At 44.3% G+C, this 56,792-nt stretch carries 56 protein-coding genes and 1 riboswitch (2 of these 57 only partly in view); of the genes, 34 read left to right on the top strand and 22 right to left on the bottom strand.

The window, feature by feature from the left end; all coding sequences use genetic code 11:
• The 7 genes from pepE to ACQEXU_RS09270 all read right to left on the bottom strand — a co-directional run.
• Window positions 1-366, bottom strand: partial view of a dipeptidase PepE gene (pepE, locus tag ACQEXU_RS09300; RefSeq protein WP_427010585.1) — the 5' end (the start) only. The gene continues 366 nt to the left of window position 1, outside the view; 366 of the gene's 732 nt are visible here — the first part of the coding sequence; the start codon lies at window positions 364-366; the stop codon falls past the left edge of the window.
• 26 nt (window positions 367-392) lie between these two features.
• Window positions 393-1,622, bottom strand: a complete 1,230-nt coding sequence (gene pepT / locus ACQEXU_RS09295) for a peptidase T (RefSeq protein ID WP_427010584.1) — start codon at window positions 1,620-1,622, stop codon at window positions 393-395.
• A gap of 9 nt (window positions 1,623-1,631) precedes the next feature.
• On the bottom strand, window positions 1,632-2,993 hold the full coding sequence (dcuC, locus tag ACQEXU_RS09290; RefSeq protein ID WP_427010583.1) for a C4-dicarboxylate transporter DcuC: 1,362 nt from the start codon (window positions 2,991-2,993) through the stop codon (window positions 1,632-1,634).
• Window positions 2,994-3,067: 74 nt separating this feature from the next.
• A complete protein-coding gene (locus tag ACQEXU_RS09285; RefSeq protein ID WP_427010582.1) occupies window positions 3,068-3,925 on the bottom strand; it encodes a MurR/RpiR family transcriptional regulator in 858 nt (285 codons plus the stop codon).
• A 317-nt stretch (window positions 3,926-4,242) separates the two neighbouring features.
• Window positions 4,243-4,959: a YebC/PmpR family DNA-binding transcriptional regulator gene (locus tag ACQEXU_RS09280; RefSeq protein WP_427010581.1), complete on the bottom strand. Its 717-nt coding sequence runs from the start codon at window positions 4,957-4,959 to the stop codon at window positions 4,243-4,245.
• 87 nt (window positions 4,960-5,046) lie between these two features.
• Window positions 5,047-5,256, bottom strand: coding sequence for a DUF3283 family protein (locus ACQEXU_RS09275; RefSeq protein ID WP_367990477.1), 210 nt, complete (start codon window positions 5,254-5,256; stop codon window positions 5,047-5,049).
• Between the two features lie 164 nt (window positions 5,257-5,420).
• Complete coding sequence (locus ACQEXU_RS09270; protein ID WP_427010580.1) at window positions 5,421-5,618, bottom strand: PA3496 family putative envelope integrity protein; 198 nt, start codon at window positions 5,616-5,618, stop codon at window positions 5,421-5,423.
• Window positions 5,619-5,978: 360 nt separating this feature from the next.
• Between ACQEXU_RS09270 and ACQEXU_RS09265 the strand changes: the two genes are divergently transcribed.
• Genes ACQEXU_RS09265 through ACQEXU_RS09255 form a run of 3 tightly spaced genes read left to right on the top strand, consistent with a single transcriptional unit; the run spans window position 5,979 to window position 8,226 of the window.
• Window positions 5,979-6,827 carry an ABC transporter ATP-binding protein gene (locus ACQEXU_RS09265; RefSeq protein WP_427010579.1) on the top strand — a complete coding sequence of 283 codons (849 nt, stop codon included), beginning with the start codon at window positions 5,979-5,981 and terminating at the stop codon, window positions 6,825-6,827.
• Window positions 6,824-7,756 carry an ATP-binding cassette domain-containing protein gene (locus tag ACQEXU_RS09260; protein ID WP_427010578.1) on the top strand — a complete coding sequence of 311 codons (933 nt, stop codon included), beginning with the start codon at window positions 6,824-6,826 and terminating at the stop codon, window positions 7,754-7,756. Before ACQEXU_RS09265 ends, ACQEXU_RS09260 begins: the two co-directional genes overlap by 4 nt.
• Window positions 7,756-8,226 carry a transcriptional regulator gene (locus ACQEXU_RS09255; protein ID WP_427010577.1) on the top strand — a complete coding sequence of 157 codons (471 nt, stop codon included), beginning with the start codon at window positions 7,756-7,758 and terminating at the stop codon, window positions 8,224-8,226. Before ACQEXU_RS09260 ends, ACQEXU_RS09255 begins: the two co-directional genes overlap by 1 nt.
• Before the next feature lie 76 nt (window positions 8,227-8,302).
• On the opposite strand, the gene ACQEXU_RS09250 is transcribed toward ACQEXU_RS09255, so the two are convergent.
• The 3 genes from ACQEXU_RS09250 to ACQEXU_RS09240 all read right to left on the bottom strand — a co-directional run bounded on the left by ACQEXU_RS09250 (window position 8,303) and on the right by ACQEXU_RS09240 (window position 12,926).
• Window positions 8,303-9,691 (bottom strand): glycoside hydrolase family 1 protein, encoded by a 1,389-nt coding sequence (locus tag ACQEXU_RS09250; RefSeq protein ID WP_427010576.1) that lies wholly within the window; start codon window positions 9,689-9,691, stop codon window positions 8,303-8,305.
• Between the two features lie 400 nt (window positions 9,692-10,091).
• Window positions 10,092-12,062 carry a replication initiator protein RctB domain-containing protein gene (locus ACQEXU_RS09245; RefSeq protein ID WP_427010575.1) on the bottom strand — a complete coding sequence of 657 codons (1,971 nt, stop codon included), beginning with the start codon at window positions 12,060-12,062 and terminating at the stop codon, window positions 10,092-10,094.
• Between the two features lie 732 nt (window positions 12,063-12,794).
• Window positions 12,795-12,926 (bottom strand): hypothetical protein, encoded by a 132-nt coding sequence (locus ACQEXU_RS09240; protein ID WP_427010574.1) that lies wholly within the window; start codon window positions 12,924-12,926, stop codon window positions 12,795-12,797.
• A 397-nt stretch (window positions 12,927-13,323) separates the two neighbouring features.
• On the opposite strand from ACQEXU_RS09240, the gene ACQEXU_RS09235 reads away from it, so the two are divergent.
• From ACQEXU_RS09235 to ACQEXU_RS09145, 19 genes are all read left to right on the top strand, one after another.
• A complete protein-coding gene (locus ACQEXU_RS09235; protein WP_427010573.1) occupies window positions 13,324-14,541 on the top strand; it encodes a ParA family protein in 1,218 nt (405 codons plus the stop codon).
• 7 nt (window positions 14,542-14,548) lie between these two features.
• Window positions 14,549-15,520 (top strand): ParB/RepB/Spo0J family partition protein, encoded by a 972-nt coding sequence (locus ACQEXU_RS09230; protein WP_427010572.1) that lies wholly within the window; start codon window positions 14,549-14,551, stop codon window positions 15,518-15,520.
• 116 nt (window positions 15,521-15,636) lie between these two features.
• Window positions 15,637-17,661: a tRNA(Met) cytidine acetyltransferase TmcA gene (locus tag ACQEXU_RS09225; RefSeq protein ID WP_427010571.1), complete on the top strand. Its 2,025-nt coding sequence runs from the start codon at window positions 15,637-15,639 to the stop codon at window positions 17,659-17,661.
• Between the two features lie 329 nt (window positions 17,662-17,990).
• Complete coding sequence (locus ACQEXU_RS09220) at window positions 17,991-18,299, top strand: STAS domain-containing protein (protein WP_367990486.1); 309 nt, start codon at window positions 17,991-17,993, stop codon at window positions 18,297-18,299.
• Window positions 18,277-18,636, top strand: coding sequence for a response regulator (locus ACQEXU_RS09215; RefSeq protein WP_367990487.1), 360 nt, complete (start codon window positions 18,277-18,279; stop codon window positions 18,634-18,636). Before ACQEXU_RS09220 ends, ACQEXU_RS09215 begins: the two co-directional genes overlap by 23 nt.
• 43 nt (window positions 18,637-18,679) lie before the next feature.
• Entirely contained in the window at window positions 18,680-20,773 is a 2,094-nt protein-coding gene (locus ACQEXU_RS09210) for a chemotaxis protein CheA (protein WP_427010570.1), read from the top strand.
• An 8-nt stretch (window positions 20,774-20,781) separates the two neighbouring features.
• Window positions 20,782-21,291 carry a chemotaxis protein CheW gene (locus ACQEXU_RS09205; protein ID WP_427010569.1) on the top strand — a complete coding sequence of 170 codons (510 nt, stop codon included), beginning with the start codon at window positions 20,782-20,784 and terminating at the stop codon, window positions 21,289-21,291.
• Window positions 21,292-21,293: 2 nt separating this feature from the next.
• The gene (locus ACQEXU_RS09200; protein WP_427010568.1) at window positions 21,294-21,758 is read left to right on the top strand and encodes a chemotaxis protein CheW; all 465 of its coding nucleotides are present in this window, start codon (window positions 21,294-21,296) and stop codon (window positions 21,756-21,758) included.
• 10 nt (window positions 21,759-21,768) lie between these two features.
• A complete protein-coding gene (aer2, locus tag ACQEXU_RS09195; RefSeq protein WP_427010567.1) occupies window positions 21,769-24,168 on the top strand; it encodes an aerotaxis transducer Aer2 in 2,400 nt (799 codons plus the stop codon).
• The gene (locus tag ACQEXU_RS09190; RefSeq protein WP_427010566.1) at window positions 24,153-25,013 is read left to right on the top strand and encodes a CheR family methyltransferase; all 861 of its coding nucleotides are present in this window, start codon (window positions 24,153-24,155) and stop codon (window positions 25,011-25,013) included. The genes aer2 and ACQEXU_RS09190 overlap by 16 nt, the downstream gene beginning before the upstream one ends.
• Before the next feature lie 11 nt (window positions 25,014-25,024).
• Entirely contained in the window at window positions 25,025-25,666 is a 642-nt protein-coding gene (locus ACQEXU_RS09185) for a chemotaxis protein CheD (protein ID WP_367990494.1), read from the top strand.
• A complete protein-coding gene (locus ACQEXU_RS09180; RefSeq protein WP_427010565.1) occupies window positions 25,666-26,706 on the top strand; it encodes a protein-glutamate methylesterase/protein-glutamine glutaminase in 1,041 nt (346 codons plus the stop codon). The genes ACQEXU_RS09185 and ACQEXU_RS09180 overlap by 1 nt, the downstream gene beginning before the upstream one ends.
• A 22-nt stretch (window positions 26,707-26,728) precedes the next feature.
• On the top strand, window positions 26,729-27,901 hold the full coding sequence (locus ACQEXU_RS09175; protein WP_427010564.1) for a methyl-accepting chemotaxis protein: 1,173 nt from the start codon (window positions 26,729-26,731) through the stop codon (window positions 27,899-27,901).
• 9 nt (window positions 27,902-27,910) lie between these two features.
• Window positions 27,911-28,210 (top strand): STAS domain-containing protein, encoded by a 300-nt coding sequence (locus ACQEXU_RS09170; protein WP_367990500.1) that lies wholly within the window; start codon window positions 27,911-27,913, stop codon window positions 28,208-28,210.
• A 12-nt stretch (window positions 28,211-28,222) separates the two neighbouring features.
• On the top strand, window positions 28,223-29,917 hold the full coding sequence (locus tag ACQEXU_RS09165) for an ATP-binding SpoIIE family protein phosphatase (protein ID WP_427010563.1): 1,695 nt from the start codon (window positions 28,223-28,225) through the stop codon (window positions 29,915-29,917).
• Window positions 29,918-30,096: 179 nt separating this feature from the next.
• Window positions 30,097-31,776 (top strand): DUF342 domain-containing protein, encoded by a 1,680-nt coding sequence (locus ACQEXU_RS09160; protein ID WP_427010562.1) that lies wholly within the window; start codon window positions 30,097-30,099, stop codon window positions 31,774-31,776.
• A 192-nt stretch (window positions 31,777-31,968) separates the two neighbouring features.
• Window positions 31,969-33,714: an amidohydrolase gene (locus ACQEXU_RS09155; protein ID WP_427010561.1), complete on the top strand. Its 1,746-nt coding sequence runs from the start codon at window positions 31,969-31,971 to the stop codon at window positions 33,712-33,714.
• A gap of 208 nt (window positions 33,715-33,922) precedes the next feature.
• Window positions 33,923-34,657 carry an IclR family transcriptional regulator gene (locus ACQEXU_RS09150; protein WP_367990508.1) on the top strand — a complete coding sequence of 245 codons (735 nt, stop codon included), beginning with the start codon at window positions 33,923-33,925 and terminating at the stop codon, window positions 34,655-34,657.
• A 6-nt stretch (window positions 34,658-34,663) separates the two neighbouring features.
• Window positions 34,664-35,500, top strand: coding sequence for an arginase (locus tag ACQEXU_RS09145; RefSeq protein WP_427010560.1), 837 nt, complete (start codon window positions 34,664-34,666; stop codon window positions 35,498-35,500).
• A gap of 11 nt (window positions 35,501-35,511) precedes the next feature.
• On the opposite strand, the gene ACQEXU_RS09140 is transcribed toward ACQEXU_RS09145, so the two are convergent.
• From ACQEXU_RS09140 to ACQEXU_RS09110, 7 genes are all read right to left on the bottom strand, one after another.
• Entirely contained in the window at window positions 35,512-35,940 is a 429-nt protein-coding gene (locus tag ACQEXU_RS09140; RefSeq protein ID WP_427010559.1) for a hypothetical protein, read from the bottom strand.
• Between the two features lie 169 nt (window positions 35,941-36,109).
• Window positions 36,110-36,991, bottom strand: a complete 882-nt coding sequence (locus ACQEXU_RS09135; protein ID WP_427010558.1) for an L-ribulose-5-phosphate 3-epimerase — start codon at window positions 36,989-36,991, stop codon at window positions 36,110-36,112.
• 8 nt (window positions 36,992-36,999) lie between these two features.
• Entirely contained in the window at window positions 37,000-37,647 is a 648-nt protein-coding gene (locus ACQEXU_RS09130) for a 3-keto-L-gulonate-6-phosphate decarboxylase UlaD (RefSeq protein WP_367990516.1), read from the bottom strand.
• Between the two features lie 5 nt (window positions 37,648-37,652).
• The gene (locus ACQEXU_RS09125; RefSeq protein ID WP_427010557.1) at window positions 37,653-38,474 is read right to left on the bottom strand and encodes a Cof-type HAD-IIB family hydrolase; all 822 of its coding nucleotides are present in this window, start codon (window positions 38,472-38,474) and stop codon (window positions 37,653-37,655) included.
• A 5-nt stretch (window positions 38,475-38,479) separates the two neighbouring features.
• Complete coding sequence (locus ACQEXU_RS09120; protein ID WP_427010556.1) at window positions 38,480-39,172, bottom strand: L-ribulose-5-phosphate 4-epimerase; 693 nt, start codon at window positions 39,170-39,172, stop codon at window positions 38,480-38,482.
• 9 nt (window positions 39,173-39,181) lie between these two features.
• Window positions 39,182-39,658: a PTS sugar transporter subunit IIA gene (locus ACQEXU_RS09115; protein ID WP_367990522.1), complete on the bottom strand. Its 477-nt coding sequence runs from the start codon at window positions 39,656-39,658 to the stop codon at window positions 39,182-39,184.
• Window positions 39,659-39,704: 46 nt separating this feature from the next.
• Window positions 39,705-41,465: a PTS ascorbate-specific subunit IIBC gene (locus ACQEXU_RS09110; protein WP_367990524.1), complete on the bottom strand. Its 1,761-nt coding sequence runs from the start codon at window positions 41,463-41,465 to the stop codon at window positions 39,705-39,707.
• A 366-nt stretch (window positions 41,466-41,831) separates the two neighbouring features.
• Between ACQEXU_RS09110 and ulaR the strand changes: the two genes are divergently transcribed.
• The 3 genes from ulaR (at window position 41,832) to ACQEXU_RS09095 (ending at window position 45,383) form a co-directional block, all read left to right on the top strand.
• The gene (ulaR, locus tag ACQEXU_RS09105) at window positions 41,832-42,587 is read left to right on the top strand and encodes an HTH-type transcriptional regulator UlaR (protein WP_427010555.1); all 756 of its coding nucleotides are present in this window, start codon (window positions 41,832-41,834) and stop codon (window positions 42,585-42,587) included.
• Between the two features lie 117 nt (window positions 42,588-42,704).
• The gene (ulaG, locus tag ACQEXU_RS09100) at window positions 42,705-43,772 is read left to right on the top strand and encodes an L-ascorbate 6-phosphate lactonase (protein ID WP_427010554.1); all 1,068 of its coding nucleotides are present in this window, start codon (window positions 42,705-42,707) and stop codon (window positions 43,770-43,772) included.
• Window positions 43,773-44,585: 813 nt separating this feature from the next.
• Complete coding sequence (locus ACQEXU_RS09095) at window positions 44,586-45,383, top strand: EAL domain-containing protein (RefSeq protein ID WP_427010553.1); 798 nt, start codon at window positions 44,586-44,588, stop codon at window positions 45,381-45,383.
• A 60-nt stretch (window positions 45,384-45,443) separates the two neighbouring features.
• Here the strand turns inward: ACQEXU_RS09095 and speB are convergent, their stop codons facing one another.
• The 4 genes from speB to ACQEXU_RS09075 all read right to left on the bottom strand — a co-directional run bounded on the left by speB (window position 45,444) and on the right by ACQEXU_RS09075 (window position 50,386).
• Window positions 45,444-46,379, bottom strand: coding sequence for an agmatinase (gene speB / locus ACQEXU_RS09090; protein WP_427010552.1), 936 nt, complete (start codon window positions 46,377-46,379; stop codon window positions 45,444-45,446).
• Complete coding sequence (gene speA / locus ACQEXU_RS09085) at window positions 46,380-48,290, bottom strand: arginine decarboxylase (RefSeq protein WP_427010551.1); 1,911 nt, start codon at window positions 48,288-48,290, stop codon at window positions 46,380-46,382. It abuts the gene before it with no gap.
• A gap of 261 nt (window positions 48,291-48,551) precedes the next feature.
• Window positions 48,552-49,382 (bottom strand): HDOD domain-containing protein, encoded by an 831-nt coding sequence (locus tag ACQEXU_RS09080; RefSeq protein WP_427010550.1) that lies wholly within the window; start codon window positions 49,380-49,382, stop codon window positions 48,552-48,554.
• Window positions 49,383-49,492: 110 nt separating this feature from the next.
• Window positions 49,493-50,386, bottom strand: a complete 894-nt coding sequence (locus ACQEXU_RS09075) for a LysR family transcriptional regulator (protein ID WP_427010549.1) — start codon at window positions 50,384-50,386, stop codon at window positions 49,493-49,495.
• Window positions 50,387-50,510: 124 nt separating this feature from the next.
• Between ACQEXU_RS09075 and ACQEXU_RS09070 the strand changes: the two genes are divergently transcribed.
• The 4 genes from ACQEXU_RS09070 to ACQEXU_RS09055 all read left to right on the top strand — a co-directional run bounded on the left by ACQEXU_RS09070 (window position 50,511) and on the right by ACQEXU_RS09055 (window position 53,518).
• On the top strand, window positions 50,511-51,011 hold the full coding sequence (locus ACQEXU_RS09070; protein ID WP_427010548.1) for a lactoylglutathione lyase family protein: 501 nt from the start codon (window positions 50,511-50,513) through the stop codon (window positions 51,009-51,011).
• 68 nt (window positions 51,012-51,079) lie between these two features.
• A riboswitch (TPP riboswitch) is annotated at window positions 51,080-51,189 on the top strand.
• A 66-nt stretch (window positions 51,190-51,255) separates the two neighbouring features.
• Window positions 51,256-52,083, top strand: a complete 828-nt coding sequence (gene thiD / locus ACQEXU_RS09065) for a bifunctional hydroxymethylpyrimidine kinase/phosphomethylpyrimidine kinase (RefSeq protein ID WP_427010547.1) — start codon at window positions 51,256-51,258, stop codon at window positions 52,081-52,083.
• Window positions 52,084-52,280: 197 nt separating this feature from the next.
• Complete coding sequence (locus ACQEXU_RS09060) at window positions 52,281-53,033, top strand: phosphatase PAP2 family protein (RefSeq protein ID WP_367990544.1); 753 nt, start codon at window positions 52,281-52,283, stop codon at window positions 53,031-53,033.
• A 35-nt stretch (window positions 53,034-53,068) separates the two neighbouring features.
• On the top strand, window positions 53,069-53,518 hold the full coding sequence (locus ACQEXU_RS09055) for a hypothetical protein (protein ID WP_427010546.1): 450 nt from the start codon (window positions 53,069-53,071) through the stop codon (window positions 53,516-53,518).
• A 61-nt stretch (window positions 53,519-53,579) separates the two neighbouring features.
• Here ACQEXU_RS09055 and ACQEXU_RS09050 read toward each other — a convergent pair whose 3' ends face one another.
• A complete protein-coding gene (locus tag ACQEXU_RS09050) occupies window positions 53,580-53,870 on the bottom strand; it encodes a hypothetical protein (RefSeq protein WP_367990548.1) in 291 nt (96 codons plus the stop codon).
• A gap of 328 nt (window positions 53,871-54,198) precedes the next feature.
• On the opposite strand from ACQEXU_RS09050, the gene yhfZ reads away from it, so the two are divergent.
• The 5 genes in view from yhfZ to ACQEXU_RS09025 are tightly spaced (at most 11 nt apart) and all read left to right on the top strand, a layout consistent with a single transcriptional unit that may run on beyond the window.
• Window positions 54,199-55,089 (top strand): GntR family transcriptional regulator YhfZ, encoded by an 891-nt coding sequence (gene yhfZ / locus ACQEXU_RS09045; protein WP_427010545.1) that lies wholly within the window; start codon window positions 54,199-54,201, stop codon window positions 55,087-55,089.
• Between the two features lie 11 nt (window positions 55,090-55,100).
• Window positions 55,101-55,478, top strand: a complete 378-nt coding sequence (locus ACQEXU_RS09040; protein ID WP_427010544.1) for a hypothetical protein — start codon at window positions 55,101-55,103, stop codon at window positions 55,476-55,478.
• Entirely contained in the window at window positions 55,472-56,350 is an 879-nt protein-coding gene (locus ACQEXU_RS09035; protein ID WP_427010543.1) for a phosphotriesterase-related protein, read from the top strand. Before ACQEXU_RS09040 ends, ACQEXU_RS09035 begins: the two co-directional genes overlap by 7 nt.
• 8 nt (window positions 56,351-56,358) lie before the next feature.
• Window positions 56,359-56,718, top strand: coding sequence for a DUF2620 domain-containing protein (locus tag ACQEXU_RS09030; RefSeq protein ID WP_367990558.1), 360 nt, complete (start codon window positions 56,359-56,361; stop codon window positions 56,716-56,718).
• Window positions 56,719-56,727: 9 nt separating this feature from the next.
• A protein-coding gene (locus tag ACQEXU_RS09025; protein ID WP_367990560.1) for a YhfT family protein crosses the window boundary here: on the top strand, window positions 56,728-56,792 show its 5' end (the start). Its footprint extends 1,237 nt past the window's final position; only the first 65 of its 1,302 coding nucleotides appear in the window; the start codon lies at window positions 56,728-56,730; the stop codon falls past the right edge of the window.

The raw sequence follows: 56,792 nt of genomic DNA, 5'->3' as shown, positions 1-56,792 counted from the left end.
GCCGATGTAAAGCTTATTGTGCTGCAAAATCGCATTTCTAAGCGGCCCAACCAGCCCTTGATCGTGCAGCATTTTATTCAGCACCCAAGTATTCCCACCGCTGACGATAAAACCATCCGCTTCTTTAACCGCTTCAACGGGGTCTTCGGCTTGATGAATACCACTCACCGTCGCACCAAATGGTGCAACCACATCATTCAGCTGAGCCAAACGTTCATCATACTGACCACGGATCATCGCAAATGGAATAAAAAGTAGCTTACGTGCACCTGTACGTTCAATCGCTTCTGCTACCCATTCCACACCAAATTCGAGTAACGATGTGTTGCCCGCAACTTTGCCATTACTAAACAGCAATACATTCATGGTTTTCTCCCCGTAAACAGCAATTCTTATTTTTCACTGGTGATTCGGATGATGTCTTTAACAACATCGCTCGCCGCACGCAGTGATTTCACTGGTAAATATTCATAAATCGAGTGGAAGTTGTGTGCGCCAGTAAACAAGTTAGGGCACGGCAATCCTTTCTGCGATAAGACAGCACCATCATAACCACCACGCATCGGGACGCGCTTCATCGCAATATTATTTTTCGCATACGCTTGCTCAGCGATCTCGACCACGTAAGCCGTTTCACCCTGTAAGCTATTCGCGACATTTTCATAACGGTCACTCAACGCAATGTCGACGCCACCGCCCCAAAGATCATTACAACTTTCAGCCAATTGCTGTAAAAAGGCCATGCGTTTCTGGTAGCCCTGAATAGAAAAATCACGCACATCCATATTCAGCACAGTTTTCGCACTATTGCCTTTAAGCTCTTTGACCCAGTAATACCCTTCCCTGCCTTCAGTATATTCAGGCGCTTCACCCGGAGGCAGCATTGCGACAAATTTATGTGCCATGAGCAGTGAGTTTTTAAGCTTACCTTTGGCTGACATCGGGTGCGCAGATTGACCAGTAAAGGTCACAACGACATTGCCCGCATTCCAGTTCTCACAAACAAATTCGCCAATGCCACAGCAATCGAGGGTAAAACCAAAGTCTGCGCCAAACGCTTCCACATCAAACGCTTTTGCTCCACGTAGCCCTTGCTCTTCATCAGGGACAAATGCCACCTTCACGGTGCCATGTGGCTCTTGTGGGTTATTGCAAAAGTGCTGCATGGCATCCATGATCGCGGCAATGGCGGCTTTATCATCTGCACCAAGCAAGCTGGTACCATCAGTGACAATAATATCCTCGCCTCGGTATTGGGCGAGTTCAGGGAAGGCTTCTTCTGTCAGGTAAATACCCTGCGCCTTGTTTAAACAAATCGCATCACTGTTGTGAGGCTTGATTTGCGCCTTGGTGTCGGCACTTTGTTCTGCACTGGTATCTAGGTGCGCAAAAAACGAAACAATCGGCGCGTCTTTATCCATATTCGATGGCAAGGTCGCGGTAACAATCGCAGTTTCAGCGACATTCACCTGCTCCAGTCCTAACGTGGCCAGTTCATCAGCCAGTTTTTGTGCCAGTACCATCTGCCCCGGAGAGGAGGGCATAATGCCCGCCGCTCCTTTAGCACGATCCGTCGTGGTATTGATTTCGGTATAGTTGATGAATCGTTCTACGATATCCATAAAAGCCTCTTAGATAAGAAGTTGTGACGCCGCCAATACGGTAATTAGGCCACCAGCCATTGGGATCACGGTGCGTTTCGCCAACTCAATTGGAGATACGTTGGCCACCGCTGAACATGCAATGATCACCCCAGCCACTGGAGAAGCAGAGCGCATTAAACCGGAAGCAAGCTGCATTGGTAGTGCAACCGCTGCAATTGGAGCACCGACTTGAGCTGCAACATCTGGCGCCAGATTTGAAAAACTGAAGAAAGAAGCATTACCAGAACCAGACAATAAAGTAACTAGGGTGATGATACCCACAAGCACCAATACCATTGCTAAGTAACCAAACCCGAAGCTAGACGCTGAGTTCAGTAGCAAACCGATGAAACCAATAGAGCCAAGACCAGTTACAAAGACTTTTGCCGCGATGATCAGGCTCACAACGCTCGCAAAAACCGCGCCCATACCATCTAAATACACCTTCAAAGATGCAGCCACAGATTTACCATCACGCGTGACGATGAAATCACACACCATAGCAACAAACAGCGAGATAAACATAGCAGTGACCACATCCATACGAATGCTTGTAATGGCAAACTTACTGAAGGTCAGAAGCAGCATTAACGGAAGTACAGGCAGAATCGCAAACCATTTTGGCACGTCACGTTGTTCTTTCTCTTCAAGATTAAACTCGTGTTTCACACCTTTTTCTGCATCTTTTCTATCAAAGTAGCGCTGACAAACAAAGTGCAGCATAGCGATCACTATCATTGCGGCTACCGAAACCACAAGCTGATAGCTAACGAAGTACGTCGCCACATCAATACCAGACACTTCCGCGGCTTTGTTGGCAGCGGATGACGCTGGCCCTAAGTCCAAACAGCCCGTTGTTGCAACCACAGCGGCAGCCGCTGCTGGATTACACCCTACCCCAACAAGTACTGGGTACATGGCAACAAGAAGTAGTAATGCTAACCCTGTTGCACTTGGGATAAAGATGTTGATCAACTGGCCGGTAATGTAAGCCATCGCCAATACTAGGTATGGGTTTTTAATGTACGAAAGTGGCTTAGTGGCAATTTGGACCATTGCATTTGCCGCGCCAATATGGCTCATGTACTTGGAAAAGCCACCGACCGCCATGATGATCAAGCCCAATTTCGCGAGCGTTGAGGAAGCAATGACTTTAATCACTTCGAAAAAGTCGACTATCGCTGCACCCGTTGGTTTTCCGCCCTTCGGCATAAAGTCATCATGGCCGCTCATCACACCCAATGCGATCATTAATAAACCTGCTAATAATAAAACGGCTTGAGTATTGTATTTTTTAACAATGAAATATCCGACACCTAAAATAATAGGTATGGCTAAGTATGTAATCATGTTACACCTCTAAATAATTAATTCCCTTCAATAAAAGAGAGTGGTTATATTTTTATATATGTAGGTAATAAACGTTATTGGTTATCTTTAAATATATCGAACTCGTTAAATGTTCTTTCTATTCGAGTAAATCTTTTATCCTTATCTTGATTAATAGACATGCCTTTAATAAAAGCTTCAATAATCGAAAAGCCAGCGGTTCGGTTATTGAAAATACCTTCACTCTGGCTTTCTACTGCAAATTGGATATCTGAATACGAAACAAATGGGTTAACTTGCTGGTCGGTAAGAACAATGATTTTCCCACCGTGTTGATGAAACCAGCGAACACAACGCACGGTAATATTAGAAAAGCGATGATAAGAGATAGCCAGTAGAGTGTCGTTTTCATCCACATCCACCAACTGATGAGGCAAAGTAGACGCATCGGCTTTGAGGAGCACAACGTCCTTTCTTAGATACCGAGCCAGAAGATAAAAGTAGTTTGATAAAGCCTCGGCAGATGCGCTGCCCATTACATAGAGCTTCCCTTTGGGGTTGAGCAGGTATTCTATGGCTTGATCAAAATCACTGTGAGAAAGTGTTTGATAGGTTTCTTCCATATTACGCATCACTTCTTGAAAGTGAGTACTTAGTAACCCTTCCTGTGTGTGGGAGGAAGCGCTGCGTTGACAACGATCAATGGGGGTTGTCAGCTCTTGAACTAAGTCTTGAGAAACCTGTTTTTTGAATTCAATAAAACCACTAAAGCCTAGGCGGTTAAGAAAGCGCCCGAGCGTCGCCTTACCCACTCCGATGTGTTTGCAGAGCTCATCCATTTTGGCAAAGGGCAACATGGGAAAATTTTTTAGAAAATAACTAACAATCAGCTTCTCCGTTGGAGTAAGCGGACCAATGCCATTCATCGTGTCGATAAACTCTTGCTTGTTCATCTTTTTTCCCATCCATAGTGGCTGATGGGAGAATTTTCCTGCAAATTAGGTGGCACCTTCAAGGGAATATATTTTTCCCATGATTAAACTGTGATTAACGTAGTAAAAAAAATTTTCGTACTGAATGTTTATTAATATGATTATTAAAAATGTTATTGAAAGGTTTAAATTTATCGAAGTAATTATAGTCAATAAGATGAGGGAATTATTATGAGAAAAAGACGGAAGTTAATTTTCCCATCGTTTTTTTATACATTTCAAATATGACGTATAAAAAAACCGAGCATAATGCTCGGTTTTTTAGACATACGGTAATATTACAGTTCAGCGTTATGGTAAACCTGTTGCACGTCATCACAGTCATCTAGCATATCGAGGAACTTCTGGAACTTCTCAGCGTCTTCACCAGCAACAGGTGTGTGAGTCTGAGGAACAAACGTGATTTCTTCGACATCAATAGCCAGCTCAGGGAAAGCACCGTTTAGTGCTGTTTTCGTCTTGAAGAACTCAGTATGAGGTGCAAACACAGTGATCACACCATCTTCAAGCTCAACGTCCGTCACATCAACATCTTCCATCATCAGCGTTTCTAGGATGATTTCATCATCATCGCCTTTGAACTGGAACACCGCTTGGTGATCAAACATGTGAGAAACTGAACCTTCAACACCAATTTTCGCACCGCATTTAACAAAACATTGGCGAACATCTTGGAAAGTACGATTACCGTTATCAGTCAGACAGTCAACGATCACGCTTGTACCACCAGGGCCAAAGCCTTCGTAACGTGCAGGTTGGTAATCTTCACCACCACCACCACTGGCTTTGTCGATCGCTTTTTCGATAACGTGTGCTGGCACTTGGTCTTTTTTCGCTTTCGCAATCAGGTGCTTAAGCGATAGGTTCATGTCTGGGTCTGAACCACCATTTTTCGCACAAACGTAAATTTCTTTACCGTACTTGGAATAAACTTTAATTTTTGCGCCTGCAGTTTTCGCCATAGAGGCTTTGCGCACTTCAAAACTTCTTCCCATCGGGATGTTCTCTCTTATTCAATTTAACGCGGAGGATTTTAGCAAAAAGCGGAGGCTTTTCAATTTCCACTCCGCCGAGCCTTTGGGCTATGCGACACCCATCATTCGCTTATATTTGTCTACTGATTGAAGAAAGCACTCTCGCTCAGCATCATCGGTTATCTTTGCCGCTGTAGAATCAATTTCATCAGGGCCCGCTTTCGCTTCTCTCATTTTCCAAACCAAAAAAGACGCCTGTTTATCCAGCTCAATTTTGTTTTTCTCGTCTGCAGGAAGCAAAGACAGATTAATCGACATGCGAACACTCAAATCAGTAAAAATGTGGAGACGAAATATAGCATATTCCAGAGGCAAATTGGCAAGCGCGGTAAGGAATCTATCAGCTTAAGATCAATAAATGGTAGAAAATAATAAGGGTGACCCTAAAGTCACCCCAGTTCGCGTTGAGTTCGCAATCACATTTAGTGGATCAAGCCAAGCTCTCGTGCTTCTTCCATGGTTAAACCGCTTTCACGAATCTCTCGCAGTGCTTCAATGCGGCGACGAGCTTCAGCAGATTTAACGCCTTTGGCTAGCTTCGGTGTCTCCACCTCTTCCGTGTAATCCCACTTATTGGTCATGCTTGTCATTTCGTCATGGTCAATTGAATTAATGGACATAAATACCTCCGAACAAACCATGCTGTAAACAAGGTAATCTGTAGCAAAGCGCCTAACCCATGTTAAGAATTTTAGCCCGAGAATGTGATTTCGCTAATATAACCTGCATGCGAGTAATAAAATGCTCAATTATTCTTTGCACCCCTGAAAAGCACACAGTACATTTAAAGGATTCACCCCAAGTTACCGACTCTGATCCAGCTCTCAGTTTTTTTGCGCTTCTATTCTTAATTTCCTTTACTCTCTAACCACACTCAGCCTTGTTTTTCGACTCACTTCACTGTTTTTCTGTTCACTTCTTTTCTCTCGAAAAATAACAGTTAATGATAATCATTATCTTTTCTATTGGTGAGTGTCATTATGAGTTCTAAGTTACTTGAGCATGCTTTTCATGCCGACCCGATCATACGGCTGCGTAATTTGTGCGTCGATTACATTACCGACAACGGAGATTTCCAAGCGGTAAAATCCGTCAGTTTTGATATTGGCAAAGGTGAGATCTTCGGTTTAGCAGGTGAATCAGGATGCGGAAAAAGCACGATTGCCTTTGCAATAAACCGATTACATAAGCCGCCTGCATTTATCTCTGGCGGTCAAATCCATTTCGAGGGGCGTGACCTGTTACGCCTTTCAGACGCGGAGCTTAATGTACTGCGCTGGAGCGAAATTGCCATGGTATTCCAAAGTGCGATGAACTCACTCAACCCCGTCCTGACAATACAAGAGCAATTCGCTGATGTCCTGCGTCACCACAAAGGCATGTCTAACGCTCAAGCAAAAGACCGTGCGGAAAAGCTGCTCGATCTGGTCAATATTCCACACGAACGACTCACGGAATACCCGCACCAATTCAGCGGAGGCATGCGTCAGCGCTTAGTGATCGCCATCGCCTTATCACTCAATCCGAAATTGATCGTTATGGATGAGCCCACGACGGCATTGGATGTTGTGGTGCAACGGGAGATCTTGCAGCAGATATACCAGCTGCGTGAGGAGTTCGGTTTCTCGGTTCTGTTCATCACACACGATTTGGCTTTAATGAGCCAACTTTGCGATCGCATTGCCATTATGCGCCATGGTGAAATCGTTGAAGTGAATCACTCAAAAGCAATCCGTAATAACCCGCAGCACAGTTATACGCAAAAGCTGTGGGCTTCATTCCCCAATATCCATGAAGGTAAACACCAAGCAGAAGGAGCACTGGCATGAGTGAACCCATCATTTCATTACACAATGTGGTCAAAGAGTTCACCATCGGTGGTGGCTTTGCTTCACAAGAGCAATTTCGTGCCTTACAAGGGGTGAGCTTTAATTTGCATAAAGGTCGAACCTTAGCACTAGTCGGCGAATCCGGTTGTGGCAAAAGTACCTGTGCGCGGCTCATTACCAAAGTGTACCCTGCAACAGATGGGGAGATCTTGTTTCATGGTCGCAATATTAACGAGCTGCAAAAGCGTCGCGAGATCCTTGATTACCGAAGCAAGGTCCAAATGGTGTTCCAAGATCCGTTTGGTTCGCTAAACCCGACTCAAACCATCGCTCACCACCTTACCCGCCCGCTTAAGATCCATAAACAGGTCAAAAACAATCAAGCGATCCCAGCGAAATTAAACGAGCTGATCGATTTGGTGGAACTCGCCCCTGATACGCTAGAAAAATACCCCCATGAACTCAGCGGCGGGCAGCGACAGCGAGTGAACCTTGCCCGTGCACTGGCCGTTGGAGCAGAAGTGATCTTGGCGGATGAGCCAACTTCCATGCTTGATGTTTCGATTCGCTTAGGCGTGCTGAATCTAATGCAGAGAATGAAAAAAGAACTCGGCATTGGCTTTTTGTACATCACTCACGACTTAGCCACCGCCCACTATATTGCGGAAGAAACCGCGGTGATGTACAAAGGGCAAATTGTGGAATGGGGAGATACCCAAGCGATCTTAACCAATCCACAACACCCATACACTAAGTTATTGATTTCTGCGGTCCCAGATCCGGATCTTCCATTTGGCAATCTGGTTAAAAGTGAACCAAACTATTCGATAGACGCTGATGAAATTCGTGCAACCAGCGCCGTAGTGCAGTCAGAGCATGATCAAGTAGGACCAAATCACTTTGTGAAGAAATGGGTTGAGGCAGCATAATGCAGTTAGACGCGTGGGTAGAACAAATCAGCCATTGGTATCAAAACCGGAAGCATGATCAAGATGAAACATTGCGATCATTGCTTCTCACGCCCCCTGACGCCATTTGGGGACCAAGCATTACGGATCTACAAAGTAAGGCCATTGCTTGCTGGCTTGATGGCTGCCTACGTGTTTTTCATCATAACCAATATCAAAACCCAGAAACCGCTTATCAATACTTGCAGCTGGCATACGCTAAGCTACAAGCGATTGTATGTAACCCGCTAAGTGAACTGGCATTGAAAGATTGGTGCATGAAGCGAATGCAGCACCTCACGGTACTGGCGTTAGAGTTTTGCAACCAGCAAGAAACATCACATTGGCATCAAGAGTCTCATCAGTTGATCGAATCACACGTCAACTTCATGGCCATGCAATCTTGGAATGAATCTCGGAACCATGATCAAGGCCATCATTCACTGCAATAAGTGAAAACATGGAAAGATGATCAAGGGATATTCCTTGATCATCTTTCCGTAATTGGACTTTCTAAAACTCTATTTATCAATCAGTTAACGATTCACCATGGCTACGGATCACTTCCTGATACCAGTAGAAGCTTTTCTTGCGTTTACGCTGTAATGTACCGCTACCATCATCATGGCGATCCACATAAATGTAGCCATAGCGTTTGCTCATCTCTGCCGTTGAGTTGGCAACTAGATCAATCGGCCCCCAACTGGTGAATCCCATCAGTTCAACCCCATCAAGAATCGCTTCTCGCACTTGAACAAGGTGGTCATTGAGATAACGAATCCGATAATCGTCATGCACTTCACCATCCTCATCAAGCTCATCACGTGCACCTAACCCATTTTCAACAATGAACAGCGGTTTTTGGTAACGGTCATAAAGCAGATTGAGCAAAATGCGCAGACCTTTCGGATCAATCAGCCAACCCCATTGGCTTTTCTCTAAGTAAGGGTTTGGGACGCTGTCAATGATGTTGCCAACTTCCTTTTGCTTCGGATCCGTACTAGCACAACCACTGGCGTAATAGCTAAATGAAATAAAGTCGACACTGGCACTGGCCAATTCATCTAGGTCTCCATCGGCGATATCCAATTCGATACCGTTTTCACGGAAATACCGCAGCATATAACCAGGATACTTACCACGCGTCTGCACATCTCCAAAAAACAACCATTTGTTGTTCTCTTGCATAGCAGCAATGACATCTGCAGGATCACAGGTATAGGGGTAGTTGATCGCACCAAGTAGCATGTTTCCAATACGTGCGTCAGGAATGATCTGATGGCAGAGGTTAACCGCTCGAGCACTGGCGATCAGTTGATGGTGAATGGCTTGATAGATCTCAGCTTCACTGGCTTGTTCTGGCAGACCTACGCCTGTAAATGGCGCATGCAAAGACATGTTGATCTCATTAAAAGTAAGCCATAACTTGACTTTATTCCGGTAGCGCTCGAACACGCATCGAGCATAGCGTTCGAAGAAGCCAATCAGCGCGCGACTCCCCCACCCTCCATACGTTTCAGTTAACGCGAAAGGCATCTCATAGTGAGAAAGGGTCACAAATGGGGTGATGTTGTATTTCGCAAGCTCATCAAAGATCTGATCGTAGTAACGAAGCCCCGCTTCATTAGGCACAGCTTCATCACCTTGGGGAAAGATCCGAGTCCATGCGATCGATAACCGCAAACAGGTAAAACCCATCTCGTTAAATAGTGCGATGTCTTGAGGGTAACGATGGTAAAAGTCGATCGCGTGATCTTTGATCCCAGAAACGCGTTCAGCTCTGGATTGATGAGGGCTTAATATCCCTTGTGGCAGCATATCTGACGTTGAAAGTCCCTTACCATCAGAATCAAAAGCCCCTTCAACCTGATTTGCAGCAATAGCGCCACCCCATAGAAAGTGTTTTGGAAATGCCATTAAGCTCACCGAGATAATTGATTTATTCGCGCATAGTAGCCTAAAAATAGCGCACAAAATGAGGTCAGAAACCCATTGATGCTGTTCCTGTTTTTAAGCATTGAAGATACGTTATAGAGATCGTTGAGAGGGAAATTTGGGGCAAAAAAAAGCGAGTTCAAAAGAACTCGCAAAATAATTCAGAATGAATGTAACAATATGAGCCAATCTATCAGGGATCATCAGATCCCTCATTCATCAGAAAGGACAAAAGGTTGTCTATTCGAGATTGATAATAGCAACCACCCGTGGTGCTATGTCAGTGACATGTCAACGTTATGTCGTAACTCTGTCTGTTTATGCTTCACTCATTAACTGGCTTGAGAGCTAAAACATTCATACTTTAAACGCAATACGGTGATCAAATAGCGACTTCATCTAACACGCGGAAAACCATTTCATCTAAATGGCCTTCAAATACTTGTTTACACACTTTCCGGCGCACCGCGAGACCAGCAATCAAACGTTCAATCGACAAATGTTTACTCTCACTTTGGCTATTGTAGAGCTCGACCATCTTACTTAACGTTTCATAAGGCATCACCTCTTCACCCACTCTTAGCCAATCAAGCTTCTCTATCAACTCGTCACACTCTTCTTTGATTGAGTTAGGTGAATGCCCTGTCATTGCTGCTAAAGCCGTTATACTGCGTTCTAGAGCCTCTGGAGAGGTATATTTAGATAGAGTGATGGTAATCTCGTCCGCATTGATTTCAACCAAGTGCTTTCTTTGCTTCACGCGGCGACCTAAATTGCCTTTTGGCGAACGGGGTTTGCGTTGAATAGGCTCAAATTCACCATCGATGATCTGTGACAGTTCATCCAATTGCTGCTTTGTCACCATCTCATTACGCAATGGGTTTGGCAGGGTTGGTGCCATGTTACGTTTACCCGCATTCGTTGTTCGAGCGCGAGAGTACCTCAGCACTTCTTCAGCGTCACACTTAATATCAAACTGGTAGTCTTGAACTTTGTTTTTCTCGATCATTGCGTTGATCGTCAAGTGGTAACCCCACAAGTTCACGACAAAAAACTCGTCGTTCCCTTTACCGTCTGACAGTTTTTTCAGCTCACGGATCAAATCCATCGAGAAACGTCGCCATTCGATATTTCTTGCCAGCTTTTGGTTCAACTCACTTAACAACATAACATCAGTATGACGGCGAGACATGCGGCTACGGAAGTAAGAATACAACTGAAACACCAAGGTGTGCTGTTTTAAGATCTCTGGTGGGAACAAGAAGAAATAGTCGCGAGTCAGCAGCTCTTCATAAAACGAAGGTTCCCATACTAGGATGTATAGGTTTGGTTTTATGCGTATTTCGCCGTCAGCACCCTCTGTAGGGGCTTCTTCCGACGCGGTAATGGTACGGGCTATAAAACGAAAACGATCGCTCTTAAAGCCTTCTGGCATGTTTTCACTTAACCAGCGACCCGTCAGTTCATGTAATTGAAAATCGGTATACTCAATGCGATCGATACTGTCACGAATCGAGTCACGAGCTGGGCCACTGTCCTTCTTACCCCGCAGCGATAAAATATCCGTGATGTACAACGGCGTTTTGTTTGGCACCGCTTTACCATCCAGTTGGTACTCTTGTTGATGATGCTCATGGTATTGCACCGTCAAGGTGAACAATGCAAATAACGTCATCAGATCATCAACCGTCATGATGTTTTTCGATGATCGTGTCTCGATCACTGCCCTTGTGCCAGAGATCGAAACCATGCTTTTTTGATAGTTCTTGCGTGTACGTGGTGGGGCTAACGCTTGGTCGATGATCCCAGCCCAATTTGTCGGAGAAACAACAAACTGATCCGCTTCATCTTTCATGGCTGGTGGCGTGTTCAAGCCATGCTCACTCAGCAAACGCTGGTTAACTTGAGTCTGAGCCAGTGCTTTTGAGCGTTTTTTCTTTTCGGTTTGCTTTACCGATTCCGTCACAAGACTGGTTGAACCAAGCACTGAAATTAATTGATTAGGATTTACGAAGCGATGCAGCATGGTTTTGCCAGCAAGTCCCTCTTCAAAACGTACAGGGATTTGGTTAAATAAACCAATGTTCACAGCCGCTCTAAGGCGTTGTTGAATCGCGGCTCTGGTCAGTTGCCCATCAGTCGCATCGATCAATTCTGTTGTTGATACCAATCCATCTTGGCTGCGAAAGCCGCGCAAAGAAATTAGATTAAGAAGCTCAACGATACTTTTGGTGACGCCTTTGAAGTGTTGATATTGATCGATCCAATCAACTGCGGTTTCTGAAACTTCAAACAAATGCCCGTCTTTGTGGCTACGTGGCGCTTTAATTAATATCTTTTCTTCTGAGCTCATTTATTATGATCCGTATCACACTAGCCGTAATATCGCTATAGTTCCAGAAGAATAAAGAAAAAAAGATCATAAATAAAGAAAAAAATTGTTGTTTTAAATAACTGATCTTTTTGATTATTCTGATCTTAATTGATTATATGATCTATTGATCAGGGCAAGAGTTTGCTTTTAACTTTTTGTTTTGAAAGGGGAATTTTTTTTGGCTTTCAGAAGCATGATCATGACACAAGCGAAAGCATGATCATTAAGTTCTTGAAAGCATGATCAAAAGTTCTCGCAACGATGATCATTAAAAAGCCGAACGCATGATCAATGAAGTAACTGAAGAATGATCATGGCCCCTACACACTTTATCCACAACCCCTTGAATAACGATGGATTGTCGATAAACAAATTTACATCTCTAACCGCTTAATTTGTCCGAAACGATGATCAAGGAAACTGCATTTGTCATCGCATTTCCCTTCTTTTGATTATTAATTAAACAGAAACGAAATTGAAATACACAAAAGTGTTAAATGGTGTTCTAACGACGACTGTGTTCAGTGTTTCGAAAGCATGATCAAGTATAGGAGTGGTTTATGAATGGCAAGACGTTGCTATTCCGACTTTGTCTATTATTAGATGCGCCAAGACTGAAATCCAGTATACATCTGCATTCTACCGTAATTTAGCCTCAAATTTACATGCTTCCGGAAAGTACACTTACTTGATCATTGATCCGAAAAACGATCATTTGCTATGGAATGATAGTAACGCAATGTTTGAGTTGAATTTTCCTTGATCATCGTTCCTATATTCCATTTTACCTTCGAAAGCATGATCATCAGACTCTCCTTGATCATCGTTTCGAGGATTGTGCATGAACGTTACTCCTCCGTTTTTACATCATGGATTAATTTTACAAAGTGTTGTCACTTTAAGGGAAATTTTCAGTTGAAATGACACATGCCGTAATTGGGGAAGAAAAATTAATCGTTCCGTGAAGTATTGATGTTGTTTAGGCTCAATAGTTCCATTTTACATTGTAAATAAGTGACGGTGTAACATTTTAATTCTTTGCCTGTTTGTGATGCGAAATACCGCTTCATAAACGCGATATTTTATCAACTTTTGTACTATTTCGATTCGATAACATTAATTTGCTAATAGATTTTCTATTTAATGTGATTTTAATCTATATATGGATGTACACCTTTTTATTGTTAATAAAATTAAATGCTGTACAATCGAAATCAGTGACTAATAACGGAAATTGGCAATGAAAAGAGAACAGACAATAGAGAATCTCATCCAACTGGCTGAGCAAACTGCGCAAGTCCAGGCAGACCGTATAGAGATAGTTTTAGAAGAAAGAAGTGAAGAACATTTTCCTGCAATGTCGAAAGCATTAATGGAAACGCGTTCTGGCCTGACTCGCCGCAAGCTTGATGATGCGATAAGCAAAATGGAAGTTGAAGGGCATCAGTTTACTAAGAATAATGCGAACCATTATTCAATTTCTCTTCAAGAAGCTCATATGTTGATGGATGCGGCTGGCATGCCAAAATTCCATGAACGCAAAAAAAATTCAGACAATAAACCGTGGATTATCAATGTTCAAAACCAGAAAGGTGGAACGGGTAAATCCATGACAGCGGTACATCTGGCTGCATGTCTCGCGCTGAATCTTGAAAAGCGCTACCGTATTTGTTTAATTGACTTGGACCCTCAGGGCTCTTTACGCCTTTTCCTTAACCCGCAAATCAGTGTTGCAGATCACGACAATATCTATTCCGCTGTGGATGTGATGTTGGATAACGTGCCTGAAGAGGTAGAGGTCGACAAAGAATTTTTGCAGAAGAATGTATTGCTACCAACGCAATACCCAAATCTTAAGACGGTTTCTGCATTCCCAGAAGACGCTATGTTTAATGCTGAAGCATGGCAATATTTGTCTCAGAACCAGTCACTCGACATTGTGAAACTCCTTAAAGAAAAGCTGATCGATAAGATTGCGGATGAGTTTGATGTCATCATGATTGATACTGGTCCACACGTTGATCCACTGGTATGGAATGCGATGTACGCATCAAACGCATTATTGATTCCATGTGCAGCAAAACGTTTGGACTGGGCTTCAACGGTTAACTTTTTCCAGCACTTGCCAACTGTGTATGAAATGTTCCCAGAGGATTGGAAAGGGCTGGAGTTTGTTCGTTTAATGCCAACAATGTTTGAAGATGACAATAAGAAGCAGGTTTCCGTTCTTACTGAAATGAACTACCTGCTTGGCGACCAAGTTATGATGGCTACCATTCCGCGTAGTCGTGCATTTGAAACATGTGCCGACACTTACAGTACTGTCTTTGATCTCACAGTCAGTGATTTTGAAGGGGGCAAGAAAACATTGGCCACCGCTCAAGATGCAGTACAAAAGAGTGCGCTGGAATTAGAGCGTGTACTGCACAGTAACTGGTCATCACTAAATCAGGGGTAAGTAGAAAATGGCAATTAAGACGTCAGATTTAAACGCAAGACTATTTGGTAAATCGAATAAACGCCGAGCTTCTACACCTCAAGAAGCTCAGCAAGCAGCAAAAGAACAAGCTCAGTTTATTGAGCTTTCTGTAGCAGGTGAAGAGCTTGTTGCATTTGAATTAGTGCGTATTCCTGCAGAGCAAGTTGCGGATCAAACCGTGGTCTTTGCAGATAACGCCCGTGAACAATCGTTCTTAAATGAGCATGCGTTGTCGGATGTGTTAGCGACACTTCGTGAGCGAGGACAGCAATATCCGGCAGTCGGTCGTAAACGTGAAGATGGCAAAATCGAAGTTCTTGATGGTAGCCGTCGTCGCATGTCCTGTATTTTAGCGGGACAAGAATTTCTTATTTACGTTGCTGAAGGCATCAATAGTGAACATGCTAAATTCCTTTCTGATGTTGCTAACGCACATAAGCCACTTTCTTTGTATGAAAAGGGCAAGGAAATGCTCGCGAAGCTCAACAGCGGTGAAGCAGAAGATCAAAAAGCACTCGCGAAAATGTTCCAGTGCAGCGAAGCATTGGTGAGTGGAGCATTAAAAGCGGCAGATTTGCCATTAGAACTGTTGCAAGCGTATCCAAATGTCGCTGATTTAGGTCGTCCAACAATTGTGAAGCTTCACAAGCAATTTAACGAACTGAGTGACGAAAATCGCGGAAAATTGTTAGAGCGCTGCCAATCAAAAGAAGGATTTGTTTGGCAACGAAGCACTGCACAAGGTGTGGCACGTATTACTAAAGAAGTGTCTGAAACCATCGAAGATTGGATTGAAGAACTTGCACCAAGTAAACGAGCAGAAAGTGCGAAAGTCGATTTGATTAAAGGCCGAGCAACTTATACCCGTAAGGGAAATAATTTGGCTCTAACCTTGAAAAAGGTCGATGACCAAACCATGCAACAGATACTCGAGTTTGTCGAAAGCAAATTAAAGTAATCCTCTAAAAAGCCGCATCAGCGGCTTTTTTTGTCCTTTTTATCCAAGTAACCTGCGGTACCAACCATGCTTGGTTGAGTATATAATCGCATCAGTATCGTTACTTCGGATCTGACATGTCTTCCTATCAACTCTTCTTTTCTCAATTGCTTTCTTCTACCAGTAAAAACCGTCAACGTGCGGGGCTTGTGTTGAAGGGGAGCCAAGCATGGCAACAATCTCGTATTGCTGAGTTGCTTGAGTTATTCAAGGAAAAAACGGTTTTTGTCATGGGGGAGTGTCATGGCGCTGGCGTGACGAAACAGGTTTCGATTAAGAAAGGGCAGTTTCTTCTCGGCCAAGAATGTCAGCTGCTTATCTGTGACTTTTCTGATGACTTTGATGCAAATAGCTTCAGTGCGGCATTAGGTGCACTTGTTGGGGGCGGAATTCTTATTGTTTTGCCTCCTCATAATCAGATAGAAGACGATGCACAGAAATGGATGGAGCATGCATTTTCGAAGCTTATTTCAGTTGTTGAGAATAAACCTGTCCCTGAGTTTTCGTGCATTGCAAACAATCGTGATACTCAAATTGATGCCGCTCCTTTTTCTGAACAGAAACTTGCGATTGAACATATTGTTCGGGTTGTGACCGGGCACCGAAAACGTCCACTGGTGATGACGGCCGATCGCGGAAGAGGGAAGAGCAGTGCACTTGGTCTTGCTTCTGCAGAGCTTATGCTTAATCGAGCTATTCATATTGTTATTACTGCTCCATCTCTTGCATCCGTCACTCCAGTTTTTGAACATGCAGCTAGCACGTTATCTGTCGACCTCAAAAAGAAAGGCGTTCTTGAGTTTGGTGACTCTAAACTGGAATTCATTGCGCCGGATGAAATAATCCGAACGGGTCCCGAATGTGATTTGCTGTTAGTGGACGAAGCATCTTCTATTCCAATCCCGATGCTTAAAAATATGGTGGCGCGCTATCATCGTATGGTGTTTTCTACCACGATACATGGTTATGAAGGATGTGGGCGCGGCTTTTCTCTTAAATTCCAAACTTGGTTGAAAGAGAACAGAAGTGGCAGTCGTTTCTATCATTTGCAACAACCCATTCGTTGGATGGAAGGTGATTTCCTTGAGCAATGGCTTTACCAGACATTCTTATTGGATGCGGGATTAAATCCGCCACCTGCAATCGTTCCATCACAATGTACTTTTCGAGAAGTAAGCAAATCCACATTGCTTACTGACACAGGTTTATTGCGCGCTTGTTTTGCATTGTTAGTTAATGCTCATTATCAAACCTCACCCAATGACTTAATGCTATTGCTACGCGATCCTGCCATTTCAGTCTTTATTCTTGAGTATGAAGGACTATGTGTGGGTTGCATACTGACAGTAAAAGAAGGTGAACTGGATGTGGAGTTAATTAATGATGTCCAGCGAGGTAGGCGTCGACCTAAGGGGCATTTAGTACCGCTGACGATTGCCAATAATCTTGGAATTAAAGAAGCCGCAACGATACACAGTTTGCGTGTCATGCGTATCGCGGTTCATCCTGAGCTTCAACAGAATGGTCTTGGCAGCCTTATGCTTCATCATCTTAAACATGATCATGCAGCGCCTTTCTTGTCCACAAGCTTTGGTGCGACACCAGAGTTGATTCAGTTTTGGCACAAGAATGGTTATCGAGTTATCCGTATTGGGTCACAGCGAGATCAAGCGAGTGGATGCCATTCGATTATTATGGTTCAAGGAAATGTGCATTGGATAGATGAGGCAACGAATCTATTTAGTGAAAGCCTACCATTCTTGCTGTCTGGAATATTGCAATATCTTGAACCTGACATGGTGCGTAACTTGTGGCATAAAATGGATGCTTCCGGTAGCAATCAACGACTTCCTGCTATTGTTGATAATTATCTAGACGGTGGAGCGAGTTACGATAGCGTTGCTTTTCTACTTGTCAGATTATTAAAAACCGAACCTGTTCGTATTGCAGACGCGACCGATTTGGTGATAAGAAAACTGCTGCAGCACCATTCATGGCAAGATTGTGTCAGTGAACTTGGCTTCACCGGTCAGAAGCAAGCTGAAGCGCAATTCCGCTCAGACATCCATACCTTAATTAGAGCTGATAGATTTACACTGTAAAACCAGCTTTATTTCATTAATTTACAGTGTAAAACCCCTTTCAACTTTTACACTGTAAATTACGCTAAACCGATGAACTTTCTATCAAGACAAGGATGACAAGAAAGTCCTATTACCGTATTTTTTTAGTCAGTTTTTATATTCTGTATAACGTTCTCTTAAGTATCTAAAACTAAACAACTTATTAGCTGTTTTTAGCAAGTGTTATGCGGTAATTCGATGAACTTTCGTATATTAGTCATTTGCTAAATAGTTATTTGTTTCTACACTCATTTTTAAGCACGGTGCTCTATATCGGCTAGGTTATAAAAATAAATGTGGACTGAAACATGGAACTTAAGCTTGCAGATTCGTTGGATATCTCTACGGTAATCGATTCTTCCAACCAGTATAAAGAATGGCTTTCAAAGGATACATCGTTAGTTATAGATGCTGCTGATGTTGCCAGAACCGATGCTGCCGGAATCCAAGCGTTAACCTCTCTCTTTCTTACTGCAAAAAGTAACCAAATAGATATTCAGCTCTCGCAACCCACAGAGTTATTGCTGGAAGGCATAAATACATTGGGTTTGCAGGACGTGTTTAACTTAACACTGGATGTTGGAGAGCTATGTAATGAAAAAGATTCTGGCAGTTGATGATTCAATTTCCATTCGTCAAATGGTGAGTCATACATTAAAAGATGCAGGTTACGACGTAGAAACAGCAAATGATGGCCGAGACGCATTAATAAAAGTCGGTTCAACTAAATTTGATGTAGTGATTTCCGATGTGAACATGCCCAATATGGGCGGGCTTGAGCTAGTGAAAGCGTTAAGAGATAAGCCTCAATACAAATTCATTCCTATACTGATGCTAACCACAGAAACCAGTGCAGAAAAAAAGAAGCAAGGAAAAGATGCTGGCGCAACTGGGTGGTTAGTAAAGCCATTTAATCCCGATACCTTATTGAAAACGCTTAAGCGCGTTATTTAAAAAATAATACTAACAACGTCAGTTTATACGGGGGCGATGTGCAATGGCTTTAGACATGGAACAACTTCGTAAAATGTTTTACGAAGAGTGTCGTGAAAATCTCGAAGTTCTTGAAGACGTATTACTGAATCTCGACATCAGTTGTGTTGACGACGAAACTATTAATACGATTTTCCGTGCAGCTCATTCAATTAAAGGCGGCGCAGCGACATTTAATCTACGCGATATCAGTGAGTTTACCCACTCAGTAGAAGCTTATTTAGATCTTGTACGGAATAAAGAGCGTCAGCTACAAAGTGACACGATCGACTTACTACTAAAAAGTGGTGATTGCATTCGCAGCATGCTGGAAGGGCATGAGCTTGGTAATGATGTTGATACTGAGCTACGCGATAGTGTCAGTCAGCAACTGCACCATTTATTGGATGAAGGTGCGGAGGTTTCTTCCGCGGTTCAATCTGAATCGGCTCCAATCGAGAATGAGCAAACACAAAATCACAATGCCCCAAAAGATGGTGAGTATTGGTTTGTTAGCTTTGAACCACATAAAGAAATGTTCTTTAGCGGGAATGATCCGCTAAGAATACTACGCGAGGTAAAAGAGCTCGACCATCAATGTCAGATTGAAGCTTTGTTAGACAGCCTTCCTGAGCTTGCAGAAATGGAAGCTGAGCTGTGTTATTTGAAATGGCATCTTCAGTTAAATGCAAGCATCGCTAAAGAAGATATTGAGGAAATATTTGAGTGGGTTGAAGATGAATGTGAGCTACTCATCGAAAAACGCACACCGGAAGTTAAAGTTCAAGATTCATCAAGCATACCCGCAACGGCAGAGCCGTCCCCACAAATGCCACAAAAAGAAGAGCCTGCTTCTTCACCACCCGTTGTCAGTGAAAACAAAGCCACAAAAGTGACAAAAACAGATTCTGCAGTCAGCTCTATTCGTGTCGATATCGATAAAGTTGACGGCTTGATCAATTTAGTCGGTGAGCTTGTGATCACCCAGTCCATGCTTACCGAAATTGGCAATGACTTTACCATCGATAAGTTAGAGAAACTCAAAGCAGGTTTAGCTCAGCTATTGCAAAACAGTAAAGACTTACAAGAAAACGTACTCAACATACGCATGCTGCCGATGAGTTTTGCTTTCAGTCGTTTTCCACGATTGGTGAGAGATCTGTCTGGACGGTTAGAAAAGCAGGTTGATTTGCAAATTAAAGGTGAGCAAACCGAGCTGGATAAAACCGTTTTGGAGCGAATCGTCGATCCTCTTGTTCATCTAGTAAGAAATGGCATTGATCATGGTATCGAGCAACCAGAGCAACGTTTAAATCAAGGAAAGCCCGAGCAAGGGACGATAGAGCTGAATGCATTTCATCAAGGTGGCTCTATTGTCATTGAAGTCAAGGATGATGGTGCAGGACTGAATTGTGAAACTCTTTGGAACAAAGCACTTGAAAAAGGCGTGCTGGCTCCGGACACAAGACGGGAAGAAATGACCGATAAACAAGTGATGAACTTGATTTTTGCACCGGGTTTTTCGACGGCAGAACAAGTCTCTGACATCTCAGGTCGTGGAGTCGGGATGGATGTGGTTAAACGCAATATCGAAGAGCTGGGTGGCCATATTGAAGTGAACTCTGAATTAGGGAAGGGGTGTTGTTTTACGATTAGCCTACCTTTGACATTAGCTATTCTTGATGGGCAGCTTGTTCGTGTGGCCGGTGAAGTATATGTGATTCCGCTCCTGACCATCGTTGAATCAATTCAAATAGAGCGGTCTTGCATCAAGTATGCCTCTGGTGGAGTTGAACTCTATCGCTTACGTGAAGAAAACATCCCAATTTTAAGGTTGCAAGAAGAGCTAAAAATGGGTGAAAGCGGCTCTCTAGATGACCGAATTCTTTGTTTTGTTGAAGCCGCAGGAAATCGAGTTGGCTTGCTACTGGATGAATTGCTCGACCAGCAACAAGTCGTAATTAAAAGCCTCGAATCAAACTACAGCAAAGTAGCGGGAATATCGGGAGCTACCATTCTTGGTGATGGTTCCGTGTCTTTGATTCTTGATGTTCAAGGTTTGATCACCAGTTTCCTTAATCGGAATGCTGAGGCTACGCACAAAGGTAAAGCGGCATAGGAGTGAGCATGGATTCTGAACAAGAAAATATTGTCGAAGTGCCTACCGGAGTCATGAGTGATGAGGCGAATGAAAGCGCAGATTTCCTCAGTTTTCGTTTAGCAAACGAATTGTATGGCGTTGAGATTAATGATGTAGAGGAAATTCGGGTTTGGGAAAGGCCGACACCCATTCCTCGCTCTCCCTCTTACGTAAAAGGGGTGATTAATCTACGCGGCATGATTGTTCCTGTGATCGATTTGAGAAGTCGTTTTGAAGTAAGCCAATGTGAATATTTACCGACAACTGTGGTGATTGTATTGCGCTCCGTTAGTGATGATGAAGAACGTCTAATGGGACTGGTTGTTGACGCCGTAAGCGACGTCGTTAGTCAGGGCGAGAACGAACTCTATCCAGCAGTGGGCGAGTCATTGGTGACGCCATACCTACAGGGACTTATCAATGTCGGCGAACACGTAATGTCGTTACTCAGCACGGAAGAGCTGTTGAATATAGATCGGATACTAAGGGCGGCTTGAACATGATGACGGAAGAATTTTTAAGCTTTGTATTAGATAGTGAAGAGTATGCGGTCCCCATTCTTGATGTACGTGAAGTAAGAGGATGGACGGATGTTCGTCAAGTACCGAACTCACCCGATTACATGCTGGGCGTGTTAGAAATTCGGGGGGAGTATGTTCCGATTGTTGATTTGCGTATGCGATTTGGTCTTGCACCAGCGCAGATAAGTGCGACAACGGTGGTGATTGTTTTGAACGACAAGCAACAGCACCCGCTAGGGATTATTGTTGATGCTGTATCGGAGGTTTATGACCTTCGTGATGACAATATTAAGGAAGCACCTGCGGTGGCGCCGACAGTCGACCACAGTTATATCCGTGGCATCGCAGCTGTAGAAAATGGACATTTAATTTTAATAAACCTTGAGGCTCTATTTGATGTAGCAGGGCTGAACGAGGCGTCAGTAGAAGAAGCATTAATGTAAGAGGTGACTCATGGGATTTTTTAAACGCAGAACGGAACCTGCTACGCAACAGTTTGTAGCGCCAGCACAGGACACGCTCATGGAGCAGCCTCAAGATTCAGGGGGTATTTCCAAAGAGCAGATTTTATCGGCACTCAATGCGGCTCAAACGGCTTTGATGATGATTGACCGAGATTTTAAAATTACTTACGTCAATCAGAAATCCATTGATTTGTTGCAGCATCACGAAGTGCTATTCCAATCGATTTGGCCGAATTTTCGCGCGAATGAAGAGTTCTTGATCGGCTACTGTATTGATGGTTTTCATGCGAATCCGCAGCACCAAAGACAGCTTCTGTCGAGTGTTGCAAACTTGCCGTACAAAACTGTCATCAGTGTTCAAGATGTTAAAATCGAGCTGAACGTCGGTGCCATCATTGATGCAATGGGAAATTATGTGGGGAATACGCTCGAGTGGCAAGATGTGACTGAGCAACTCAAACAACAGGATGAAATTACCCGTCTTCAAGCCGCTGTAGATCAAGCGCAAACCGCCATGGTTATGATCGATCGCGACTTCAGTATTACCTATATCAACCAAGAAACCTTAACCCTGTTCGGCAAACATGAGGCAACGCTTCGTTCTGTGTGGTCGGGCTTTACGGCCAGCGAAGATTGGTTAATGGGACGTTGTATTGATGAGTTTCATCGTAATCCGGCTCATCAACGCCAACTGTTAGGTGATCCCAATAACTTACCTTATAACACTGACATCACGATTGGCGATCTGAAAATTGCACTGAATGTTGCTGCAATACGAGATACTCAAGGCAATTACATCGGTAATACGCTGGAATGGCAGGATGTGACTGAAGAGCGGGCAAAAGAAGAAGAAATAGGCCGCTTAGCATCTGCCGTTGAAGGCATGACAACAAATCTGATGATGGCCAATAAAGATGGCATTATTACTTACCTCAATCCGTCACTTAGCAGCTTATTAAAAGACCGAGAAAGTGATCTTCAACGCGTACTGCCAGGATTTGATGCCAGTAATCTTGTAGGCAAAAACATTGATATTTTCCATAAGAACCCAAGCCACCAGCGCAACATTATCGCCAATCCAGACCGACTCCCCTTTACGTCGGATATAAAAGTTGGTGGGTTAGAGTTCAAATTGACCTGTATTGCGATGCGTGATGCACAAGGCAATTACATTGGCCCTGCATTGCAATGGGAAGACATCACTGAGCAACAAGATGGTCAACGTCAAGTTGAGGCGCTGATACAAAGGGCGATTGCTGGGGATTTAAATGAGCGTATTGATACCACTGTCTACAGCGGTTTTATGAAAGAGCTGGGTGATGGCATCAATAGCTTGCTTGAAACCATTGTTAAACCACTTGGACAGTGCATTGATGTGATGAGTCAGGTTGCGGATGGTGATCTTAACCAAAACATGTCTGACAGTAATCAAGGGGAGTTTGGCCGTTTGTCTGAAGCGGTGAATACGTCGATTCTCAACTTGCGCAATATGGTTGATAAAATCACCCAATCATCCGCTCGGGTTGCCACTGCATCAACGGAAATTGCGGATGGAAACAATGACTTAAGTCAACGTGTGGAAGCGCAAGCATCAAACTTAGAAGAAACGGCAGCCAGTATGGAAGAGATGACGGCAACGGTTCGTCAGAATGCAGATAACGCAAAAGGTGCCAACACGCTTGCGGATGATGCGGCGAAAAAGGCCAGCAAAGGCGGTGATGTGGTAGGTCAAGCGGTGGCTGCTATGGCTGAAATCAATACTGCAAGTAAGAAGATTGCAGACATTATCGGCGTGATCGATGAAATCGCTTTCCAAACTAACCTATTGGCATTGAATGCGGCTGTGGAAGCGGCAAGAGCCGGAGAGCAAGGTCGTGGGTTTGCAGTGGTAGCAGGCGAAGTTCGTAACCTTGCGCAACGCAGTGCGGCGGCGGCTAAAGAAATCAAAGGCTTAATCAAAGACAGTGTTGAAAAAGTAGATGAAGGCTCCCGTTTAGTGGATGAATCGGGAGAGACTTTAAATGAGATTGTTGACGCGGTAGCGAAAGTGACAGAGCTGATTGCTCAGATTGCGTCATCCAGCCTTGAACAATCAACCGGTATTGATGAAATCAACCGTGCTGTTGCGACGATGGATGAGATGACCCAGCAAAATGCGTCATTGGTAGAAGAAACTTCGGCGGCAAGTCAGTCACTAAAAGATGAAGGTAAAGAACTGCTCAACCTCATGAATTTTTTCTCAACCGACAACAACATCACCACATTTGAAACAAAAAAGCAGACTAAAGACACTGGGCAAAAAAGTAATGTACGAGAGCTCCGGTCGACCCGAGTCGCCAACACCAACTTCAAAATGAATGAGGAAGGAGACGAATGGGAAGAGTTTTAACTCGTACGGAGCAGACGAATGTGGCATCGCAACAAGAATTTGAGCTGACAGATAAAGACTTTAAGTTCATTCAGTGGTTTATGCACAAAACTGTTGGAATTTATCTGTCAGATAGAAAGCGGGCCATGGTCTATGGCAGAGTCAGCCGTCAATTGAGGCGGCTGGGTTTGTCTCGTTTTGAGGAATATCGTGAGTATATTGAGCGAGATGAGGAGGAAAGAATCCACTTCATTAATAGCCTTACCACCAACAAAACCGAGTTCTTTCGTGAGTACCATCATTTCGAGTTCTTAGAAAAAGTTTTGCTTAGAGAGTGGCGTGAGCAAGGTGAGAAGAAGATCCGAATGTGGTCGGCTGGCTGTTCTACAGGGGAAGAACCATACAGTTTTATCGCTTCATTATATTGCTCTGGGGCATTTGACTCGATTGAAGAGTTGGACTTCTATGCCACTGACTTAGATACCGCGGTATTAACGAAAGCACAACAGGGTGTCTATGATGCAGACACGATCAGCAGTATTCCTGCTCAGTATTTAAAAAAATGCTTTGTGAAAGGAAAAGGAAGTAACGCAGATAAAATAAAAGTCATTAAGGGGTTACAGGAGTTAGTTCAATTTAGACAACTGAACTTGCTCGAAGAGTGGCCTTTTGAAAAGCAGTTCAATCTGATTTCTTGTCGAAATGTCATGATCTATTTCGATAAACCGACACAAGAAGCGCTGATCACTCGCTTCCATCAAATGCTTAAGCCTAATGGAATCTTATTCATCGGTCATTCGGAAAGTGTAGGGGCATGTGCTCCGCTGTTTCACCATCTTGGGCACACCATTTACGTTAAACAATGAGGCGTCCAGATATGATCCATAGCGCAGAGAAAACACCTTATAACAACACCCACTACAGCCGATTTTTTCATCCGGTACGAGAGACGCATATCGTAAAAGTGAATCCTGGAGGTTTGTATTGCACCTCTGAGAAAGAGCTGATTTGTACAGGTTTAGGCTCTTGTGTTGCGGCTTGTATGTGGGATGAAGAAAATCGCGTTGGAGGCATGAATCATTTTCTTCTTCCGTTTGACAACCAAAACCAAGCAAGGCACTGGCACCCGGATGAAATTGTTTCTACAGCATCACGTTATGGTAGCCATGCCATGGAACTGCTTTGTAACACGCTCATTTCAAAAGGAGCGAATCGCAGCAATCTCAAAGTAAAGCTATTTGGTGGGGCGCAGATGCTTGGTCGTTACTCAATGATAGGCGCCAAGAACGTCGAATTTATTCTCGCATACGTTGAGCAAGAAAACTTAAATGTTCAGGCTCATGATCTTGGAGGTATGGAGCCAAGAAAAATTATGTTTGATCCATTAACAGGGAAAGCATGGTTAAAACGTATTCCATTTAACGAAGTTCATCAGGTTCAGCATCAAGAAGAAAAATACGCAAGTGATTTAGACAAGGAAAGCCATCGTCCTCACGATGATGATGTGGAGTTGTTTTAATGAAAAAAATCAAAGTACTGGTTGTCGATGATTCACAAGTATTCAGGGCGTTGCTGGCCCAGTTGATCGATTCTGATCCAGAACTTGAAGTGGTCGCTACGGCTGAAGATCCCTATCAAGCGCGTGAAATGATCAAAGTACACAATCCTGATGTACTGACGCTTGATATTGAAATGCCGCGCATGAATGGCGTGCAGTTTCTAAAAAACTTAATGCGTTTACGGCCCATGCCTGTGGTGATGATTTCAACATTAACTCAGCATGGTGCAGAACCAACCTTGCAGGCTTTAGAGCTCGGAGCGGTCGACTATTTTCCAAAGCCAGATGCGGATCGAACCGCAGAGATGGTGGATTATAAATCTCTTGTTATTGAAAAAATTAAAACCGCCGCAGGTGCAAACGTAGCACACAGTGAAAAAGTGGTAGCAGTACCTAAAGCCATACATGTTCCGAGTAAAACAAAAATGGAAGTGATTGCCATTGGGGCGTCGACGGGAGGAACGGAAGCAATCAGGCAGGTATTGTCTGCACTGCCTGCTGGATTACCACCTATCATTATTACTCAACATATCAGCGCTATGTTCAGTGGATCGTTCGCTCAGCGCTTAAATGAGCACAGTGCTTTCCCTGTTCAGGAGCTGACTTCACAACGTGCCCCCTTAATACAAGGGCATGCCTATTTAGCTCCGGGAGACAAACACCTCACTATTATCAGAAGAGGTAGCCATCTCTATTGCCAGCTTGATGATCGTCCCCCTGTAAATCGACATAAACCTTCCGTCGATGTCATGTTTGATGCCGTCGCTGAAACGGTAGGTGAGAACGCAGTTGCCGTGATTCTCACCGGAATGGGACAAGATGGTGCAAAAGGAATGTTACGGATGAAACAGCGTGGGGCAAAAACAATTGCTCAAGACAAGCATTCATGTGTTGTTTGGGGAATGCCAAGGGTAGCCACGGAGATTGGCGCGGTGCAGCAAGTTGTCGATCTTAATCATATACCACAAGCCATTTGTGACCTATTACAAGCAACAGATTAACGGATGGACGAGAGGCTTAATAATGAATATAAAAATGTTGGCAAAACAAAAAAGATATGCGCTCTGTCTGGGCTTACAAATTTCCTTGTTGTCATTTGGGTTGTTGTACACCAGCTCAGTATGGCTAGTCATGAGCATGGTTCTTGTTGCAGCTATTCCGTGGTTTACCCTACCGCTCTCAAATTCAAATGCAGTTAGTACAGAAAGCTCAACCATCGACGGAGGAATCGATAACATCACGGATTTTAGTGTGTTACGTAAAACAGATCCCGTACTCAACATGCTTAATCATCAGATTGAAAGCACGTTAGATAAGCAGCGCAGTGTGGTTGATGAATCGGTAGAGACGCTCAATACCAGTTACTTTGAAATGCAAAAACTGGCAGAAACCCAAGGGCATGTGACCTCTGTGCTAGTTGATAGCTTACTGGGTAATCAAAAAAGTGAATTCGATATAACGCAAGTACTCCCCAAGACGGAAGCCATTATTACCCAGTTTGTTGACACCCTAATCAATATTTCTGAGAAAAGTATCTCCGCAGTGCACAGCATTCACGATATGTCAGAAAAGCTCGATACGGTGTTTAAACTACTGGAACAAGTAAGGGGGTTATCAGAGCAAACGAACCTTCTTGCCTTAAATGCAGCCATTGAAGCCGCTCGTGCTGGGGATCATGGCCGAGGGTTTGCTGTGGTTGCTCAAGAAGTGCGTAACCTTTCCGTTCGTGCTGAAGAGTTAAATAACCAAATAGAACATGAAATCAGCATTGCTCAAAAAACGGTGGTGGAAACCAATAAAACCGTTGGTGAAATGGCCTCGATTGATATGACTGATGCTATTGAATCAAAAGAAAAAGTAGACAGCATGCTGCGTGGTGTTCAGCGCATTAATGAAGAAGTGGAAAAAGAAGTCCATAAAATCAAAGGCGTGGGGGATGAATTACACATTCATGTCGATAACGGAATTCGAGCATTACAGTTTGCCGATATTGTGGTGCAGCAGGGTGATTATGCCAAAGAATCTTTAGCCTTTTTAAGCGCTTTGAAAGAGACGGTTCAGCAGCTCGCTATGGCTGAACTTACCCCCGCAGAATTTACTTCTGCGGTAGAAGAATTGTATCAACAACTCGAAAACCGAGGTGCGCCAGCGGCCTCTCAGGTCAGTATAGAAGAAGGTGAAGTAGAACTTTTCTAAGGAGAAATTATGACAGTAGAAGCGCAAGTCGATCCGAATAAGAAGGAAGTGGTCATTGCTATAGAGGGAGCCTTTGGTTTTAGTCTGGTTCAAGATTTTCGTCGCTGCTACTCCGAGCGCCGGGATTACCGTTTTACTCTTGATCTACGCAAAGTGGACTATATCGATAGTGCTGGGCTTGGGATGCTGCTGAACATGCATAACTACCTCGATCAGGATGATGGCATGATTCGTATCACCAACACTTTGCCTCAGGTGAGAAAGATCCTGTTGATATCGCGATTTGATAAAAAATTTCAAATCGAATAGTGAGGGGGCTCAATGCGCGTATTAATTATTGATGATCATGCGACCAATCGAGAGTTATGTCGCTTTATGCTCAACCACATGGCAGACCATATTGATACGTTTGAAAATGGTGAAGGTGTGGTTGAAGCCATGAAACAGATGGAAGCCTTACCTGATGTGATTTTGCTGGATGTCATGATGCCAGTAAAAGATGGCTTTACCACTGCCCACGAAATACGTCAGGCATTCCCCGAACAACATATTCCAATCATCTTTCTCACCGTTTTAGACGACCATGATTCTTTTGAGCGTTGTTTGTCTCTTGGAGACGACTTTATTCTTAAGCCTGTTGAACGCAGTGTGCTACTGGCAAAAGTGCAGGCGCATTATCGAATTGTTCGCATGCACAATGAAGTCACTGATCAGCGTGATGAGCTGCAGCACTTCCACGAGCAGGTTCGCTACGATTATGCCATTGCAGAGTCTATTTTTACGAACCTCATGGACGAAATGAGTTCTCAGCTCAAAAAAATCTATGGCATTGAATACATCTCGACACCGTCGACCATCTTTAATGGTGATCTGATTGTTGTGGCTAACCGACCTCATGGCGGCGTTTATGTGATGATTGCAGATGCCACAGGACATGGTCTTCCCGCTGCGATATCGGCAATTCCCGCTACTCGTGCTTTTTTCTCTATGGCGGAGAAAGGATTGTCTCTGGGTGAGATCGTTGTGGAAATCAACAACTCATTAGTGAAGTTTCTGCCTATGGGGATGATGCTTGCCGCCAATATTTTTGAAATACGAGCAAATGGATTTGAGGTGACGTGGTGGGGTGGTGGGCTACCGGAGGCGTATATTCTCGATGCAGATGGGTCGATTGTTCGCCGACTTATTTCAAACCACATGCCACTTGGCGTGCTTAAACCCGAAGAATTTGAAACCAATCTGGCTCATTTTAAATTAGAGCCGGAGCAAAAAATCATTTGTTATACCGATGGCATCATTGAAGCGATGAACACCGAAGGCGAACTGTTTGGTCAAGAGCGACTGGAAAATGTATTGGTAAGTGGTAAGCCTATTATTCCAACCTTGTATGAAGCGGTCAGTAAATTTGCCAATAAATCGGTTGGGGATGATTTATCTATTCTTTCCATGCAGTTCCCGATTTCAAATGCCCATGATGCGACACCGTCGAAGGCTACCCACTATATGAGCCACATTCCTACTCAATCGACATTGCGTTTTACTGGAGCGGTATTGAAATCTGTCACCATCATGACGGAAGTGCGTCAGTTCTTAGTCGGGATAGTTAATGGTGGAGCTCATTTAGATTTAGTGTGTTCAGTTTTGTCTGAGTTATTTGCCAATGCGGTTGAGCACGGATTACTCAAACTGGATTCAAAGATAAAAGATGAGCCCGATGGATTTTTCGCTTTTTATCAGATGAGAGAAGAGCGTTTACAGGCACTCGATGATGATGTCTGGGTTTGCTTGAGTTTAGATTATCACCCAGAAACTAAGCAGCTGAAGATGATCATGGAACACAATGGTGAAGGCTTTGACTATGATAAAGTAATGAAGCTTGATAAATCCTTGACGCATGGACGTGGTATTGTTCTTGCTTCGGAACTTTGTGATTCGATAAGGTATTCAAAAGAAGGGAAACAGGTCGAGGCGATATACAGTTTTGACGCCAAACATCACTTCCCAAGCTCGATGTAACGAGTATTTTTTACAGTGTAAATAGGGGAAGAGGTGACGTAGGCCTGAATTTGTTACACATATGATACTGTTATCGAAGTGATTCAAATACACTGGTACCAAAGTAGTATTTTTAGAACGAACCTCTCGAAATATGCTTGGGTATATTTACAGGATGTTGGGCCATCACAGGTAGTTGTATGTGGAAGCAAATCGTCAGTTTATCTGATAATAATCAGGCAGTTGTTGCAAAGTTATCTCCGGATATCACAGTCAATGCCACTTTCGATGACTCAGGCTTAGCAGAAGCTCTGGGTGAGATAGGTGCTGGCGATTTTTATGTGCTTCAGGATGAACTAACTCGCTTTATTAATTTCGCTAAAGACATGAAAGGTGAAGCTTACGTCGGCCTTAACATTGCAGAAATACGCGATGCTCAAGTTGAAGTTATTCTGAGCGAACACGATATGTTAGCCAGTATGATGGTGACTGGTGCATATAAAGGTAAGCCGTTACGTGGGCCTCAAATAGTTCAAGCGCTAGCCACAGCCAGTGTGGCCAAAGGCATCAATAAACTGGCACTCAAGAAAGTGTTGGTGATGAGCCATCAACTTAAGCCCGGGGAAACGTTCACTCAACCTGTCGCAAAAGGGAAAGACCCGATTCAAGGGCAGGATTCCAAATTTATTCCTATGGTTGAAGACCCAACCAAGCAGATCCTAGCGCCAAAAGAACACGATGATGATGGCAAAGTGGATATGCTGGATTTAGGCGAAACCATTACGGTTGATATTCACCAGCCTTTAATGAAACGAGTACCTGCGACCAAAGGTGTGCCGGGAATGACGGTGCAAGGCAAAGTGATTCCACCTAAACCAGGCAAAGATCAAGTTCTCAAGGCAAGCAAAGGCTCAGTCATTTCTTCTGAAGACCCAAACATGTTGGTAGCCGCTGTTTCTGGGATGCCCGTAATCAAAGAACGTACCGTAGAAGTGGAAGATGCACTTTGTCTGCAGACGATTGGTGTTGCGACTGGCCACGTGAAATTTAAAGGCAATGTGGTTGTTCGTGGTGACATTGAGTCTGACATGGTAGTTCGCGTCACGGGGTCCTTAACCGTCGGTGGTTTTATTGAATCAGCCGATGTGCAAGTGCAGGGGGATGTCTCCGTCGCGAAAGGCATCATTGGCCATACAGTGTCGGAAGGCGATAAAAAAAGCTGTATCGTGAAATCTGGCGGTACCATTACCGCTAACTACGCTCAATATTCTGAGCTGCAGGCAGCTAAAGATATTGAGTTGGCTGTCCACTGCATGAGTAATGAATTGCGCTGCGGCAATAACCTGACCGTGTGTGACAAAACAGAGCGTCAGGGCACACTAAGTGGTGGCATTGCGAAGGTGGGAGGTAAGATTAGTTGTGTGAATCTCGGTGTAGAAGGAGATACCGCAACACACGTGCACGCATTTGCTCGCTATCAAACGTTAAAAGATAAGCAAGCAAAACTGAAAGAGCAGTATACGCAAGCCCAAGAAGCCACGATGAATGTGGTTCGTAAAGAATTGGAGTTTAAGAAAAAACCTAAAGCTGAGCGCACGGAAGAGGCTCAGAAGAAAATTGACGAAATGAAAGAGCAATCCAATGCTCGCCTTGAACAAGCTAAGCTGGTTCGAGATCAAAATGATGAAGAGTTAGAACATCTACTGGTAGAGAATATCGTTGAAGCCAAAAACAAAGTGTTTACTCACGTCACAATTCAGTTTGGGGAAGAAAAAGTCATTACCAAACGGACACATGGTGCGAGCAAGTTTACCTTTAACCAATTCGAAATTAAGTGTTGCTCATTGCTTGAAGATGAAGCGTTTGATGAAGATTTGTGATCTGCCGTGTTTATCATCTATTTGAATAGAAACCGCGCATACAGCGCGGTTTTTTTGTCCTCAATTTCGAGAATGATAGTGTCGATTTGTCTCATCGACAGCAATATGAGCAATAAAAACAGAATGGTGACCCTAATGTCGAATTGGTTATCTAAACTGTTTGAAATAACTAAAACAATCAGGAGTTTAAAGATGAAAGCAACCTGGATTCCAATTGCTTTATCCGGCTTAGCGTTAAGTGGCTGTATGACCGAAGATGTCGAGAAACCAAAAGCAGTGGCAAAGCCTTTTCAAGTCACGGCGGCAGACAGCATCTATTATGGTGGTGATATTCTGACAATGGCGGGCGATACACCGCAATACGTTGAGGCGATTGCGGTTGCTGGCGAGAAAATTGTCTATGCAGGTGGTAAAGAAGGCGCGATGGATTACAAATTCGGCAAGACTAAGCTTGTCGATATGCATGGAAAAACCATGCTTCCGGGTTTTGTTGATGCGCATAGTCATGTTTATGGTGTTGGCCTACAAGCCATGGTCGCCAATGTATTGCCGCCTCCGGATGGTCAAGTTGACACTGTTGAAAAGCTGATTGATGTGCTCAAAGCATCTCAGCAAAATGAAAGTGCAAAGCTGTTTACCGAAAAAACAGGTTGGATCTTAGGCTTTGGTTACGATGATGCGCAATTAGATCGCTACCCAACCAAAGACGATTTAGACAAGGTGAGTAAAGATAAACCGGTACTGATCATCCATACTTCTGGTCACTTAAGCGTTGCGAATTCAAAAGCGCTGGAACTTGCAGGTATTACCGCCAAATCAGAAAACCCTCGCGGTGGCATTATTCGCCGTATGGAAGGCTCACAAGAACCAAATGGTGTTCTGGAAGAAAATGCCCATTTTGCCATGGTGTTCAATCTGTCCAAAGGCATTGATCTTGAGCTGCAAGACATGATGCTGGAAGCCTCGCAGAAAATGTATGCTCAATATGGCTATACAACAGCTCAAGAAGGCCGTGCAACGGAAGAAGGCTATCAATCGATGAAACGAGCATCGAACGATGGTCGATTGTTGATCGATTTAGTGGCGTATGCAGATATGGTGTCTAGCAGCGGCTTCATGGACTCTGAGTACAACAGCCCAACGTATACTAAACATTTCCGTATTGGAGGCGTCAAACTTAACTTTGATGGTTCGCCTCAAGGTAAAACCGCTTGGTTAACGCAGCCTTATTTCCACCCACCTCATGGTCAGGGGAAAGACTATGCAGGCTACTCAACCTTTACGGATGAGCAAGCTTACCAGTATGTCGAAACAGCGTTTAAAAATAACTGGCAAGTGCTGACTCATGCCAATGGTGATGCGGCGATTGAGCAGTTCATTGATGCGGTAACCAAAGCAAATGAGAAGTTGGGTAAGCTGGATCGTCGTCCTGTATTGATCCACGGTCAGACTATTCGTCAGGATCAAATTGATCGATTGGCAGAGCAAGGCATTTTCCCATCGTTATTCCCAATGCACACCTTCTATTGGGGCGACTGGCATGCAGAGTCAGTACTTGGGCATCCGAGAGCCGATTTTATATCGCCAACAAAAGCGGTTCGAGACGCAGGTTTGATGTTCAGCACCCACCACGATGCGCCTGTCGCGCTGCCAGATTCGTTCCGAGTACTAGATGCAACGGTGAACCGTACAACCCGAACAGGCAAAGTATTGGGGCCAGAACAGCGTGTTGATGCCTATACCGCATTACAAGCTATGACGATTTGGCCAGCATATCAGCACTTTGAAGAGGACTTTAAAGGCTCTATTGAAGTGGGTAAGAACGCTGATTTGATTATTTTGGATAAAAACCCGTTGAAAGTTGAATCGAAAAATCTGAAAAAACTGAAAGTGGAGCAGACGATTAGCCGAGGAAATGTGGTTTATCAACGTCACTAATTCTGCGTTTCTTAATACGTTTAAACAGCAAGCATTTCGCTTGCTGTTTTTTTTATCTTTTTCTCTAGGTGATTGTTTAATACTAAGGGGCGTCTTTTATTGTGTTTAATTCTCTCACAGTAAGAAAATGACCTATTAAATTGTTTGGTATTCTCGCTTGGTAGGAATACAGTTTGATTAGAAATATCGAATAACGATACAAAGCAGAATGAACACGATGAAGCAAAACGCCGGACAAGTTAACGAGAAAATTTTGCAGTTGCTTATGCAAGTTGCAGTGAATGATGAGCCAGTGACCGCAAAGGTTTTGAGTGAGCAGCTGGGTGTACCTATCAGCAGTTTGTACCGTCACCTGAAAATGCTCAAAGAATGGAACTTAATTGAAGAAAGTCCATACGACAAGACCTTGATCATCGGTCCAGCAGCGTTGCTATTGATGCGTAGCTATGAAACGAGCCCACACAACCTTGAAGCCGTTAAAGTCGTCCTGACTCGGTTACAGAAACAAACGGGTGAGATGGCAGCGTTCATGGTGCCAGTTGGCTATCGCGCATTGTGCGTGAGCAGACAGGAAAGCATGCAAGCACTGAGATGTAGCTACGTTGAAGGGCAGAGCCAGCCGCTTTTAAAAGGCGCATCATCTAAGGTGATGCTGGCTTACATGCCTGCGGCGCGGTGCGAAAAAATCTTGCGCTATTTTGGCCAAGAAAGCCAGCTGGATGTGTGGTACCAAGAGTTGGAGCAGATCCGTAACCAAGGTTATGCGGTGAGTACTTCTGAAATCGATCCAGGTGTTTCTGGTATCAGTGCTCCAGTCATGAAGGGAACTAAGCTCGTTGGTGCAATCACTATCATGGCACCCGTTCATCGTGTAGAAACCGATAAACAAAGGATCATTTTGCACGTATTACAGGCAGCTCGTGCGCTGCCTCCTGAAAGGTAATTCAACATGCTAGGCTTATTCAAACGAATCGCAACACACGGTCACGCTCCTTATCATCACCATGGCGCAGTACTATTAACCGTATGTGAGTCATATAAACCGATGACATTGGTGGAGTTTGAATTTGCCGAGCAAGCATTAGAATCAGTGGCGGATTGGTTGTATCCGGGAAAAAGCAGTCAGCCCTATTGTTTGGGTACGCACTTTGTGTTGTCTGATCACCAAGCTCAGCCATTACAAAATGAGCTTTCAGCGCGATTGGGTAACGGTCAGCTTCCGGTTGTTTTGACCAATGCTCATGAGACGGTCTTGCATGTGCTACCGTTGATCTCACATGCTCGGGTTGAAACTGGCATCGTCAGCATTGGTAACGATTTTCAGTTAAAACAATCGCTTGAGCCTCAGTTAGGCTCTGCCTACCATTTTGCCTTGGCGCGTTTTTCTGAGAGTCGTCTGTTTAGTTTAGGGATTGATCCTTCAAGGCAAAAGGAAACCATGTTGGAGTATGCAGAAGATCAAGGTTGTAATTGGATGACCAATGAAGAATGCAACTTCCGCCATCGGTTTCAACTGAAAAACCTACTTGGTGGATATATTGGTCATTGTGATCAGCTGATCATCGATATTGATTTAGAATCACTGCTTCCTAAAAATGGGGTAGACAGTCATCAACACCTTAATGTGCAGATGGTGCTGCGCATGATCCGTCAATGTATGATGTCGGGCAAGGTGAAGTACGTTCAATTGGTGGGCTGTAAGGACAAACACATCTACAGTCGAGCAACCAAACTGATTTTAGATAACCTAGCGACGATGATGCCAAGCCGTCCAGTTGCAGCGTGATGTGATTGGTATTATTTCTCTGCTAATTTCATGAACTTGCTGTAGGTACTTAAGCGTCCATTGATGTATTCCATGCCGCAATGGACGTTATTGTCTGCATTTCCGACAATTTGGTATTCGACAATGAACTCCCCGCTGATGACCTTAATAAACAGAAAACCCTCATTGATTTTCCATAGGCCTTTAAGCTTTTTTTCGCCAAATAAATCGACTTCAGTCAAGGTTCCATTGGGTTTGAGCTGAATCTGAGAAGAGAAGCCATCGATATTGACCTTAACCCAAGGCTGCGGGTGCACTTCATAACTGAGTATTTTCCGGCGTTTGCTGACCCATTCTTTGAGCTCCTTTTCTTGAGTCGGCGTGAGCGTCGGCAGATCTTCCATCTCGAGTAACGTGTGATGTTTTTCAAACCAGAATAGCTGTAGATGGAGAAGTTTCATTGGTATCAATGCGAGATAAGTTAAGAACAACAACGTCACTGTGCGCTATGGCCGGATTGAAGTCAACTAATGGGAGAAAAGACCACAGAATTCACTCGAGGGAATGAAATCTGTGGATTCCCCAAGCAGGGAGAATGATTTTCGCTATCGCAATAGTTTGATGTGACCGCTAGGTGGTAAAAAGCTTAGGAAGTTGCGCATTGGCGCATGCTTGATTCAGACGAACTTGTGCCATATGTATTTGTTCTAGCCAGTGTTCATCTTGTGCCCACATTTCAATCACCAATGGTACAACGCAGTCTGTCTGTTTTAAGGTCTGGAAAATGGCATTAAAGTTAACGTCACCCTCACCGATGACCAAATCACGGAATTGTCCTTGATAGTTTGGGGTTACGCGATACGTGTCTTTGAGATGGATCTGTGCAATATGAGGCTTGCTGAGTGCCAGTTCAGTACAGACGTCATAATTCCAACCAGAAATATTGCCGACATCGGGGTAGGCGGTAAAAAATGGTGAATTGATTTGCCGATTTAGCACTTCGAATTTACTCAAAGAGTTCAGGTAGTCGGTATCCATGATCTCAATGGCTAGCATGACACCCGCCCGCTCAGCCAGCTGCGCCGCATGCTTCATACCTTGGATAAAACGCTGGTGGGTCTCGTGGCTGGCTGCTTCGTAATAAACATCATATCCAGCTAACTGAATGGTTCGAATCCCCAGTTTATAGGCAAGTGCAATGGCTTTTTCCATGTGGATGACGGCTTGTTCACGAATCGCAGGATCGGCAGAACCAAAAGGAAACTTGCGATGTGCACTCAAGCACATGGAATGCAAAGGAAGCTCATATTGCTCGCATTGACGTCGAAGTTGGTAAATGGTCTGGTCATCCCAATCTAGGCGGCGACGGCGTTCATCGGATTCATCGATGGAGATTTCAAGAAAGTCAAAGCCGAGCTCTTTGGTTGTGCGTAGTTTTTCGCTCCAACTCATGTCGTTCGGTAGTGCTTTTTCATACAAACCCACTCGGTGGCGTTGTAAGTTGTTAAACATATTGCCTCCTAGTTCCAGAAACGATGGATCTGTGCTTTTAGTGCCTCTGCCGTCTCTTTTCCTTTTTCTCCTGCTAATGCACGTCCGGCAATAAAGGTTTTGGCTTGAATTCCTTCAAACAGATAAATATCTTCTGGGACAATACCACCGGTAATTGAAAGCTGAAGTCCCAATGCAGACAACTGGCGCATGTTATCTAAATCATGTTCCGTCCAGCCGACTCCCGCCAGTTCGGCGTCACGCGAGCGATGGTAAATGGCTTGTGTGATGCCTAAATCAACCCAAGATTTGGCATCTTCCATAGTCCAGTTGCCGTATATCTCGATTTGGATCTCCCCATTGAATTGATCGGCGACTTTTTTACAGGCGGAGATGGTTGCAATGTGCGCAGCTGCAGATACCGTAATCCAATCTGCTCCAGCTTCGAAGGCCATTTTAGCGAGAATGGCACCACCATCGGTGGTTTTCATATCGCACACCAAAATATGGTCAGGATGATTATTGCGTAGGGTGGAGACGGCGCTCATGCCTTCAGCAAACGCCAAAATCGTTCCGACTTCAATGACATCAACATAACTGTGTACGTTGCTGGCGACAGCGACTGCATCGCTGAGATTGGTTTGATCCAAAGCGATTTGGATAAGTGGTTTAGTCATGAATGTTATCCTTGAATGTTATGACGTATCACATCGGCTAAGCCGTTGCTGTTGTTATTGGTTGGACATATGAGTTGGGCATGGGATTTGACGGTGTCATCGGCATTTTCCATGGCAACGCCGAGACTGGCGTATTGCAGCATTGAGATATCATTGTGATTGTCGCCGACCGCCATCACATGATTAGGGTGATATCCCAGTTCGGTCACGTATTCAGCCAGCCTTAAGCCTTTACTGTTCCCCTTGGAGGCGAAATCGATTCGGTTAGACCATGAACGTTCGCCATTGAATTTGTCACGTATCCAAGCGTTTTCTAGCAAACGTTCAACGGAGCTTGGTAGCCCTTCAACAACAAACTTCCACACATATTGAGTGCGATGAACTTCAGCGCTAAAGGAATCCACTTTGTAGATGTTGGGCGGTATTCGGCTAGGTGAAGCTTTCGCCCATTTTTCTAGCGCTTCCATGTAGGTGATAGGGTTAAAGTTTGAATACGTCATGGCGTCGGTAATGTACATCACCAGCTTGACCTGAAACTCTTTCGCCAACGCAATGAAATTGAGTGCGTCGTTTTTGTCGATGGCATTTTGCTTTAACACTTGGTTATTCTGATAATCGTAAACATACGTCCCGTTACAGCAAATAATGGGAGTAGTTAAGCCCAACTCGTCGTAATAAGGGCGTGCTGCGGTGTGGTGACGGCCAGTCACAATCACCACATGACATTTTTGCTGTGCGTCTTGAATCGCTTGTTTAACGTCTGGATCAATGCTGTGGTCATCAGTGAGCACGGTTCCATCTAAATCTAACGCGAGTACTTTATACATGTGGATTACCTTTGGCCGTAGTACGCATTTTCACCGTGTTTGCGCAGGTAATGCTTATCAGAAAGTTCGGGCTGAATTTTGATGCCGCTATTTAGTGAGCGGGTAGCCAGCGCCATGGCAGAAATTTCTTCTAATACGACAGCATTGTTGACCGCATCATGCGCGTTTTTGCCCCACGAAAAAGGTGCATGGCCGGCGACAATAGCGCTGGGAACGGCCATTGGGTCTATCTTGCGTTGGCGAAATTCTTCCACGATGACTAATCCGGTGTTTTTCTCATATTCCCCCGCAATTTCTTCGTGAGAGAGCTTGCGAGTACAGGGGATATCACCATAAAAATAATCGGCGTGAGTGGTGCCAAGCGCTGGAATATCAATGCCAGCCTGAGCCCAGATCGTTGCGCTACGTGAGTGAGTGTGTACTACGCCGCCAACATCTGGGAATGCTTTATAGATTTCGATGTGAGTGGCAGTATCGCTTGATGGATTCAGCGTTCCTTCGACGATATTGCCGTTCAAATCGACCACTACAATGTCTTCGACGCTCATACCATCGTATTCAACCCCAGAGGGTTTGATGGCGATCACTTGTCGCTGGTGGTCAATTTCAGATACGTTGCCCCAAGTAAAGGTTACCAAACCGTACTGAGGCAGTTTTAGGTTCGCTTCAAGGACACGTTGCTTAAGTTCGCTATACATGATTTCTCCTTAGGCATGGGTTGCCAGAGCATCATCAATCACATTGAATACATCCAGAACGCTACGACAGCGTCGCAATTTATCAAGGTCGACACCGGTTTCACTCTCTTCATCATCGAGGACTTGGGTGACCTCCATCAGCCCTTCCATGTGTTCATCGGAAGAACTCCCAGCTAGCGTGATCAGTACGTCAACGGGCTCGTCTTCTCCTTCGAAATAGATAGGCGTTTCTAGTGTGACTAAGGCAAAAGCGGTTTTAATCACACCATCTTCTGGTCGAGCATGCGGCAAGGCGAGGTTTGGGGCGATACAAATATAAGGGCCAAGCTCTTCAACACTACTGATAATGGCTTGATGGTAAGAAGGGTGTATGGCACCTGAAGCGATCAGTAAGTCGGTGCCAATCTTGATTGCCTCACGCCAGTCTTTTGCTTGAGCCTGTAATTTGATGGAATGGTTATCGATTAATGACTGTTTAAGTCCCATTGTTCTATCTCCAGTATTGGTGCCGGCCAAACCGGCACCTGAAGGTTTATTTTGCTTCTGCGAAGTTTTTATTAATGATGTCGAGTAACTCATCGCCGAATGAGTTCGGATTCAGCATGTTTTGCACCCCAAGCACAAACTTGCCTTCACCGGGCTCCATTTCTGCGGAAAGGTGTTTGGATGAAACAATGATGTCAGTGGTGGCGAGTTTCGATTTGTAATCGGAGACCGCACAAGAGTCCATGACATGAGGAATCCCTTTCTTCTCTAGGTATTTCCCTATCTTCATTTTCATCATCATTGAAGAGCCTTGACCGTTGCCACACACTGCAAGAATGCTGACAGGGCGAACACCATCACTGGCTTGGATTGCTTGCTCAACCGCTTGAACAACTTCAGGTTCTTCGCTGATATCAACCGTTCCTTGGGCATCTTCTTCTGCTCGTAGTTTTTTCGAAGCGAAGAACATGTAGACCAAAGCGAGAGCAATCAATACAAAGAAGAACATTTTAGAGGCAGATAGCCCCTGCATAATTGGAGGGAAGACTAAAGCCCAGTCAGCCATTCCCATCCAGCCGTTAAACTCGGTGCCGTATTGGTTGAAAATATGGATTGCCCATGCTGAGCCAACGACTTCGATGATGCCCATCACGAAACAAATCTTCATGACGGCTTTCCAGCCACCAAAATGGTTGGCAAAGACACCGATGGTGGCATTGGAGAAGAACATAGGAATAAAGCCAGGGATGATCATGATTGGCGCATCAAATGCTAGCATGGCAAGCACGGCGGTGAATTGACCGAGTGCGCCCCACATAAAGCCAAATACCATTGCGTTTGGTGAAAAAGCGTAGATAGCAGCACAGTCAATCGCCAACACCGCATTGGGAATGACTCGCTCAGAAATTCCTTTGAACGCTTCAGATAGCTCAGCGACGAACATACGTACGCCCGCAACGATCACTTGAATGGCAACGGCAAACTTAAGCCCGGTTTCCAGAATGAAAATTGTCCAGTGTGTTTTTCCTGCCATTTCTTGCAAGTTATCAAGCCCGAAAGACAGCAGAATAATACCAAAGAAAAAGGTCATGACAATTGCCGTTGCGGCAATACTGTCATGGAAAATATGAAGCCATTTCGGTAACTGGAGGTGGTCAACACTGTCTTTCTTATCACCGAGTTTGGGCGCGACTTTCACCGCTATCCATGAGGCGATCTGTTGTTGGTGACCAATCGAAAACCCTGCGCCACCAGTCACTTCTTCTGTCGGCTTAAACATGATGTTGGAAGAAATACCCCAGTAGAGTGCCATCAATATTGCAGAGTAGATGATGGTTTCCCACATACTTGCGCCTAAGACCAAGTAGAACACCGCAATGAGCCCAGCTTGCTGGAACATGATGTGCCCGGTCAACATGATGGTGCGTATACCAGTGAAGCGACGGAATAACACCAAAAGAATGTTAATGCCGAGCGCTAAAAGGACGGCATAGCCAACCCATGAGTAGTTGTCACCCATGGTTTCCATGGTTGCCATCATCGACGTATAAGGGTCAATGACTGAACCGGTTAGGCCGTGATATTCCGACAGCTTAGCAATCACAGGTTTGAAACCTGCGACCAAGGTACCAGCCCCCACTTGGACCAACATAAAACCAACGATGGTTTTGATGGTGCCTTTCAGGATGGTGGTTTTGTCTCTTCTGAGTAGCCAATAGCCAATAAAGGTTACTAAGCCCAGCAGCAATGGGGCTTTGGTCATGACTTGGCTGTAAAAAATATAGAAAATGTCGTAAAGGAACTCCATATCTTTACCCCTAGGATTAAGTTTTATTTTGTTGTGGTGTAGGTCAGAGCGATTTCAATTGGAAGGTTGAAATTTGCTCAGTATTTGCTCACAGAACAAACCTTAGCAATCAAAAGTAATCATTCAATGCTCATTTGTGATTATTTTGATATTTGTCAATTTTGTCGCTTAAAAAACCATATAAATGGTAGGTTGATCACGCTGAAAAACATAAAATCCTTATTTTTCAGTTGGTTATGTATTTATGTGATGGAGAGCAAATATTTGTTGAGAGAGAAATTGACAATCGTTTGGATGATTAATAGAATCAAATTAAGTCAAAAATAATCACTAAGTAATCACTTGATGACAGAATAGGTGATAAACATGAATGAAGTACAAAGGCATCACGGTATCTTGTCGTTGCTGGAAGAAAATCAGACCATCAACGTCGCGCATATCATCGATGCGTTTAATGTCTCACCGGCTACTGCGCGAAGAGACATTTCAAAGTTAGATGAGTTGGGGAAGCTTAAGAAAGTTCGTAACGGTGCAGAACGTATTCAGGTTAAAAAGAAGAAATGGACTCCGCTTAATATCAACAGCACCGAGCATTATGAAGAGAAGTCTCTGATCGCCTTAAGAGCTGCCGCACTGTGTAAACCTGGCGATAGTGTCGTGATTAACTGCGGTTCAACTGCGTTTTTACTTGGCCAGAAGCTGTGTGGTGAGAATGTTCAGATCGTCACAAATTATTTCCCATTAGCGAGCTATTTAATTAATGAAGATCACGATGATGTCATCATCATTGGTGGTCAATATAACCGAGCACAGAATATCTTTTTAAACCCTTCCCCTGATTCATTGGGTGGTTATGCCGGCCATTGGATGTTCACCTCAGGCAAAGGGTTAACGGAAGCTGGGTTATATAAAACCGATATGTTAACTGCGGTTGCTGAACAGCAGATGTTAGAACAAATCGATAAGCTGGTTGTTGTCGTTGATAGTTCCAAAGTCGGGCAACGGACTGGCATGCTTTTTTGTCCAACCAACAAAATCGACATAGTGATCACTGGAAAGGACGCTGATCCGAATGTGCTAAATGCATTGCAGGCACAAGGTACTGAGATCATCTTAGTGTAGTGATTCCTTCCTCCTAACGGGTTTAAACAACAAGTAATACAGGCTCACACTTTTATTTTCGATAAAGGTGTGTGGCTTCCTACATCCAAAATTTGTGAAATAAGAAGGTGTTGCTATATGAGCAAAGTAAATGAAATCACGCGAGAGTCATGGATCTTAAATACTTTTCCTGAATGGGGGACTTGGTTAAATGAAGAGATCGAAAATACAGAGATTGAACCAAATACCTTTTCCATGTGGTGGTTAGGTTGCACAGGGATCTGGCTTAAGAGTGAAGGCAATACCAATATTTCCATCGATTTTTGGTGTGGGACAGGCAAAAAAACGCAGAAAAATGCTTTTATGAAGCATCAGCATCAAATGATGCGTATGGGTGGCGTACGTGAATTACAACCTAACTTACGGACATCGATCTTCCCGATGGATCCATTTGCCATCAAAGAAATTGATGCGGTAATGGCCTCTCATGATCATGCGGATCATATTGATGTCAACGTGGCTGCGGCGGTGCTTCAAAATTGTGGTGAGCATGTGAAGTTCATCGGGCCTCAAGCATGTGTTGATCTTTGGACTGGATGGGGTGTGCCAGAAGAGCGATGTATTGTGGCTAAAGTTGGGGACGTATTGGAGATTGGCGATATGAAGGTTCGAGTGCTTGATTCGTTTGACCGTACCGCGTTAGTTACACTGCCGGAAGGAACTTCATCGACTGACAAAGCGATCCTCGATGGTATGGATGCTCGTGCAGTGAACTACCTGATTGAAACATCGGGTGGTTCGGTTTACCACTCTGGTGACTCTCATTACTCGAACTATTACGCTAAGCACGGCAATGAATATCAAATTGATGTTGCCTTACTTTCATACGGAGAAAACCCCCGTGGTGTCACTGATAAAATGACCTCTTCTGATATTTTACGCGCGGCTGAGTCACTTGATTGTGAGGTGGTTGTGCCTTTCCACCATGACATTTGGGCGAATTTCCAGAATGATCCACGTGAAATCGAAGTGCTTTGGAAGATGAAAAAAGAACGGTTGCAGTATGGCTTTGCTCCATTTTTCTGGCAAGTGGGGGGGAAATATACTTATCCAACCGACAAGGGCCGAATGCATTATCAACATTTCCGCGGGTTCCGCGATATATTTATCGATGAGCCAGAGCTGCCGTTTAAGGCATTTTTGTAAATTGGTGAGTAAAAAAAGGGGGACTGAGGTCCTCTTTTTTGTATCTGGTGGATTTTTGAAGATGGTTTGAATGGTTACTGGTGTCTAGATGTGCAAAAGCTGGCATTAAAGCCAGCTTCTTTTCTTGGTTTAGCTCGTTACGACTTTTTTGTCCGTGCTTTTGTGTGAGTCTTTCCAGTATTGGATACGTACACGGTGTAACTGAGCTCGTCTTACTTTTTTCATTATGTCCCTCACGTTACGATAGGGCTCACTTTGAGTGAGTAACTAGCTGTTTTTACTATTTTTTACCAAATTAATGTAGTCGTGTTCCTACAAATTATCCACGATCTACTTCACATAAATGTATTTAACAACGATCACCTACATACATTTACGTGAACTTGATAACAGTTTGCGGCCGAAGGGTCAATGGCCTCATAGGAACTTCATGCAGAATTCATTCCGATGAGACATAAATGCAATCCAATCGTCACTAAACTGTCAACTTTTATGTAGGAGTGTAGTATTGGTCACCTTTTGTGAGAAAAAGTTCCATTTTTACATCAAGATTTATTATGGATATGCCGATACTGAATAACGAATAATCGTGTCTTTGGAGCGTTAGGTGGCATTGTTTTGACTATTTAGCAGCATGGTATGCGACAAATTCGACGTATATCACCGTTTCAGCTTCCTAAAATGAACTGATAGGAGCTGTTCGGTTAAAGCGCTGACTTATAGTACTTTTTGGTGATATTTTTATCATCTTTGATCTACTTTTTGTATAGAGGTTGAACTGAATAGGGGCACACGAATTGGAGGCCAACTAAAATGGACATCGATTATGATTATCATGTGTTTCGAGAGCGCGTAGAACAAACGATTTTCTTTTGCGAGCAAGATGGTGTGTGCGCGAGTTACAAGGATCTCAAGTTTGCCAGTGTGTTCCAGCCCATTTTTGACCGCAATATGAATGTGCATGGTGTTGAAGCGTTAGTACGAATCAAAGATCAACACGAACAGTATTATCGTCCTGATCTCTATTTTCGCTCGATTGAGCAAGATGATCATGAAACGCTTTTTGTTACGCTGATGTGTGCCGTGCTCCATGTCTTGAACTTTGCACGCTCGAGTTATCGAGACTCACGGATCTTCATCAATGTTGCTCCTTCGATTTTTGAATTGGTTGCCAATGATCAGGCAGCGATTGATCATTTGGTTTCAAACCTTGGCCGGCATCAACTGACATCGGATCAAATCACATACGAGATCATGGAGCTTCAGGGGCGTGATGATGCTCAAATGGTGTCGGGGATCAGCAAGTTGGCTGAGCATGGCATTCGTATCGCTTTGGATGATTATGGTGTGCAATGTTCAACGGCTGAGCGAGCGAAAACCATCCAGCCTGATTACTTAAAGCTCGATCGCAGTATTATCATGACTGATCCGGAAAAGGTAGTAAGTAATATTTCTTGCGCGATTAAGCTTGCTGGGCAGATCAATGCCAGAACGATTGCAGAAGGGATTGAGACAAAAGAAGTGCTGGATGCCTGCATGGATAATGGGGTGGATTATTTCCAAGGGTATTGGTTAGCACGGCCCGAAAAAGCACCGCCCATAGCACAGTGACATGAGATTTGATAAAGAAGGGGAGCATTTGCTCCCCTTCTTGTTTTCTTATTTAAGCTGTTATAGCTGTGATGGTTTCTCCTTACCACTGGCCCATGCGTACAACAGCTCAAGTGCGACAGTAGCCCCCGCTAGTGCGGTGACATCACTGTGATCATATGGTGGGGAGACCTCAACCACATCCATACCGACAATGTTCATTCCGGCTAAGCCACGCAAGATCTTCAATACCTTGTCTGAGTTTAATCCACCACAAACTGGAGTGCCGGTGCCCGGAGCAAATGCAGGATCAAGGCAGTCGATGTCGAATGTGACATAGACTGGCTTATCTGCAGTGATTTCGCGGATCTGTGCAACAATCTCTTCAGCGCTCATGTCGTTTGCTTGTATCGCATTGATCACGTTGAAGGCATGATCGCTTTGTTCGTATTCAGTACGAATGCCAATTTGCACGGAATGCTTGGCAGAAATTAAACCTTCTTTTGGCGCGTGATAGAACATGGTTCCATGATCATAGTTACTGCCATTCGCATAGGTATCCGTATGAGCATCAAAATGGATCAACGCCATTTCACCATGATGCTTTGCATAAGCACGTAAAATTGGCAGCGTGATAAAATGATCACCGCCAAGGGCTAACATGGTCTTGCCACTTTTCAGAATTTCAGCTGTTGCGGCTTCTAAGCGATAGGTAAAATCTTCTGCATCACCGCAATCGAACACCAAATCACCGGCATCAATCACGTTCATTTTTTCAAAGACGTTGAAATCCCAAGGGAATTTTTTACCTTCCCACGCTAAATTCACTGAGGCACGACGGATTGCGTCGGGGCCCATACGTGCACCCGGGCGGCCAGAGGTCGCCATATCCAGTGGTACACCGAGTACCACCAAATCGGCATCAGCAGCAACCGCATTACGTATGTATGGTCGGCGCAAAAAACTCATTGAATTTGAGTACAGCGAATAATCAGTTTTCGTAAACAAATCATTCATTTAAAAATCCTCTAGGTAGGTATAACCACGTAAACCTTGCTCAAGTTCTTCTAATACCTGATCTTGCTCATGGCTTGCAACGCGCTGGACAACTAACTCTTGGTAATTGGTGCGGATCTTGTCTACATCAATATGAACATAACGCATCATGTCTTCTACCGAGTCCCCTTCATCGATACGCTCAATGATGGATTGCCCTTGCTGGTCGACCGTTACAACCGCACTATGGGTATCACCAAACAAGTTGTGCATGTCTCCCAAGATCTCTTGGTATGCACCCACAAGGAAAAAGCCCATTAAATACGGTTTGTCTTTATTCCATGCGGGAACCGGTAATGTTGTTTCAATGCCTTGACCTTCAACATAGTGCTCAACAGCACCATCTGAATCACAGGTAATATCCAGCATCACCGCGCGGCGATCGTCTACCTCTTCTAAACCCGATAATGGCAATACAGGAAAGACCTGATCAATACCCCATGCATCTGGTAGAGACTGGAACAGAGAAAAGTTCACAAAGAACTTGTCTGCCAAACGCTCGTTTAACTCATCCAAAATTGGACGATGGAAACGGTTTTTTGTGCTCATTTGGCGGTTCAACTCATAGTAAATTCTAAGTGAGAGTTGTTCTGCCCATGCGCGCTGTTGCAAATTCAGCACACCCGTTGCGAATTGAGAGTGGACTTCTGCCAAATCACTTTGGGTGTCATTGTAAATCTCAATCAAAGCGCGTGCGTCACTACCATCTTGCAAGTTTTCCCAACTGCGCCACATGTTTTGTATAAGCGTTGGTGCATCGACTTCTGGTGCGATGACGGTTTCAGGATAATACGTCTCTGTACCGATCACGTTAGTGATCAACACCGCATGGTGCGCAGTAAGGGAACGACCTGACTCAGAAATGATCACGGGTTTTGGCTGACCATATTGCTGACACACATCACCTACGGTGTTCACGATATTACGAGCGTATTCAATTAAGCCGTAGTTCATTGAGTTCGAGGACTGACTGCGAGTGCCATCGTAATCAACCGCTAAACCACCACCGATATCAAAGAAATCAATTTTGGCCCCCATTTCACGCAATTCACAGTAGAAGCGTGCTGATTCATTTACACCATTACGGATATCACGAATGTTCGCCATTTGTGAACCAAGGTGGAAGTGCACCAGTTGCATCGCATCCAGTTGTTGCTCTTGTTTTAGGCGTTCGATCACGGTTAATACTTGCGAAGCAGACAAACCAAATTTGGACTTTTCACCACCACTTGCTTGCCATTTTCCAGCGCCTTGAGAGGCCAAACGAATTCGTAGCCCCAAGCGTGGTTTCACGCCAAGGCTTTTTGCTTCTTTCAATACCAGATCAAGCTCAGACAGCTTCTCTAATACGATGAAAACTTTGTGGCCTAATTTTTCACCAATCAGTGCAAGACGAATGTATTCGCGATCTTTGTATCCGTTGCACACAATGACTGAGCTGGCTTTCTGTGCCAGTGCCAATACAGCGAGTAGTTCAGGTTTACTGCCTGCTTCTAACCCAAGTTGTTTGGTTTCTAGTTGTGCTTGACTGGCAAGGATTTCGTCTACCACTTCTTTCTGCTGGTTCACTTTAATTGGGTAAACTAACAGGTAGTTATTCGGGTATTGGTACTCTTCAATCGCTTGGTTGAATGCCTGACAGATATTGTGCACGCGTTGGTGCAGGATCTGCGGAAAACGGACCAATACTGGCAGGTTCAGCTGTTTTGCTTCCAGTTGGTTAACGATTTGGCTTAAAGGTACTTGGTGCGTTTTATCACTGGTTGGAGAAACATACACTTCACCCTGATTGTCGATGCCGTAAAAGCCTTGGCTCCAGTAATGAACGTTGTAATCAGCGCGAACGCGGTCTAATTTGGATGGTTGTTCCACATCTAATCTCGCTAGAACAGAGAACGATACCAATGCGTTAGAAGTATTCGATTGGTATTAAACGTGAATCAGAAAGGCCTGAAATCACCCCTGACGCCTACAAAGATAGTGGTGTGGCGTCGGGCGCATTAACGGACAAAAAGCCAGCAGAGTCTAATGAATAAATTTTGTCGTCACGATTATTAATCGATGAGTTGTTGGATGTGCCGCATCAGCGCAAGAAACGGCATTGATTCTTGCGCTCAGTGATAAAAATTAGGTTTACGCGGCGTTCAATTGCAGGGCTAGATCACGGCCATTTCCGCGGAATTTGTCAATTGTGGCTGCGAAGTTTGCAGAAACATGGAGTAGGCGAGAATCCGGGTGATCGGCAATGTAATGGGCTTTTTCGCTGTCATTTTGCAGCGTATCCCACTTGTGATGGATGTCGCGGGCAAAATGCAAAACAGCGGCTAATTTGGGAGAAACCTCGGCATCTCGTGGATCATGAAAATGCTCAATGGCATCCACCATCTTGGCTGGGAACTTCCATGTTTTTGCGAGTCTGGCGCCGAGTGTGGGCGCTGAAATATCGAGCAATGCTTCTTGTACGGCTATCGGGTCAGCGCCAGCTTCCACTTGTTGCTGAATTCTGACCGCATCATCAGGTACAAGGGTGTGAATCATCAGTTCACCAATGTTATGCAAGATGCCTGTAGTGAAGACTTCATTGCTGTCAGAGCCAATCTCTTCTGCCAGCTTGCTAGCAATCACTGACACTTCAAACGTATCTGTCCAGTATTGTTCTATGTCTAAGGTTCTAAGTTTAGGGAAAGAGCTGGAAAGTACGGAAGCCACCACTAATGTGCGTACTGGCCCCGTTCCTACTCGCAATAATGCTTCATTGATTGAAGAGATGGTTTTAGTACCACCAAAGTGGGCAGAATTTGCCATGCGGAGCAGGCGGGCACTTAATACCTGATCCATCGCGATTTTATTGGTTAACTCGCCAAAATTTACATCATCCTGATTCACCATATCTAACAGCTCTTGCAGAACCTTCTGAATTCTGGGTAATTCGTTTAGACGAGAAATTAAGTCCGGGTGACTCATAATAGTCTCCATTCTTATGCTGTGTTTAGGGTCTTAAATATGGGTAAATAAACTATAGGTCAGGAAACGAAATTAATACAAAAGCATCAGAAGGGTTGATGATTCGTCAGCTATGAAGCCGCTAGCGTATGATGAATTTGCTGCTCTATTGTGTGGAACCGATTCGGTAATTGACGGTGATTTTTTTGAATCAGATACAAAGCTTCGACGACAGGATCGGTAGGTTGGTGAACGGTTAGATCTGCTTTATCAGAAAAGTTTTCTAGGACACTTTGTGGCAGTACCGTGAATCCTAATCCTTTTGAGATAGGCAATAAGATTTGGCTCAGTTGATTGATATAACTTCGAGTGGGTATCGCATCGATGTCAGTATTCATAAGTTTTTCATCACGACACTGTGCAAAATAGCGAGTGAGATAATGGTGGGCGTCGGGATGACGAATAAGCCCAAGTTCTGTCAGTTTTTCTGGTGTGATAGCGGTTGCGTTGCAGTGTGGTGGCAAAATCAAGCATAAGGGTTCGTTGGCTAGAAAGACGACTTTCAATCTTGCATCGTCAGGTTTGTGCGTGACGACTCCCATATCCAAACTGCCTTCAATGATCCCCTTGATGATTTTATGATTGGGGGCAGCCTCTAACTCTATGATCAGGTTGGGGTATTTACATTGTAAATCCAATAGCGGGGCATAGAGTGATAATGCGACGGCACCAGAACTTGCGAGTTTACACTCTCCGGCGAATGGGTCATCAAAGGCAAGCTGGGTAAATAAGGCGTGTTCAGACGCTTCGCACTGCTTGGCGTATTGATAGACTAACTTGCCTTGTTCTGTCAGCTCAAAACGTTTCTTTTCCCGCTGAATCAACAGGTGGCCGCAAGCTTGTTCTAGTTTTTGGATATGTTGACTGACGCCTGGCTGCGTCATGTGTAGCGTGTCTGCGGTTTTCGTAAAATGGCCAACATCGATTAGGGTTTTAAATGTGTTGAGCCAGAGTGGATTTAGCATAGGATTTTTGATAACAAGAAATTATTAAAATCAGAATATATAATAATTTCCTGTTTGTTAACGTCTTACCTAACATAAACCTCATTCAACGGGCAATGTCGCCCTCTTTTGAACGAGGTTAAATATGTCTACAGCATACCCAAGAGCATTTTCCCACATTGGCATTTCGGTGCCGGATTTAGAGGCTGCGGTTAAGTTTTATTCAGAGGTGTTAGGTTGGTACGTGATTATGCAGCCAACAGAAATTACTGAAGACGATTCAGCGATTGGTGAAATGTGCACTGACGTTTTTGGTGCAGGTTGGCAACGTTTTCGAATTGCACACCTTTCTACTGGGGATCGCATTGGTGTGGAACTCTTTGAATTTAAGAATCAGGAAAACCCAGAGAATAATTTTGAATATTGGAAAACCGGTGTTTTTCATTTCTGTGTTCAAGACCCTGATGTTGAAGGTCTGGCGGAAAAAATTGTAGCAGCAGGGGGTAAAAAGCGCATGAAAGCTCCGCGTTACTATTACCCAGGGGAAAAACCATATCGCATGATTTATATGGAAGACCCGTTTGGCAATATTCTTGAAATTTATAGCCACAGTTACGAGTTGCATTACGCAGCTGGCGCATACTAAGGGTGAGCTATCTTTGCTAGCACTTTAAAATAGTGTGCCTCTAGCGAGCATTTACTGATACTATCGAGCACGAATAGTCGGGGAGCCAACTGACAATGTCATTGGCTGAGATCGCATTGCGAGACCCGTTGAACCTGATTCAGTTAGCACTGACGTAGGGAACTATTGACGCGACTTTGTGTTGCGAAGTGCTTGTCATTATTGGCGAGCCATCAGTTCTTTACGTCTTGTTGTAGGAGTAATTATGCTGCCACAAGACATGACCCCCATAGTTCTTACCATTGCCGGATCCGATAGCGGAGGTGGTGCGGGCATTCAAGCCGACATTAAAGCGATTTCCGCCTCTGGAGGGTACGCTTGTTCTGTGATCACTGCCATTACCTCACAAAATACTCAAGGGGTGACGGCGATTCTACCAATTCCTGTTGAGCATGTTGCGAGCCAGTTAGACGCGGTATTTCAAGACTTAAATATCGTTGCTGTGAAAGTGGGCATGTTGGCCGATGCGGATATTATTCGTGTGGTGGCAAACAAAATCACTCAATATCAGCCTCACTTTGTTGTTGTTGATCCGGTGATGGTTGCGACCAGTGGCGATATGTTATTGCATGATTCAGCTATCGACACTTTGAAAAAAGAGTTGTTACCACTGGCTGATCTGATCACGCCGAATTTGCCGGAAGCCGCTGCCTTAACAGGTTTCGCTTTACCCGATAATGAAGAACAAATTGGTGAAATGATTGTGCCGCTTCGCCAATTGGGTGCGAAAGCCATTTTGCTCAAGGGCGGCCACTTTGAGCAAGATGAAAGCAGTAATGATGTGCTGATTGAGGGAGAGGCGATAGACGTACTGCGCTGCAAACGGGTTGCAACCAAAAATACCCACGGAACCGGGTGTACACTCTCTTCCGCCATCGCTTCCTATTTGGCTCAGGGAAACCGGCTACATAAAGCCGTGTACTTGGGTAAGCAGTACATCACACAAGCGATTACGCATGCGGATGAGCTGAAAGTAGGGCAGGGACATGGCCCTGTAAACCATTTCTTTACTGGACATATCAATGTTCGTTGATTCAGTTGTAGCGCTGGTTCACAGCGCTATGAAACCTATTCTGATCTTGTTTTGGCAATCGCTTACTCGTTTTACTTATAAGTGTTTTGATCTTTCCGCGAATTGACATCGAGTTGATAATTACCTTAATACCATCCACTACCATTCGCTAATGGTTCTACTGGTGAACGTACAAGTGTAAATTCGGTTGGTGTAACGTGAATACTCTGATTAATAATAAGCGACATGGTCTGATATTACTGGGCTGTTTTCTGACATTGATAGGGCCATTGGCTCTGACTGTCAGCCACATTGATTTGCTCGATCCCGTTTCTGATTCAACCGGTTTTCTTTTTACGCTTCTTACGGATTCGGCGGGCAGTAAAGGCTTTTTGTTGACACTGGTTGTCCTGTGCACACTTTGTTTACGCTTAAACCTAACCAAGCGAGAAATCTTAAGTAAGTTACTTCAACTGGGTGTGATTTTAGTGCTGTGTTTTGCGAGCAAAACTGGCCTTAAAATGGCGACAGAGAGCCCACGTCCATACACTCAATTGTTAGTGAACCAGCTCCTTATTCCTCAGGCTTCGCACTTCTACAACCTAAGCTCGGATCAACAGAATGAAGTGATTCAAACGGTGTCGACCAAAGTGAGTCCATGGCGTACTCATCATTGGTTAGGCGAAACGGATTACTCATTCCCATCTGGCCATACGATTTTTGCGTCCATTTGCGTGGCTTTCTTCGCGGGGCTATTTTTGCAGCATAAACGTTATGCGAGTGCTGGTGTGATCTTGTTGTGGGCATTAGGCGTTGCGTATAGCCGTTTGTGGTTAGGGATGCATCGACCGGTTGACCTCGTTGGTTCCGCAATGTTTGTGGCTTTGGTGTATGCGCTAGTGCCGGAATTCAATTTGTTAGCCGACCGTGTCATGCAAAAACTACCCAAAAACTGGTTGCATGGTCTATAAGTAGTATTAATGTCACTTTGAGATAGAATTCGATAATGAAGACAAGAGCTTCCCAAACTGGAATCACAGCCTTTTTCTGCGGGGCTCTTGCGGCATGTGCCCCTGATGTAGAGCAATCGGGACCAAAACATGAAATATGTGAATCATATCAACAGGGTAGGCCCATTGCGATACTGGGACACAGCCCTAATTTTGATGGCGAATGGTACGCCGACTGGTCTTATCAAATTAATCGCTTCAACCAACGCCACTCTGATATTCCCATCATCCCTGCCAACGAACTTTCCTCACTCGATATCAAAGATTACACCTTAGTTCTTGCTAAGAAAGGTGTGGGAGAATATCGCTTACAAGATAGATTAGAGACGCCATATTATGATTTTGTTATGGCAAAACTTGATGGTGAGCCGATTGAAGGGACGTTGCAGTACTTTACCTTAGAAAAAGAAAACCCCAGCCTCCTTGAAAGATACTGCCGACAGTAGCTTTCAAGGCTGAGCTTTTATCCGGTACATGATCACGTACCGATATTGTTTCCGCTTGCGATTACAAATCGCGTAATAAGGTTTCTAACTCTTCATTTGCTTCGTGGATAAGGTGGCTGAGTTCAAGCGCATCGTGATCGCTGAGCATCACCTCCCACTGAGTCGAGTTTCCCTGTCCTCTTAAGCGCGTTTTGTTCGCAATGGATTCAAATTGTAAATCGTCAAAACTAGAGCTGTGATGAACGTGGTTCTCTTTGATTTCGATATCAATGATCCCCACAGGGTTCACGGCAACGTGTGCATGCCAATGCTTGGCATTTTGAAGCAGATAGTTTCTGTGAACGGCTATCATAGCGTCCTCCTGAGTTGCAGCCACTGAAATTCATTTATTAGTGTAGAACAGCCGTATGAAATGCGGCGCGAAATAACAAGGAAGATTGATCTTTATTAATTGTGGTGAGAAAAGAGTTTACCTTTCAACAAATTAGTGTTGATAAAAATAACACTAACTCAAGCCGTATTTAGTATAACGGCACTAAAAATATTGGTGTATAGGTGACGCTAAATTCCGCGCTGAATAAAAAATATACTGATAAAACTCACATTTCTGTTTTTCTCTGCTTTCTTGTTGATAAATTCACCACTAATATATCTTCAAAATATTGAAGATTAGAGTTGTTATGCAATACATCAGCCGTGAAGGCTCTGCTGTGATTAATGTTGCTAAGTACTTACTTTCGGCCAACGTGGGTGAGCGAGTCAAAACCATTGATGCTCTGTCATCGGAGTTTGGGGTTTCGATAGGCTTTATTCAGAAAGCACTGACTACAATTGAGGAGCGTGATGCCGTACGGCTGCGTCGTCAGGGTCGCAATGGCACCATCATCGAAGCATTAAATGAACCCAAGTTAGTTCAGTTAGCGGGTATTGCTCATATGGTGTGTGCGATGCCACTGCCTTACACCAAGCACTATGAAGGCTTGGCCAGTGGAATTAAGGCGCAAATGAATGACTTTCCCGTTTTCTTTGCCCATATGCGTGGTGCGAATGTGCGTGCTGAGTGCTTGAAATTAGGAACCTATGATGTCGCGATCATGTCGCGGCTGGCTGCTAAAGAATATGCCAATGGGTTGGTTACGGCCTTGGACTTTGGCCCCTATTCTTACTCTAACCCGCATCGGCTGATCTTTCGTCAGGGTGAGTATGAAAAGATACAACGAGTCGGGGTCGACTTTGATTCTCCAGACCAAAAAGTCCTAACCGAGTTAGCGTTTGCTGGAAAAAACATCGAGTTGGTGGAAATCAGCTATAGCGAAGGTATCAACCTACTGCAAAGTAAGGCAATTGATTCAGTGGTTTGGCTTACAGAAGCCACAGATATGCAACGGCTTAAGTTAGAAGAAAAGTCATTGGATGAGTTTGAGCAGTGTGCACAGGCGTCGGAAGCGGTGATGTTAGTGAATAGTGACAGCCCACATATTCGTATTCTTTTGCGCAAGTTACTCAATATTGATGTCCTTCGTCGTCACCAACAAGCGGTGATCGATGGAGAGATCTCCCCAAGTTACTAGGTGGAACAATAATGGAACAACGATTAACCCTCTTGATGCAAAGCAAGGTGATTAGCGAACACAGCTATCAAGCGACGCTAAAAGTACTACCCGTACTGGTATCACGCTTTGGCGTGAATGAAGAAAATCAACAGTACCAGATGTTAGTGACTCACTTGGCACGGGCGGCGGACAGAGTCCTCAACAATGAGCAAATCGAAGCGGGTTTGGATGAAGAGACTTGGTTGGAGATCCAGCAAGAAGAGGGGTTTTCGGAGTTAATGGTACTCAATAATAAACTATTGGCGCTATATGGCATTGAAGCGGCGAATTCAGCAGAGACCAGTTTTCTGGTGAGTAATTTGTTTTCTTTGCAATGCGCAACCGACAGTGAGGCAGCGTCATGTTAATCGATCCGACCGGCTATACCTATTGCCATGAGCATCTGCACATCGACCTTTCACCTCAGAAAGGGGATGTCGATTGTCGGCTTGATCAATATGCGTTGATTGCCTCGGAAATGCGTGAGTTGGTGGCGCTGGGTGTTACGAACATTATTGAAGTCACTAATTCTTTTATGGGGAGAAATCCTCAATTTATTGAAGATTTAATAAATGACACTGGGATAAATGTTTTGCTATCGACGGGTCATTACATTGAAGGCTTTTTTCCTCCGGAAGTTGAACGAGACAGCGCAAAGCAATTGGCGGCACAGATGGTACGTGAGTTAGAGCAAGGGCTAGAAGGCAGCAAACTCAAAGCTAGTGTCATTGGTGAAGTCGGCAGCAGTGAGAATACCTTTACAGACCTTGAAAAGAAGGTCTTTGAAGCCGCCATTATTGCGCATAAAGAAACGGGAAGACCGATTTCTACGCATCAATCAATGAGCACAATGGGGCGTGAACAGGTTGCGTTTTTCCGTCGTCATCACGTTGATTTAGAGCGCGTCACTATCGGTCATTGCGATTTGAAAAGCAACTTGCAAGAGATTTTGTGGTTGATCGATCAGGGCTGCTACGTCCAGTTCGATACCATCGGGAAGAACAGCTATTTCCCGGATGAACAACGAATAGCCATGCTGGTGGAACTGTCCCAGCGTGGCCTTCTTGAACGGGTGATGCTCTCTATGGACATTACCCGACGCTCTCACCTCAAAGCCAATGGTGGCCTTGGATTTAGTTATCTGATCACTGACTTTTTACCAAGGCTTCGCGACGCAGGCATCAGTGAGAGAGAAATAGACATCATGATGAAACAAAACCCCTACCAATTATTCAAATAGGCACGGTTATGAAACGAATCGGAATCGCTGGACTTCAGCGAGAACAAATTAAACAGCAGATTGAACAGACGGCCCCCGGCCAGTTTGAGCTGCATATTCTCAACGATATGGATGCAGCAATGCAGGTCAAAGCAGGGCAGCTCGATTATTACATCGGTTGTTGCAACACCGGAGCTGGTGCCGCGCTTTCGATTGCCATTGCCATCATCGGTTTTGATAAGAGTTGCACCATTGCTAAGCCGGCTATTCAAGCAAAGCAAGATGAGGTGACACGTTTTATCGAAGAAGGTCGAGTGGCCTTTGGTTTGTCGGTGGAGCATGTTGAGCATGCGATCCCAATGCTAACTCAGTCTTTGCTCAGAGCGTAAGGATTTATTATGGACATCATGAACTTAGGATTAGTTGCTGTACTTTGTGCAATGACAGCACTGATAGCCAATAT

The sequence above is a fragment of the Vibrio sp. TRT 21S02 genome, from assembly GCF_050113675.1.
Classification (GTDB): Bacteria; Pseudomonadota; Gammaproteobacteria; order Enterobacterales; family Vibrionaceae; genus Vibrio.
Note: the sequence above shows the minus strand (reverse complement) of the source record. Positions and strands in the feature narration are given on the sequence as shown.

What these genes read in the sequence shown, in the direction of transcription:
- ACQEXU_RS09070 (WP_427010548.1), top strand. Translation starts at nt 50,511, where the DNA reads ATGTCTACAGCATACCCAAGAGCATTTTCCCACATTGGCATTTCGGTG.
- ACQEXU_RS09145 (WP_427010560.1), top strand. Translation starts at nt 34,664, where the DNA reads ATGCTAGGCTTATTCAAACGAATCGCAACACACGGTCACGCTCCTTAT.
- ACQEXU_RS09095 (WP_427010553.1), top strand. Translation starts at nt 44,586, where the DNA reads ATGGACATCGATTATGATTATCATGTGTTTCGAGAGCGCGTAGAACAA.
- ulaR (WP_427010555.1), top strand. Translation starts at nt 41,832, where the DNA reads ATGAATGAAGTACAAAGGCATCACGGTATCTTGTCGTTGCTGGAAGAA.
- ACQEXU_RS09055 (WP_427010546.1), top strand. Translation starts at nt 53,069, where the DNA reads ATGAAGACAAGAGCTTCCCAAACTGGAATCACAGCCTTTTTCTGCGGG.
- dcuC (WP_427010583.1), bottom strand. Translation starts at nt 2,993, where the DNA reads ATGATTACATACTTAGCCATACCTATTATTTTAGGTGTCGGATATTTC.
- ACQEXU_RS09225 (WP_427010571.1), top strand. Translation starts at nt 15,637, where the DNA reads ATGTCTTCCTATCAACTCTTCTTTTCTCAATTGCTTTCTTCTACCAGT.
- ACQEXU_RS09285 (WP_427010582.1), bottom strand. Translation starts at nt 3,925, where the DNA reads ATGAACAAGCAAGAGTTTATCGACACGATGAATGGCATTGGTCCGCTT.
- ACQEXU_RS09245 (WP_427010575.1), bottom strand. Translation starts at nt 12,062, where the DNA reads ATGAGCTCAGAAGAAAAGATATTAATTAAAGCGCCACGTAGCCACAAA.
- ACQEXU_RS09250 (WP_427010576.1), bottom strand. Translation starts at nt 9,691, where the DNA reads ATGGCATTTCCAAAACACTTTCTATGGGGTGGCGCTATTGCTGCAAAT.
- ACQEXU_RS09150 (WP_367990508.1), top strand. Translation starts at nt 33,923, where the DNA reads ATGAACACGATGAAGCAAAACGCCGGACAAGTTAACGAGAAAATTTTG.
- ACQEXU_RS09130 (WP_367990516.1), bottom strand. Translation starts at nt 37,647, where the DNA reads ATGACTAAACCACTTATCCAAATCGCTTTGGATCAAACCAATCTCAGC.
- ACQEXU_RS09075 (WP_427010549.1), bottom strand. Translation starts at nt 50,386, where the DNA reads ATGCTAAATCCACTCTGGCTCAACACATTTAAAACCCTAATCGATGTT.
- yhfZ (WP_427010545.1), top strand. Translation starts at nt 54,199, where the DNA reads ATGCAATACATCAGCCGTGAAGGCTCTGCTGTGATTAATGTTGCTAAG.
- ACQEXU_RS09280 (WP_427010581.1), bottom strand. Translation starts at nt 4,959, where the DNA reads ATGGGAAGAAGTTTTGAAGTGCGCAAAGCCTCTATGGCGAAAACTGCA.
- ACQEXU_RS09230 (WP_427010572.1), top strand. Translation starts at nt 14,549, where the DNA reads ATGGCAATTAAGACGTCAGATTTAAACGCAAGACTATTTGGTAAATCG.
- ACQEXU_RS09275 (WP_367990477.1), bottom strand. Translation starts at nt 5,256, where the DNA reads ATGTCGATTAATCTGTCTTTGCTTCCTGCAGACGAGAAAAACAAAATT.
- ACQEXU_RS09035 (WP_427010543.1), top strand. Translation starts at nt 55,472, where the DNA reads ATGTTAATCGATCCGACCGGCTATACCTATTGCCATGAGCATCTGCAC.
- ACQEXU_RS09200 (WP_427010568.1), top strand. Translation starts at nt 21,294, where the DNA reads ATGATGACGGAAGAATTTTTAAGCTTTGTATTAGATAGTGAAGAGTAT.
- ACQEXU_RS09185 (WP_367990494.1), top strand. Translation starts at nt 25,025, where the DNA reads ATGATCCATAGCGCAGAGAAAACACCTTATAACAACACCCACTACAGC.
- ACQEXU_RS09040 (WP_427010544.1), top strand. Translation starts at nt 55,101, where the DNA reads ATGGAACAACGATTAACCCTCTTGATGCAAAGCAAGGTGATTAGCGAA.
- ACQEXU_RS09165 (WP_427010563.1), top strand. Translation starts at nt 28,223, where the DNA reads ATGCGCGTATTAATTATTGATGATCATGCGACCAATCGAGAGTTATGT.
- ACQEXU_RS09235 (WP_427010573.1), top strand. Translation starts at nt 13,324, where the DNA reads ATGAAAAGAGAACAGACAATAGAGAATCTCATCCAACTGGCTGAGCAA.
- ACQEXU_RS09110 (WP_367990524.1), bottom strand. Translation starts at nt 41,465, where the DNA reads ATGGAGTTCCTTTACGACATTTTCTATATTTTTTACAGCCAAGTCATG.
- ACQEXU_RS09160 (WP_427010562.1), top strand. Translation starts at nt 30,097, where the DNA reads ATGTGGAAGCAAATCGTCAGTTTATCTGATAATAATCAGGCAGTTGTT.
- thiD (WP_427010547.1), top strand. Translation starts at nt 51,256, where the DNA reads ATGCTGCCACAAGACATGACCCCCATAGTTCTTACCATTGCCGGATCC.
- ACQEXU_RS09120 (WP_427010556.1), bottom strand. Translation starts at nt 39,172, where the DNA reads ATGTATAGCGAACTTAAGCAACGTGTCCTTGAAGCGAACCTAAAACTG.
- ACQEXU_RS09210 (WP_427010570.1), top strand. Translation starts at nt 18,680, where the DNA reads ATGGCTTTAGACATGGAACAACTTCGTAAAATGTTTTACGAAGAGTGT.
- ACQEXU_RS09115 (WP_367990522.1), bottom strand. Translation starts at nt 39,658, where the DNA reads ATGGGACTTAAACAGTCATTAATCGATAACCATTCCATCAAATTACAG.
- ACQEXU_RS09135 (WP_427010558.1), bottom strand. Translation starts at nt 36,991, where the DNA reads ATGTTTAACAACTTACAACGCCACCGAGTGGGTTTGTATGAAAAAGCA.
- aer2 (WP_427010567.1), top strand. Translation starts at nt 21,769, where the DNA reads ATGGGATTTTTTAAACGCAGAACGGAACCTGCTACGCAACAGTTTGTA.
- ACQEXU_RS09255 (WP_427010577.1), top strand. Translation starts at nt 7,756, where the DNA reads ATGCAGTTAGACGCGTGGGTAGAACAAATCAGCCATTGGTATCAAAAC.
- ACQEXU_RS09030 (WP_367990558.1), top strand. Translation starts at nt 56,359, where the DNA reads ATGAAACGAATCGGAATCGCTGGACTTCAGCGAGAACAAATTAAACAG.
- ACQEXU_RS09125 (WP_427010557.1), bottom strand. Translation starts at nt 38,474, where the DNA reads ATGTATAAAGTACTCGCGTTAGATTTAGATGGAACCGTGCTCACTGAT.
- ACQEXU_RS09180 (WP_427010565.1), top strand. Translation starts at nt 25,666, where the DNA reads ATGAAAAAAATCAAAGTACTGGTTGTCGATGATTCACAAGTATTCAGG.
- ACQEXU_RS09265 (WP_427010579.1), top strand. Translation starts at nt 5,979, where the DNA reads ATGAGTTCTAAGTTACTTGAGCATGCTTTTCATGCCGACCCGATCATA.
- pepT (WP_427010584.1), bottom strand. Translation starts at nt 1,622, where the DNA reads ATGGATATCGTAGAACGATTCATCAACTATACCGAAATCAATACCACG.
- ACQEXU_RS09050 (WP_367990548.1), bottom strand. Translation starts at nt 53,870, where the DNA reads ATGATAGCCGTTCACAGAAACTATCTGCTTCAAAATGCCAAGCATTGG.
- ACQEXU_RS09240 (WP_427010574.1), bottom strand. Translation starts at nt 12,926, where the DNA reads ATGCACAATCCTCGAAACGATGATCAAGGAGAGTCTGATGATCATGCT.
- ACQEXU_RS09175 (WP_427010564.1), top strand. Translation starts at nt 26,729, where the DNA reads ATGAATATAAAAATGTTGGCAAAACAAAAAAGATATGCGCTCTGTCTG.
- ACQEXU_RS09215 (WP_367990487.1), top strand. Translation starts at nt 18,277, where the DNA reads ATGAAAAAGATTCTGGCAGTTGATGATTCAATTTCCATTCGTCAAATG.
- ACQEXU_RS09260 (WP_427010578.1), top strand. Translation starts at nt 6,824, where the DNA reads ATGAGTGAACCCATCATTTCATTACACAATGTGGTCAAAGAGTTCACC.
- ACQEXU_RS09080 (WP_427010550.1), bottom strand. Translation starts at nt 49,382, where the DNA reads ATGAGTCACCCGGACTTAATTTCTCGTCTAAACGAATTACCCAGAATT.
- ACQEXU_RS09205 (WP_427010569.1), top strand. Translation starts at nt 20,782, where the DNA reads ATGGATTCTGAACAAGAAAATATTGTCGAAGTGCCTACCGGAGTCATG.
- ACQEXU_RS09170 (WP_367990500.1), top strand. Translation starts at nt 27,911, where the DNA reads ATGACAGTAGAAGCGCAAGTCGATCCGAATAAGAAGGAAGTGGTCATT.
- ACQEXU_RS09270 (WP_427010580.1), bottom strand. Translation starts at nt 5,618, where the DNA reads ATGTCCATTAATTCAATTGACCATGACGAAATGACAAGCATGACCAAT.
- ACQEXU_RS09190 (WP_427010566.1), top strand. Translation starts at nt 24,153, where the DNA reads ATGGGAAGAGTTTTAACTCGTACGGAGCAGACGAATGTGGCATCGCAA.
- ulaG (WP_427010554.1), top strand. Translation starts at nt 42,705, where the DNA reads ATGAGCAAAGTAAATGAAATCACGCGAGAGTCATGGATCTTAAATACT.
- ACQEXU_RS09140 (WP_427010559.1), bottom strand. Translation starts at nt 35,940, where the DNA reads ATGAAACTTCTCCATCTACAGCTATTCTGGTTTGAAAAACATCACACG.
- ACQEXU_RS09155 (WP_427010561.1), top strand. Translation starts at nt 31,969, where the DNA reads ATGAAAGCAACCTGGATTCCAATTGCTTTATCCGGCTTAGCGTTAAGT.
- ACQEXU_RS09220 (WP_367990486.1), top strand. Translation starts at nt 17,991, where the DNA reads ATGGAACTTAAGCTTGCAGATTCGTTGGATATCTCTACGGTAATCGAT.
- speB (WP_427010552.1), bottom strand. Translation starts at nt 46,379, where the DNA reads ATGAATGATTTGTTTACGAAAACTGATTATTCGCTGTACTCAAATTCA.